Source organism: Pedobacter chinensis (assembly GCF_003339865.1).
Lineage (GTDB): Bacteria > Bacteroidota > Bacteroidia > Sphingobacteriales > Sphingobacteriaceae > Pedobacter > Pedobacter chinensis.
Genome location: NZ_QPKV01000002.1, coordinates 346,030 through 403,700, shown reverse-complemented (window position 1 = coordinate 403,700; position 57,671 = coordinate 346,030). Strand labels below are relative to the sequence as shown.

Annotated in this window: 46 protein-coding genes (2 of these 46 only partly in view); 31 read left to right on the top strand and 15 right to left on the bottom strand. The window is 36.3% G+C overall.

The features are described 5' to 3' along the window. The 9 genes from DU508_RS02925 to DU508_RS02885 form a co-directional block, all read left to right on the top strand. A protein-coding gene (locus DU508_RS02925; RefSeq protein WP_199562632.1) for a SusC/RagA family TonB-linked outer membrane protein crosses the window boundary here: on the top strand, positions 1 to 2,579 show its 3' portion. 757 nt of this gene lie to the left of the window's left edge; 2,579 of the gene's 3,336 nt are visible here — the last part of the coding sequence; the start codon falls outside the window, past its left edge; it ends in the stop codon at positions 2,577 to 2,579. 10 nt (positions 2,580 to 2,589) lie between these two features. Then, the gene (locus tag DU508_RS02920) at positions 2,590 to 4,161 is read left to right on the top strand and encodes a RagB/SusD family nutrient uptake outer membrane protein (protein ID WP_115401343.1); all 1,572 of its coding nucleotides are present in this window, start codon (positions 2,590 to 2,592) and stop codon (positions 4,159 to 4,161) included. Positions 4,162 to 4,254: 93 nt separating this feature from the next. Continuing rightward, complete coding sequence (locus DU508_RS02915) at positions 4,255 to 5,199, top strand: dihydrodipicolinate synthase family protein (RefSeq protein ID WP_115401342.1); 945 nt, start codon at positions 4,255 to 4,257, stop codon at positions 5,197 to 5,199. 59 nt (positions 5,200 to 5,258) lie between these two features. Then, positions 5,259 to 6,416, top strand: a complete 1,158-nt coding sequence (locus tag DU508_RS02910) for a kelch repeat-containing protein (RefSeq protein WP_115401341.1) — start codon at positions 5,259 to 5,261, stop codon at positions 6,414 to 6,416. Next, positions 6,413 to 7,645: an MFS transporter gene (locus DU508_RS02905; protein ID WP_115401340.1), complete on the top strand. Its 1,233-nt coding sequence runs from the start codon at positions 6,413 to 6,415 to the stop codon at positions 7,643 to 7,645. The genes DU508_RS02910 and DU508_RS02905 overlap by 4 nt, the downstream gene beginning before the upstream one ends. 259 nt (positions 7,646 to 7,904) lie before the next feature. Further along, positions 7,905 to 9,428 carry a sialidase family protein gene (locus DU508_RS02900; RefSeq protein ID WP_115401339.1) on the top strand — a complete coding sequence of 508 codons (1,524 nt, stop codon included), beginning with the start codon at positions 7,905 to 7,907 and terminating at the stop codon, positions 9,426 to 9,428. After that, a complete protein-coding gene (locus tag DU508_RS02895) occupies positions 9,415 to 11,499 on the top strand; it encodes a GDSL-type esterase/lipase family protein (protein ID WP_115401338.1) in 2,085 nt (694 codons plus the stop codon). The genes DU508_RS02900 and DU508_RS02895 overlap by 14 nt, the downstream gene beginning before the upstream one ends. Before the next feature lie 5 nt (positions 11,500 to 11,504). Further along, complete coding sequence (locus DU508_RS02890) at positions 11,505 to 12,683, top strand: AGE family epimerase/isomerase (RefSeq protein ID WP_115401337.1); 1,179 nt, start codon at positions 11,505 to 11,507, stop codon at positions 12,681 to 12,683. Between the two features lie 12 nt (positions 12,684 to 12,695). Then, positions 12,696 to 12,968: a hypothetical protein gene (locus tag DU508_RS02885; RefSeq protein ID WP_115401336.1), complete on the top strand. Its 273-nt coding sequence runs from the start codon at positions 12,696 to 12,698 to the stop codon at positions 12,966 to 12,968. Between the two features lie 236 nt (positions 12,969 to 13,204). Here the strand turns inward: DU508_RS02885 and DU508_RS02880 are convergent, their stop codons facing one another. Next, complete coding sequence (locus DU508_RS02880) at positions 13,205 to 13,924, bottom strand: DUF481 domain-containing protein (protein ID WP_115401335.1); 720 nt, start codon at positions 13,922 to 13,924, stop codon at positions 13,205 to 13,207. Between the two features lie 221 nt (positions 13,925 to 14,145). On the opposite strand from DU508_RS02880, the gene DU508_RS02875 reads away from it, so the two are divergent. Beyond that, on the top strand, positions 14,146 to 14,997 hold the full coding sequence (locus DU508_RS02875; RefSeq protein ID WP_115401334.1) for an SDR family oxidoreductase: 852 nt from the start codon (positions 14,146 to 14,148) through the stop codon (positions 14,995 to 14,997). Between the two features lie 795 nt (positions 14,998 to 15,792). Here DU508_RS02875 and DU508_RS02865 read toward each other — a convergent pair. Then, positions 15,793 to 16,155, bottom strand: coding sequence for a response regulator transcription factor (locus tag DU508_RS02865; RefSeq protein WP_115401332.1), 363 nt, complete (start codon positions 16,153 to 16,155; stop codon positions 15,793 to 15,795). 174 nt (positions 16,156 to 16,329) lie between these two features. Between DU508_RS02865 and DU508_RS02860 the strand changes: the two genes are divergently transcribed. Continuing rightward, a complete protein-coding gene (locus DU508_RS02860) occupies positions 16,330 to 17,019 on the top strand; it encodes a DUF4142 domain-containing protein (RefSeq protein ID WP_115401331.1) in 690 nt (229 codons plus the stop codon). Positions 17,020 to 17,138: 119 nt separating this feature from the next. Here DU508_RS02860 and DU508_RS02855 read toward each other — a convergent pair whose 3' ends face one another. Further along, on the bottom strand, positions 17,139 to 17,357 hold the full coding sequence (locus DU508_RS02855; RefSeq protein WP_115401330.1) for a hypothetical protein: 219 nt from the start codon (positions 17,355 to 17,357) through the stop codon (positions 17,139 to 17,141). Between the two features lie 184 nt (positions 17,358 to 17,541). On the opposite strand from DU508_RS02855, the gene DU508_RS02850 reads away from it, so the two are divergent. Beyond that, positions 17,542 to 18,042: a hypothetical protein gene (locus DU508_RS02850; RefSeq protein ID WP_115401329.1), complete on the top strand. Its 501-nt coding sequence runs from the start codon at positions 17,542 to 17,544 to the stop codon at positions 18,040 to 18,042. Here the strand turns inward: DU508_RS02850 and DU508_RS02845 are convergent, their stop codons facing one another. Continuing rightward, positions 18,043 to 20,163, bottom strand: coding sequence for an HRDC domain-containing protein (locus DU508_RS02845; RefSeq protein ID WP_115401328.1), 2,121 nt, complete (start codon positions 20,161 to 20,163; stop codon positions 18,043 to 18,045). A 553-nt stretch (positions 20,164 to 20,716) separates the two neighbouring features. On the opposite strand from DU508_RS02845, the gene DU508_RS02840 reads away from it, so the two are divergent. The 5 genes from DU508_RS02840 (at position 20,717) to DU508_RS02820 (ending at position 25,210) form a co-directional block, all read left to right on the top strand. Beyond that, positions 20,717 to 21,034, top strand: coding sequence for a hypothetical protein (locus DU508_RS02840; protein ID WP_115401327.1), 318 nt, complete (start codon positions 20,717 to 20,719; stop codon positions 21,032 to 21,034). A gap of 9 nt (positions 21,035 to 21,043) precedes the next feature. Continuing rightward, the gene (locus DU508_RS02835) at positions 21,044 to 21,784 is read left to right on the top strand and encodes a competence protein CoiA (protein WP_115401326.1); all 741 of its coding nucleotides are present in this window, start codon (positions 21,044 to 21,046) and stop codon (positions 21,782 to 21,784) included. Between the two features lie 99 nt (positions 21,785 to 21,883). Continuing rightward, positions 21,884 to 22,252: a DUF805 domain-containing protein gene (locus tag DU508_RS02830; protein WP_115401325.1), complete on the top strand. Its 369-nt coding sequence runs from the start codon at positions 21,884 to 21,886 to the stop codon at positions 22,250 to 22,252. Positions 22,253 to 22,526: 274 nt separating this feature from the next. Further along, the gene (locus DU508_RS02825; protein ID WP_115401324.1) at positions 22,527 to 23,474 is read left to right on the top strand and encodes a hypothetical protein; all 948 of its coding nucleotides are present in this window, start codon (positions 22,527 to 22,529) and stop codon (positions 23,472 to 23,474) included. Positions 23,475 to 23,485: 11 nt separating this feature from the next. Then, on the top strand, positions 23,486 to 25,210 hold the full coding sequence (locus DU508_RS02820) for a TRAFs-binding domain-containing protein (protein WP_115401323.1): 1,725 nt from the start codon (positions 23,486 to 23,488) through the stop codon (positions 25,208 to 25,210). A 30-nt stretch (positions 25,211 to 25,240) separates the two neighbouring features. Here the strand turns inward: DU508_RS02820 and DU508_RS02815 are convergent, their stop codons facing one another. After that, complete coding sequence (locus DU508_RS02815) at positions 25,241 to 26,212, bottom strand: hypothetical protein (RefSeq protein WP_115401322.1); 972 nt, start codon at positions 26,210 to 26,212, stop codon at positions 25,241 to 25,243. Positions 26,213 to 26,607: 395 nt separating this feature from the next. Here DU508_RS02815 and DU508_RS02810 point away from each other — a divergent pair, with 395 nt between their 5' ends. The 3 genes from DU508_RS02810 (at position 26,608) to glgX (ending at position 30,609) form a co-directional block, all read left to right on the top strand. Continuing rightward, positions 26,608 to 26,997 (top strand): VOC family protein, encoded by a 390-nt coding sequence (locus tag DU508_RS02810; protein WP_115401321.1) that lies wholly within the window; start codon positions 26,608 to 26,610, stop codon positions 26,995 to 26,997. 57 nt (positions 26,998 to 27,054) lie between these two features. Beyond that, complete coding sequence (locus DU508_RS02805) at positions 27,055 to 28,200, top strand: serine hydrolase domain-containing protein (RefSeq protein ID WP_233509383.1); 1,146 nt, start codon at positions 27,055 to 27,057, stop codon at positions 28,198 to 28,200. A 282-nt stretch (positions 28,201 to 28,482) separates the two neighbouring features. Further along, complete coding sequence (gene glgX, locus DU508_RS02800) at positions 28,483 to 30,609, top strand: glycogen debranching protein GlgX (protein ID WP_115401319.1); 2,127 nt, start codon at positions 28,483 to 28,485, stop codon at positions 30,607 to 30,609. A gap of 339 nt (positions 30,610 to 30,948) precedes the next feature. Here the strand turns inward: glgX and DU508_RS02795 are convergent, their stop codons facing one another. Beyond that, positions 30,949 to 31,170 carry a DUF3606 domain-containing protein gene (locus tag DU508_RS02795; RefSeq protein WP_115401318.1) on the bottom strand — a complete coding sequence of 74 codons (222 nt, stop codon included), beginning with the start codon at positions 31,168 to 31,170 and terminating at the stop codon, positions 30,949 to 30,951. Positions 31,171 to 31,605: 435 nt separating this feature from the next. Between DU508_RS02795 and DU508_RS02790 the strand changes: the two genes are divergently transcribed. From DU508_RS02790 to DU508_RS02775, 4 genes are all read left to right on the top strand, one after another. Beyond that, entirely contained in the window at positions 31,606 to 31,779 is a 174-nt protein-coding gene (locus tag DU508_RS02790) for a DUF3606 domain-containing protein (RefSeq protein WP_199562631.1), read from the top strand. Between the two features lie 11 nt (positions 31,780 to 31,790). Beyond that, positions 31,791 to 34,490 (top strand): DNA ligase D, encoded by a 2,700-nt coding sequence (gene ligD / locus DU508_RS02785; RefSeq protein ID WP_115401316.1) that lies wholly within the window; start codon positions 31,791 to 31,793, stop codon positions 34,488 to 34,490. Between the two features lie 50 nt (positions 34,491 to 34,540). Next, positions 34,541 to 34,837: a Dabb family protein gene (locus DU508_RS02780; RefSeq protein ID WP_115401315.1), complete on the top strand. Its 297-nt coding sequence runs from the start codon at positions 34,541 to 34,543 to the stop codon at positions 34,835 to 34,837. Positions 34,838 to 34,934: 97 nt separating this feature from the next. Beyond that, positions 34,935 to 35,147 (top strand): hypothetical protein, encoded by a 213-nt coding sequence (locus DU508_RS02775; protein ID WP_115401314.1) that lies wholly within the window; start codon positions 34,935 to 34,937, stop codon positions 35,145 to 35,147. An 86-nt stretch (positions 35,148 to 35,233) separates the two neighbouring features. On the opposite strand, the gene DU508_RS02770 is transcribed toward DU508_RS02775, so the two are convergent. Further along, the gene (locus DU508_RS02770; RefSeq protein WP_115401799.1) at positions 35,234 to 36,421 is read right to left on the bottom strand and encodes a DUF1624 domain-containing protein; all 1,188 of its coding nucleotides are present in this window, start codon (positions 36,419 to 36,421) and stop codon (positions 35,234 to 35,236) included. Positions 36,422 to 36,695: 274 nt separating this feature from the next. On the opposite strand from DU508_RS02770, the gene DU508_RS02765 reads away from it, so the two are divergent. The 4 genes from DU508_RS02765 (at position 36,696) to DU508_RS02750 (ending at position 40,878) form a co-directional block, all read left to right on the top strand. Then, the gene (locus tag DU508_RS02765) at positions 36,696 to 37,781 is read left to right on the top strand and encodes a glycoside hydrolase family 76 protein (protein WP_115401313.1); all 1,086 of its coding nucleotides are present in this window, start codon (positions 36,696 to 36,698) and stop codon (positions 37,779 to 37,781) included. A 13-nt stretch (positions 37,782 to 37,794) separates the two neighbouring features. Next, entirely contained in the window at positions 37,795 to 39,219 is a 1,425-nt protein-coding gene (locus tag DU508_RS02760; protein ID WP_115401312.1) for a glycoside hydrolase family 125 protein, read from the top strand. Positions 39,220 to 39,499: 280 nt separating this feature from the next. Continuing rightward, positions 39,500 to 40,687 carry a GAF domain-containing sensor histidine kinase gene (locus tag DU508_RS02755; protein ID WP_115401311.1) on the top strand — a complete coding sequence of 396 codons (1,188 nt, stop codon included), beginning with the start codon at positions 39,500 to 39,502 and terminating at the stop codon, positions 40,685 to 40,687. Beyond that, entirely contained in the window at positions 40,684 to 40,878 is a 195-nt protein-coding gene (locus DU508_RS02750; RefSeq protein ID WP_115401310.1) for a hypothetical protein, read from the top strand. Before DU508_RS02755 ends, DU508_RS02750 begins: the two co-directional genes overlap by 4 nt. Here DU508_RS02750 and DU508_RS02745 read toward each other — a convergent pair whose 3' ends face one another. Continuing rightward, positions 40,879 to 41,232 carry a nuclear transport factor 2 family protein gene (locus DU508_RS02745; RefSeq protein ID WP_115401309.1) on the bottom strand — a complete coding sequence of 118 codons (354 nt, stop codon included), beginning with the start codon at positions 41,230 to 41,232 and terminating at the stop codon, positions 40,879 to 40,881. It abuts the gene before it with no gap. Positions 41,233 to 41,409: 177 nt separating this feature from the next. Between DU508_RS02745 and DU508_RS02740 the strand changes: the two genes are divergently transcribed. After that, positions 41,410 to 41,805 (top strand): hypothetical protein, encoded by a 396-nt coding sequence (locus tag DU508_RS02740; RefSeq protein WP_115401308.1) that lies wholly within the window; start codon positions 41,410 to 41,412, stop codon positions 41,803 to 41,805. A 2-nt stretch (positions 41,806 to 41,807) separates the two neighbouring features. On the opposite strand, the gene DU508_RS02735 is transcribed toward DU508_RS02740, so the two are convergent. From DU508_RS02735 to DU508_RS02715, 5 genes are read right to left on the bottom strand one after another with little or no spacing between them, the layout of a single operon-like run. Beyond that, a complete protein-coding gene (locus tag DU508_RS02735; protein WP_158542118.1) occupies positions 41,808 to 44,042 on the bottom strand; it encodes a DUF4838 domain-containing protein in 2,235 nt (744 codons plus the stop codon). Positions 44,043 to 44,054: 12 nt separating this feature from the next. Next, positions 44,055 to 45,968 (bottom strand): YaiO family outer membrane beta-barrel protein, encoded by a 1,914-nt coding sequence (locus tag DU508_RS02730; RefSeq protein WP_115401306.1) that lies wholly within the window; start codon positions 45,966 to 45,968, stop codon positions 44,055 to 44,057. Beyond that, positions 45,949 to 47,415 carry a glycosyltransferase family 2 protein gene (locus tag DU508_RS02725; RefSeq protein WP_115401305.1) on the bottom strand — a complete coding sequence of 489 codons (1,467 nt, stop codon included), beginning with the start codon at positions 47,413 to 47,415 and terminating at the stop codon, positions 45,949 to 45,951. Before DU508_RS02725 ends, DU508_RS02730 begins: the two co-directional genes overlap by 20 nt. Beyond that, positions 47,402 to 48,571, bottom strand: a complete 1,170-nt coding sequence (locus DU508_RS02720; protein ID WP_115401304.1) for a HEAT repeat domain-containing protein — start codon at positions 48,569 to 48,571, stop codon at positions 47,402 to 47,404. Before DU508_RS02720 ends, DU508_RS02725 begins: the two co-directional genes overlap by 14 nt. A gap of 21 nt (positions 48,572 to 48,592) precedes the next feature. After that, positions 48,593 to 48,976 (bottom strand): response regulator transcription factor, encoded by a 384-nt coding sequence (locus DU508_RS02715; protein ID WP_115401303.1) that lies wholly within the window; start codon positions 48,974 to 48,976, stop codon positions 48,593 to 48,595. Positions 48,977 to 49,396: 420 nt separating this feature from the next. Between DU508_RS02715 and DU508_RS02710 the strand changes: the two genes are divergently transcribed. Continuing rightward, complete coding sequence (locus tag DU508_RS02710) at positions 49,397 to 50,614, top strand: sterol desaturase family protein (RefSeq protein WP_115401302.1); 1,218 nt, start codon at positions 49,397 to 49,399, stop codon at positions 50,612 to 50,614. Beyond that, positions 50,604 to 51,296: a lysoplasmalogenase gene (locus tag DU508_RS02705; RefSeq protein WP_115401301.1), complete on the top strand. Its 693-nt coding sequence runs from the start codon at positions 50,604 to 50,606 to the stop codon at positions 51,294 to 51,296. The genes DU508_RS02710 and DU508_RS02705 overlap by 11 nt, the downstream gene beginning before the upstream one ends. 6 nt (positions 51,297 to 51,302) lie before the next feature. Here DU508_RS02705 and pbpC read toward each other — a convergent pair whose 3' ends face one another. Beyond that, positions 51,303 to 53,684 (bottom strand): penicillin-binding protein 1C, encoded by a 2,382-nt coding sequence (gene pbpC / locus DU508_RS02700; protein WP_115401300.1) that lies wholly within the window; start codon positions 53,682 to 53,684, stop codon positions 51,303 to 51,305. Between the two features lie 290 nt (positions 53,685 to 53,974). Continuing rightward, a protein-coding gene (locus DU508_RS02695; protein WP_115401299.1) for an MG2 domain-containing protein crosses the window boundary here: on the bottom strand, positions 53,975 to 57,671 show its 3' portion. It continues 1,889 nt past the right edge of the window; the window shows 3,697 of its 5,586 coding nt (coding positions 1,890–5,586); the start codon falls outside the window, past its right edge; its stop codon occupies positions 53,975 to 53,977.

Here is a 57,671-nt window from a genome sequence, read left to right as displayed (position 1 = left end):
ACATCCCTTTTGATTTTCTGGATGCTGAACAATATATATACTGGTCAAGAAAAGCGATAGAAACCTCAGGAATGTACGAGCCTAGTCGTTTAACTCAGCTAAATACAACTGGTCCATTTGGTACGGGCAACTTATATAAAGATGCTGCGGGAAATGTTCTTGATGGAAATTTAAATGCATCGGCGGTTTGGAGTCCAATGTTCAGAAGTGCGGTCAATGAGGAGTTATTATCAAAAGGCTGGAAAGTGATGATCGATCCCCTAAAAACGAATGCGGCAGGCGCTTACGATCCAAATGGGATTAATAGAGAAATCATCTTTAAAGATTTTAATTACTCAGATTACGCATTAAGAGATTACAGTTTAACCCAGGATTACAATGTATCGATGACTGGTGGTAATGAAAAGGGTAAATATTATGCAGGTTTAGGCAGTTACGATGAGAAAGGAATGCCAATTAACACGTTTTATAAACGTCTGACCTTCGTTTTCAACGGAGATTATAAAATCAAGCCTTGGTTAACATCCAGCTCGGGTTTAAATTTTGCCAATGCAAAATGGCGTGACGCCATCAATTCGGAAGGTAATTACCTTACCCGTGCACTTGGTGCCCCTCCAACAATGCGGGGTACAAATGAGAACGGAGATTTGTTGGTTGGAAGAGATTATCTGGATGGCAACCCTGCGGTTAATGATGATAAGTTCATTAGAAAAAACAACACTGATAAATTCACTTTAACCCAATCCTTTAAAGTGGATTTCTTGAAAAACCTATCATTAAGTGTTAGTGGGAACTACTTCTTTAACAATGGTAATTATGAATCTTTTAACAGGGATTTCTTGTCAAGCCCTGGAAATTACAATAGAACCCGTTCTTCATCAGCGTCATTTGATAAAGCCCTGAGTCAAACTTATAATGGAGTAGTTAACTACAAGGCTACCATAGCTTCTAAACACCACATTGATGCAATGGCAGGTTCTGAATACTTTGACGTTTATTCACAAGGTTTGTCGGCTTCGGGAAGCGGCGCACCTACAGATGATTTTTCTGATTTAATACTAACAAATTCAGACAAGGATAGAAGGGTTACCGATACCTATCATACACGTCAGCGTATTTTATCATTCTTAAGTCGTGTAAATTATGATTATGATGAAAAATACCTGTTAACCGCAACCTTACGTCGGGATGGTTATTCCAGATTACTGAACAATCGTTGGGGTAATTTCCCAGGACTCTCAGTGGGTTGGAATTTACATAAAGAGGATTTCTTTAAATCACTAACCGATGTAGTAAACAATTTGAAATTAAGAGCGAGTTATGGTGCTATTGGTAATGTAAGCGATGATTTTATTGGTGCATATACTTTGCAAGGCTCATATAGCTCCAACAAATATAACAGTAGCATTGGTTATTTACTTGGTAATATTCCGAACCCCAATTTACGTTGGGAAAGTTTAATTTCCAAAGAGGTTGGGTTAGAAACCCGTTTACTGAACAAAATCGATCTGTCGGTAGCTTACTATCACAGAACAACAAGTGACAAAATCGCATCATTAACTTTTCCAATCAGTGCGGGCATTACCTCAATTACTACTAATAATGGCGACATGCAAAACCAGGGTGTGGAGATCGACCTGAATTATAATGTTTTGAGGAACAAAGATTGGAACGTCAACTTTAATTTCATAATGGCCTATAACGCCAATAAGATTTTAAAACTTCCGGAGAATGGATTGGAGAACAACAGACAAGGCGGTTTTCAGGTTTATGACCCTAATAGCAAACAATTGATTTGGGTTGGTGGATTGCAAGAGGGACAAGACCCGAATATTGCCTATGCTTATCAAGCCAAAGGGATTATCAGAACTCAGGCCGATCTGGATGCTTATGCTTCATCAGGTTTTGTTGATCTGATTGGTGCAAGAAGACTTGTTCATCCTAATGTTTATAATGCGATGAGCGCCGCCGATAAAAACCTGCATTTTCCAATTGCATTGGGAGACGTGATGTGGACCGATGTGAATGGCGATAATGTGATTAACAGCTTTGACCGTGTTTATATGGGGCGCACAGTACCACGCTTTACAGGAGGTTTTGGTGCAAACGCAAGCTGGAAAGGAATTAACTTAAGTGTTCGCTTTGACTATGCTTTAGGCTTTGTGGCATATGATGGACCGAGAACATGGTTTGCGAGTAATGCGCAAGGTACATTCAATACCATATCTGAGGTTTTTGATACCTGGACACCGAGTAATCCCAATGCTAAGTTTCCAACTTATTACTGGGCCGATCAATTGTACAAAAACAATACCTTCCGCGAGTCGAGCATGTTCTACCATAAGGGAGATTATTTATCGCTAAGGGAAATTAATTTAACATACAGGCTGCCTGCCAAATGGACTAATAAATTAAAAAGTGAAGGAATTAATTTATCTGTAAGCGGGCAAAATTTAGCTTATTTCAGTGAATCAACCCTTTATTCACCAGAAAGTAGCAGTATTGGTACCGCTGGTGCCGGAACAGGAGGTTATCCGCTACCGAGAATCATAACTTTTGGTCTTCAATTTATTTTATAATCAAACTGCAATGAAAAAGATATTAATAGGCTTTGCCGCAATCATATTGAGCACTACGTTTAGTGCCTGTAAAAAGTTACAATTGGCGCCTGAAGATTATTTCGCCAGTGAGAGTTTCTGGAAAAATCCAGCTCAGGTAGAAGGAGGGATGGTTGGCCTTCATAATCAACTAAGAGGTTTCCAATTTACAATATTCAATCTTGGGGAGTTGCGTGGAGGAACTTTAAGAACAGGAACCAGTTTTACCGGAACGGCTTCCTTGAATTCTGCCAGCATCATCAATCAGGATATTCGCGAATCAAGTCCTGGAATCTCGGGTTGGTCTGGATTTTATCGCCCTATTTTTGATGTTAATAATTTCATCTATCAGGTGGAACAGGCCAATTATCTTTCAGCTGCTGATAAAGCCTACTATTTAGGCCAGGCTTATGGAATAAGGGCATTTTATTATTTCCATTTGTTTCGCACTTTTGGACGTGTGCCATTGGCTATGGAACCAACCCTGTTGCTTAAAAATCCAAAATCTGCTCAGGAAATGTACTTGCCACGGGCCAAAACAGAGAAAGAAACACTTGATTTTATTAAAGCTGATGTTGATAAATCCGTGTCAAGTTTTGGAGGTAATTACACCACCAAATTTCAAAAAGCACAGTGGTCGTTAGGTGCCACCCAAATGTTAAGGGCTGAAATATACTTATGGTCGGCAAAGGTTAAAATAGATGGTGTAGCATCAACAACAACTGTAGCAGATTTAGCCATTGCAAGAACAGCACTGGAAGATGTAATTCCTAAATATACATTATTGACCGATTTTGGAAATGTATTTAAATCGGCAAGCATTGCCGCGAGTAAAGGAAACAGTGAAATCATATTTGCCATGAGAAATCAATTTGGCGAAGCAACCAACAGTTATGCTCAGTTCATTTATGCCATTACAGATCCATTGAGTGGTTATGTTGATGATAAAGGTGTTGCAATTCCAGCTGATCCATTGCAAGTGAATGGTGGTGGCACCATCATTCGTTATGAATATAAAATAGAGCTTTACGATTTGTTTGATGCTGATGATAAACGGGCAAATGCTACCTTTTTAAATTTCAATAAAGGAACCATCCGGGCCACAAATCTTCGCAAGTTTCCAGGCGTGGTTGTAGAGGGGGCACGTAACTTCTCTGATGATTTTCCAGTATATCGTGTTGCTGATGCATATTTAATGCTTGCGGAAGTAAAAAATAAACAAGGCCAAAGTCTGGCAGCCGAAATCATGACCATTCGTAACCGAGCCTATGCGCCAAGTGTTGCACCAGCTTTTGTTAACGGAACTTTTGAGCAAAATGAATTGGCCATATTCACAGAAAGAACCAAGGAATTTGTTGGAGAGGGCAAGCGCTGGTACGATTTACTCAGAATGCAGGATGCATCAGGAAATCCACTTGTTTTCCGCAAAGATTTGCCTTTGGTTGGTGTGTTAGATAATATTACAGGACAAAATCATAAGATTTTATGGCCTATTGATTTGGCAACACTAAATCAGGATGAAACCTTAAAAGGAGATCAAAATCCTGGCTATAAAGGAACCTAAGCCACTAAAATTAATATTGAGTGCTAATCGCACTCAATATTAAAATAATACTACTTACAAGCTATATATATTTAGTCATTTTAATAATTATAAATGAAATACGAACATCTACAGGGGTTAATTGCCGCTCCATTTACGCCATTTGATCAAACAGGAAAATTAAATTTATCTATTATACCAGAATATTATCAGTTTCTAAAAGCAAACGGAGTTATAGGTGCATTCATCTGCGGTTCAACCGGAGAAGGAGTTTCCATGACCAGAGAAGAAAAGATGGATGTTGCCTCTGCTTGGGCAAAAGCAACAGCACATGATCAGGATTTTAAAGTGATGACTTTACTTGGAGGAACCTGCCTGGAAGATTGCAAAGTTATGGCCAAACACGCTTCTGAAATTGGTTTATATGCTGTATCATTTACTGCGCCATCATATTTTAAGCCAGCTAATGCCAGTGTTCTTGCCAAAATGTGTGCTGAAATTGCGGCTGAAGTTCCTGATATGCCCTTTTATTATTATCATATTCCAGTGCTAACAGGAGCTGATATTGCAATGATTGATCTTTTAACTGCGGTAAACAACATTCCAAATTTTGTTGGAATCAAATATACGCATGAAGATTTTATGGACTTTTTATCCTGCATGAACTTTGAAAATGGCAGGTATGATATGCTTTGGGGAAGAGATGAAAACATGCTTTCGGCTCTGGTTTTGGGTACCAAAGGTGCTGTAGGAAGTACTTTTAATTACATTGCTCCTTTATACCACCAGTTAATTGAAGCCTTTGAAAAAAACAATTTAAATGCGGCAGTCAAACTCCAACAAAAATCAATTGATTTTATACGATTGCTGGGTAAATATGGAGGAATTGCAACAGGCAAAGCTTATATGAAAATGGTTGGAATAGATTGTGGCGAATTCAGGTTACCGGTAAAAAACATGGATAAATCTAAATTTGATCAGTTTAAAACTGATGTGGAAAATCTGAACTTTCAAGCATTTAAATCGTCAGCAGAATTAAGAGATTCTTTTAAGGTTTAAATATCGCAAGCATAACCGAAATCTTGCGATATTGTCTTAACCTAATTCCAAATAGTTTAATGAAAATCATATACCTTACTTTCTTGCTTACTTTAACAATAACACCAGCATTAATGGGACAGGAAAAATCCATCAGTCAAATTGAGTGGGGTATTCCTGCACAAATCCCTCCATCAGTAAAACAAATAAAACCCATTGGTTTAGCCGGGGCAATATCGGGTATGCACAATGGCGTGCTCATTGTTGCCGGAGGAACAAATTTTCCAGAGGAAATGCCTTGGTTAGGCGGTACAAAAAAATATTATGATGATATTTTTGTTTATCAGGATATAAACTCAAACACATCTTTTCAGGTATCAAGAATCAGGTACAAACTACCATTTAACTTAGCCTATGCTGCTGTTTGCAGTACGCCACAGGGTATAGTTATTGCCGGTGGCGACAATGAAAACGGCTTGAGCAAAAAAGTTCTGTTATTGAAATGGAGTAAAGCTGATGAAATTCTGGGAATTGATTTTTTACCAGATCTTCCATTTGCGGTTACCAATGCGGCGATCACAATCGTTGATCAAACGCTTTATCTTGGTGGTGGCGAAACAGACTCAGGAGTGAGCGAACAATTTCTATCCCTCGACTTGAAACGATTATACATGGGGTGGAAAAAGTTGCCAAACTTAATACATCCTTGTTCACATGCTGTTATACTCGGAGCTGCACAGGTTGATCAAATATTTCTTATTGGTGGAAGAAGCAAGATACCGGGCCAGATTAGTACATTATTTAGCGGAGTATACGCTTATGATATCAAAAAAAATACCTGGGATGAAAAAAAATCGCTTTCCTATCCGCTGTCTGCAGCCTCTGGTGTGGTAAAGGGACATGATATCCTCATTTTTAGTGGTGATAAAGGAGAAACATTTCATAAAACAGAGGAATTGATTATCAATATTAACAAAGAGAAAGATCCGGCAAAAAAAGAAATTTTGAACCAACGTAAAATTGAAATTCAGTCTAATCATCCAGGTTTTAATCAAAAAGTATTGAAATACAATTTGTTAACAGATCAATGGTCAACATTGAAAGATAAGATGCCTTATGGAACAGTTACAGTAAATGCAGTAATATCAAATGACCTGGTTTTTATACCCGGTGGCGAAATTAAAGCTGGTGTTAGAACACCATCCATTTTGAGAGGAAAATTAAAATTCAATCAATGAGAGAAACTAAGAGATATGCCTGGGTTGTAGTGGCTTTGCTATGGGTTGTGGCTTTGCTAAATTATATGGATCGGCAGATGCTATCCACCATGAAGCCCGCAATGCAAATCGACATTGTCGAATTAAAATCGGCAACTAATTTTGGATATCTCATGGCAATATTTCTTTGGATCTATGGCTTTATGAGCCCGGTTGCAGGAATCATTGCCGATAAATTAAACAGGAAATGGTTGATCGTTGGAAGTTTAATGGTATGGTCGCTCGTTACTTTTTTAATGGGTTACGCCACTACGTTTAATCAGATCTACTGGCTCAGGGCATTAATGGGCGTTAGTGAAGCACTCTACATTCCAGCCGGACTATCATTAATCGCCGATTATCATACTTCCAAAACGCGATCTATTGCTGTTGGGATTCACATGACAGGCCTTTATATGGGACAGGCACTTGGTGGATTTGGTGCTACAATAGCCTCAAAATTCTCCTGGCAGGTTACTTTTCATTCCTTTGGCTTTATTGGAATTGCTTATGCGCTCATTCTGGTGTTTTTTTTAAGGGAAAAAAAGAACGTGGAAATTATTGAAGAGAAAATGATTCAGTTAAAGCCCTCTCTTTTTAAAGGTTTGGCACTTTTGTTCAGTAATATTTCATTTTGGATCATACTGATGTATTTTGCCATTCCAAGTTTGCCGGGTTGGGCCACAAAAAACTGGTTGCCAACACTTTTTGCCGATAATTTAGGGATTGATATGGCGCAGGCAGGTCCGATTTCTACCATAACTATCGCCGCCTCTTCCTTTTTAGGAGTAATTTTTGGCGGCATTTTATCAGATAGGTGGGTGCAAAAAAACATTAAGGGCCGCATTTATACCAGTGCCATCGGTTTGGGATTAACCATTCCGTCATTATTACTGATTGGCTTTGGTCATTCTTTATTTAACATTATTGGAGCAGCCTTTTGTTTCGGTTTTGGTTATGGAATGTTCGATGCGAATAATATGCCCATACTTTGCCAGTTTGTTTCTTCAAAATACCGCGCGACGGCTTATGGTATAATGAATATGACGGGCGTTTTTGCCGGGGCCTTTATTACCGATTTGCTCGGTAAATCTACCGATTCAGGTAGTTTGGGAAGAGATTTCGCCATGCTTTCGGTAATCGTATTCATCGCTCTAACGGTTCAGCTGTATTTTTTACGTCCAAAATTCAATGATTTTGAAGAGACCTGATTTAAAATAAAAAAAAAATCATTATGATTTTTCGACCTGCACAGTGGAATGAATAACCAGGTTTGAGAGTTCTTGAACAAAAAAGCAAACCGAGTTTACGAGCTTATTGATACCATTGAAAACAGTGGACGAAATATTAATAATTTATAACACATGAAAAATCTGATGGCCTCATTACCAATTACCATTAAACCGCTTAAATGGTTGAATGAAGACAATTGGAAAAAATAAAAACTACTGAAAAAACAAATTTAACCAAATGAAAAATATCATCCTTTATATAGCCTTTATCATTAGCTTCAATATCTCTTTTGGGCAGCAAATCGCTCAGCCGGATATTGAAATTAATCAAATCAGGCAGCCCATTTTTAATAACGAATTAACAAACCCTGTTATTCGTTTACTTGTAAAAAGCAATGAAAATTTAACAGGTGTTTCGTTAACTGGTTCATTAGATAAAAAAAGCATCAATCATATTCAAAACATTGAAGTTTATGATACCGATAGTTTACAGCGTTTTTCTGCAAATAAAATGATTGGCTCGGTTTCGATCAAAAATCGACATTTCAGTGTTCCGTTGTCAAGCCGGTTAAACGCAGGGAATCATTATCTCTGGTTAAATATCATACTAAAGCCCAATACTGCAATTGATCTCCATATTGGCATTTCAATTAAACAACTAACCTTATTAAGAAAAAAAATCTCAGTTCCTGAAAATAATTATGTTTTCAAAACAGGAAGTGTAGTTAGAAAACACGGAACCGATCAGATTAACACTTTTCGTATTCCTGGCATTGCTACCACTCAATCAGGAGCTTTAATTTCAGTTTATGATATCAGGTATGATCACTCGAAAGACCTGCCTGCAAACATTGATGTGGGCATGAGCAGAAGTATTGACAAGGGTAAAACCTGGGAGCCAATGAAAATCATTATGGATATGGGTGCACCACATGACAATAATGGTGTTGGCGATCCTGCTGTTTTATATGATCCTGTAACCAAAACGATTTGGGTTGTGGCACTTTGGAGTAAAGGAAATCGTTCAATAGCAGGTTCAAAGCCAGGGTTATTGCCTGATGAAACAGGTCAATTGGTGATTGTTCACAGCAAGGATGATGGCAATACCTGGTCAGAACCAGTAAGTATTACCAGTCAGGTTAAAAACCCCAAGTGGAATCTTTTTTTCAATGGGCCTGGTACAGGGTCAGTTATGAAAGATGGAACGCTTGTTTTTCCTGCACAATATTGGGATGAAAATAAAATGCCACACGCTACAATCATTTACAGCAAAGATCATGGAAAAAGCTGGAATAGTGGCATAGGTGCCAAAAGCAATACCACAGAAAGTGCAGTAGTTGAAACAACGCCAGGCACACTCATGTTGAACATGCGTGATAATAGGGGGAAATTCAGAAGCATTTCTACCACTACTGATTTTGGGCAAACCTGGGTTACACATTCAACCTCTGCAAATACTTTGGCCGATCCGGTTTGTATGGCAAGTTTAATAAAAGCGAAGGTACGGGTTAAAGGAGTTTTAAAAGATGTGCTATTCTTTAGCAATGTGAATTCTACAAAGGATAGAAAAAACCTGACCATTAAAGCCAGTTTGGATTTAGGCGAAACATGGATGGAGAGCCATGAATTGTTAATTGATGAACGCTCATCTTTTGGCTATTCTGCACTCACATTAATTGATGAGAATACCATCGGTTTAATTTACGAAGGTGTTCGGGATTTGTTTTTTGTAAGTATTCCGGTTAAAGATGTTATCAGATAAAAAAGCACTTTCAAAGGTTATTCTACTGGCGGTTGGATTATTAATATCACTTTTTAGTGCTGCCCAACCGCTAAAAATAGCTTGTATTGGCAATTCAGTAACCTTTGGCTATGGTTTAACAAATCCATCACAATCTTACCCATCGGTGTTGCAAAATTTGCTGGGAGAAAAATATGTAGTTCGAAACTTTGGATTTAGTGGTGCTACGTTGTTAAAGAACGGACATAATCCTTATTACAAAACCAAAGCATTTTCAGAAGCATTAAATTTTACACCCGATATCGCTATTATTGATTTGGGCTTGAACGATACCGATCCCAGAAATTGGCCAAATTACAGGGACGATTTTGAAGCAGATTATGCATGGCTGATAGACAGTTTCAAAAAAAATAATCCAAAAATTAAAATCTATATCTGTAAACTGACACCGATTTTCAGTGACCATCCGCGATTTAAATCAGGCACCAGAGATTGGTATTGGCAAATCCAAAAGCTTATTCCGGAAATTTCAGTTGCAAACGGAGTTAGTCTGATTGATTTAAATTTACCACTCTGCAACAGGCCAGATTTGTTTGTTGATAGCCTCCATCCAGATCAGGATGGCGCTGTTATCATTGCCCAAACCATTTATAAACGGATTACCGGGAATTATGGAAAGCTCAAACTTTCTGAAATATTTGCCGATCACATGGTTTTGCAGCGCAATAAGCCTATTGTAATCTCGGGAACAGCCAATGCCGGTAAAATCATTCGAGTTTCATTTGGGCAAAACCAACTTACAGCTAAAACCAATGATGAGGGAAAATGGCAAGTTCAATTTCCTGCACGTACCCATGGTGGCCCTCTCGAACTAATAGTTAATGATGGAAATGAAAGTGTTGTTTTAAAAGATATTTTAATCGGCGATGTTTGGCTGTGTTCGGGTCAATCCAATATGGTCTTTCCATTAAAATCGACATCAACCGGAGCAGTAGATTTAAAAAGCCTCGAAGAAAATCCTTTATTAAGAATTTTGAAATACAATCTTCTGGCAGAAACCAATGATGTACCATGGGATAGCACAACTTTGAACAAAATTAACCAGTTGCAATATTTCGATGGCAAATGGCAAAATGCAACGGCCGAAAACCTTGCTGATTTTTCTGCTGTCGGTTATTATTTCGGCAAAAAAATTCAAGACGAAGAACATGTTCCTATTGGACTGATTCAAATGGCTGTTGGGGGAAGTATCGTTGAAGCATGGATTGACAGGGCAACCATTGAACATGATGATAATCTCATCAATTTCCTTAACAACTGGCGGCAATCTGATTTTGTACAGGAATGGGTTAGAAAAAGAGCTGATGTTAATTTAAAAAATGCAGCAAATCCAAAACAGCGTCATCCCTATGGGCCGGCTTACAATTATGAAGCTGGTATTGCGAAATTGATCGATTTCCCTATAAAAGGTGTAATCTGGTATCAGGGAGAAAGCAATGCCCAAAACCCTGAGCAATACCAACATTCATTTCTAACACTAATAAACAGCTGGCGACAAAAATGGCATAATTCATTTCCATTTTATTATGTTCAGCTATCTGGCATAAATAGGGCAGAATGGCCGAATTTTCGAAGCATTCAAAACGATTTGCAGTATATTCTTCCAAATTTGGGAATGGCTGTTAGTTATGATCTGGGTGATTCGTTAAATGTGCATCCGGTAAATAAAAAGCCTATAGGAAACAGATTAGCGCTTATTGCACTCCATAAAACCTATGGTAAAAAAAACGAATTTTCGGGTCCTGTACCGCTTTCAGTTAAAAAAGAAGGCCATCAGCTGATGATTTCTTTTTCGCACGATAAAGATTTAAAAACAAGTGATAACAAAGCATTAACTGGTTTTGAAATGGTCAATCTACAAGGCGAAAGAATAGAAGCTCGGGGAATAATTTATAAGCAAAAAGTGTATTTAAATATCCCGGATGGGCAGATCATCAAAAAAATATTATATGCCTGGCAACCCTTTACAAGAGCCAATTTAGTTAACGGGAGTGGATTGCCTGCTTCCACATTTTCCATTGCAATAAAATAAAAGATATGAGTTATACCACTGCAGAGCTGCAAAAACTTTCAGCATTTTATAAAAATCAATTATTGAACAACACCGTTCCATTTTGGTTTCCAAAATCGATTGATAAAACTTATGGTGGTTATTTATTAATGCGTGATCAGGATGGAAGTTTAATAGATGACGATAAAGCGGTTTGGATTCAGGGCCGTGCAGCATGGTTACTATCTACACTTTACAATACCATTGAACAGAAAAAAGAATGGTTAGAAGGTGCAAAATCGGGCATTGACTTCTTGAATCAATATTGTTTTGATACGGATGGCCAGATGTTTTTTCATGTAACCCGAGATGGAAAACCGATCAGGAAACGTCGCTATTATTTTTCTGAAACCTTTGCCGTAATTGCCAATGCAGCTTATGCAAAAGCCAGTGGTGATAAAAAAGCAGCCGATACAGCCAGATATTTATTTGGAAAATGTATTGAATATTCTACTACGCCAGGATTACTGCCCGCAAAATTTACAGGCATACGGCCATCAAAAGGCATTGGTGTGCCAATGATTATGATGAACACTGCTCAACAGCTGAGAGAAACAATTGGCGATGAAAGATGCGATGAATGGATTTCAAAATGGATAGCAGAAATAAAAAACGACTTTGTTAAGGATGACATTAAATGCGTAATGGAGCAGGTTGCCCCTGATGGCTCTATAATAGATCATATTGATGGAAGAACCTTAAATCCGGGCCATGCCATTGAAGGTGCCTGGTTTATCCTTCATGAGGCAAAATACCGTAATCACGATCCAGCGTTAATAGCATTGGGCTGTAAGATGCTGGATTATATGTGGGAGCGTGGCTGGGACAAAGAATACGGCGGCATCCTTTATTTCAGAGATGTTTACCATAAACCCGTACAGGAATACTGGCAGGATATGAAATTCTGGTGGCCTCAAAATGAAACTATCATAGCAACATTACTGGCCTATAAATTAACTGGAGATGAGAAATACGCCCGTTGGCATAAAATGATTCACGATTATGCTTATAGCAAATTTCATGATACCAGAAATGGGGAGTGGTTTGGCTACCTGCATCGTGATGGCACCATTGCACAAACTGCCAAAGGAAATTTGTTTAAAGGACCTTTTCACTTGCCACGGCAGGAATGGTACTGCGCACAATTACTACAGGATTTAGACTAAGCAAATCAGAGAATGAAATTGTTCAACCATTTTTTACTAATTGCTATGTTGTTTTGCTCATTTATAGGTAGTTATGCGCAAAATATTTTGCCAACCTATTCGCAAAATGATTTCCCAACTTATTGTTGGCAAAAGGTAAGCCACTTTGAAACACTTCCTAAAACCAAAGCTCAAACTATTTTCATTGGCGATAGCATTACCGACGGGGCAGAATGGTCAGCGATTTTTAATGATCCATCGATAATAAACTTTGGCATTAGGGGTGATCTGAGTACATATGGGTAAATGAAACTTTGGTTCAGCTACCAATGTGGCTGCATGCCGGGCAAAAAGGTAATATTGAAATACCACTGGCCAATGAAGGTTATGATTCACGCAACCAAGCATTCTAAAACTAAAAAAAGGTTGGAATACAATCAAAATAAAAGCACCTATTGGTAGTTTCAAAGGAGAAAACTGGAATAATCCTGAAAAATGGGATGTTCACTTTTGTTGAGGTTAATTGATGATAATAAACCATTTCAAAAATATTTATCCAAACTTAAACCATAAGTTAAGTTTAGATTTTCTCTTTCAGTAATGTTCAGCCGGTTATAATTTAAGGCAGTGGTTAAGCTGATCCATTTTCGAAGTTTTAAACCTACCGTTGTTGATGACCGAATGATGTAATCTCCTCGTCTGGAGAAAGAATTTTGCAGAAAATGACTTCCATCGATGGTTAAAATTTCCTTTACAGCAAAATGGAACTGTAACCTCAAAGAATTTCGGAAAGTATGATAACTTTCTCCAATAACCAGGCTGCTTTGATCGAAAAGAACCCCATTACTCAGATTAATATACGCATTTGTTTCATCAAGAAAGCTATAAGCAATGCCACCACCAGCCAGTAATTGATTTCTAAGTTTTAATGAATAACTCGTATTGTAGTTAAGCAATCCCCAATAATAAAAATGAGGAAAGGTTTTGTATAAATTAAAATTCAGTGTGCTCGAAAAATCGTTGTTACTCAGGTTTTTATTTTGCTTTCCATAAAGCCAGGTTGTAGCTGAATTTAAAACGAAAGTTTCTTTTTTCATTCCAAAATTTAAACTGTTGTTCAGCAAATAAGCACGTTGGTCATTTGTTCGGTTAATTGATCCTGTCGAAGAAAGCCGGAGATGGTAGTTTGTACTATCACTGTATTGTGCTGATGTTTTGAGGCAAAATAGAACCGGGAATAAAAGCAGTACAAATATCTTCATAAATACTTTAACAGATTTATATCAAGGATGTTTATCGAAATGTAAAAACAATACCTGTTCATAGCATAACTTTTATGAATAAAACTTTGAATAGTTTTTGATGTTATTCAGTTAGTAAAGTAATCAATACTGATTTGATGGATTCATCACAAATCAAAACAACCAAGTTTACGAGCTCATTAATACCATTAAAACGATGGACGAATTAAAAATTTAAACGGATGAAAACACAGAAAACCCCGGCTAAACAAAATAAGCAGCCAGGCATAGAAGCCAAAATGAATCCTGCTCCTGAAGTGATTAAAGAAAGTTACAAAGGTTCAGGGAAATTAATGGATAAAGTGGCCCTGATTACTGGAGGCGATAGCGGAATAGGGAGATCGGCAGCAGTTCATTTCGCCAGAGAAGGTGCACAAATCGCCATTGTATATTTTGATGAAGAAGAAGATGCCAAAGACACCAGGAAAATGATAACGGAAGAGGGAAGGACCTGCCTGCTTATTAAGGGAGATGTTAAGAAACCTGCTTTTGCTAAAAAAGCAGTTGAACAAGTCATCAAAGAATTCGGAAAAATTAATATTCTGGTAAACAATGCAGGTATTCAGGTTCCTCAAAAGGATCCAAAAAAAATTGATGATAAACAATTGGAAGATACCTTTAGAACAAACATTTTCGGATATTTTTATTTTGCGCATGAGGCATTGGAACATTTTCAAGCTGGCGATTGTATTATTAACACCACATCTGTAACTGCATATCGTTCCTCGCCAAATTTGATCGATTATTCTTCAACAAAAGGCGCTATAACTTCATTTACCCGTTCATTAGCTACCAATTTAGCTAAATCGGGGATAAGAGTAAATGCAGTAGCGCCAGGACCAGTGTGGACGCCTTTAATTGTATCCACATTTGATGAGAAAAAAATTAAATCATTTGGTTCAGAAACAGCGATGGAAAGAGCAGGACAACCTTCGGAGCTTGGACCTGCATATGTCTTTCTGGCATCTGAAGATGCTTCTTTTATTACAGGTCAGGTTATTCATGTAAATGGTGGTGAGGTGGTAAACGGCTAAAATGAAGCTGTGGGTAAGGAATTAATTTCTTACAGGTGGCGGTTCACAAGATGAACCACCTAAGACATTTAAGAACATTTTAGCTATCTGGTTTATATTTTCTTTATGGCAACTGAACGGCGTTCTTAAACGGTTTTTGTAATCATGATCAGACTTACGAAGTTTTCCTTGCGCTCCACCCAACTAAACTTCGTAAGTCGGTAGCCTCAACTTGCGAAGGTTCAGGGGGCATGGTTTGGCAGAACTTCGCCAGTTTTAAAACCACCTTATTGCGAATTGAGGAAAGGACTGTGAATTGGAATGAAGCAATTTTTTTGTAATGAGGAACGTAGCAAAACAGATTGCTTCGTCGTTCCTCCTCGCAATTGACGATTATTGATATGATCAGACTGACGAAGTTTTCCTTGCGCCACCCAACTAAACTTCGTAAGTCGGTAGCCTCAACTTGCGAAGTTTCAAGGGGCATGGTTTGGCAGAACTTCGCCAGTTTTAAAACCACCTTATTGCGAATTGAGGAAAGGACTGTGAATTGGAATGAAGGAATTTTCTGTAATCACATGGCAAAACAGATTGCTTCGTCGTTCCTCCTCGCCATTGACGATTATTGATATGATCAGACTGACGAAGTTTCCCTTGCGCTCCACCCAATTAAACTTCGTAAGTCGGTAACCTCAACTTGCGAAGTTTCAAGGGGCATAGTTTGGCCGAACTTCGCCAGTTTTAAAATCCCCTGTTTGTTCCATTAGGAACATTTGATATGCGTGTACGCAAATAATTAAATCAGCATCGGCAATGCTAATTTGGCACATATCTTTCCACCCTACGCGCAAAATCATTCAAATCAAAAGGTTTATTAATAAAATCTTCTGCGGTGCATTTTGATTTAACAGCGTTCAAATGATTATTAGCCGACATCATCATGACCGGAATATTATGCGTTTTCGCATTTTGCTTAAGTTGAGTACAAATGTCAATTCCATTTCCATCAGGCAACATAATGTCTAAAATAACCATATCCGGGATGTTTTGTTGCATTTGTTTCCAAAAATCACTGGTGTTTCGGCAAGCCTTAACATCATATAATTCCTCTGTTAACAAAAATTCGATAATCTCTCTGATGTTTGGATTATCTTCTACAACATATATGCACTTTTTCATAAGCTTATGTTTAGTAATATAAGCTTAACCCATTTAATTTTCAGATGTTTAAGTTAATTATTCACATTGCCTGAGTTATTAACTTTTTAATTTGGTTTTAAAACGAAAACTCACTTTTTGCAAACTTTTTAATGGTTTTAGGGGTTGATTTAGGTACACTCACTTATCAGGATTATGAAAAATATCAAATCGGCATTTGTATTGCTAATAGCATTATCAATGGGAAACGGTTTAATTGCAGCGGAGGAGCCAATAATCAAATTGAAGCACCCTGTATTTGCCCCATTACAAAATATTTTACCACCCGAAGTTTTTATGACGCAGGCCATGCGTTATGGAATGAAAGAAACACAAATGAGTGGTATTGCAGTGGAAAACTCCAGCGACCGGAAAATTAAAACATTTGCAAAAAGGATTCTGGATGACCATGCAGCAGCGAAAGAAGAACTTTTAACGTTGGCAAAAGCCAGGAATATTACATTGCCAACCAGTAAACCACAGGGCGGACAAAGACCTGATGGTAGAATTGATTCATCTCCCAATAATTTACAAGATACATCAAGAAATCAAAATCAAGGGGAAGCCGGAAACTCGGGACAGGTAAAAGGTGTCATGTTCCAGGGCTTCAAAATGCTTCAGGATGCTGATGTTTTAAATTCGGTAAATAAGCTTACCGATCTAAAAGGGAATGAATTTGATGAAGCCTATATTGCAATGAGTATTGAAGATCATAGAAACATTGTTGCACTTTTTGAAGCTGGCTCGAAATCTTCTGATGCTGCAGTAAAAAGATACTCGCTTAAATATTTACCAAAATTTAAAACCCATCTGGCCCAGATTACGGCCATGTCAAATGTTAAATAGAAAGAGAGTTATTGATAACAGGAAATGTCAAGTTGGATACATCAGAATTAAATCAACGTGACCATTTAGATTAAACATTTAATGAGAGAGCGCTCAAGTGATTGAACGCTCTTTTTATTTTAATCTTCATCATCCTGTTCCTCCTCATCAATCAGTTGGTCGAGTTGAGTGCCTTCTCCATCAGCAAAAGGTATTTCATCTTCCGTATAACCTTCATCATCATTATCTTCATTTGAAGGATGGCCTTCAGCGGCATTTCCTCCCGAACGTTGCATTTGAAATTGCTCGATATTTTCAATTTCATCGTTTTCTTTTGGTTCTTGATCTGGGTTTTTCATAACTGCTTTTTATGAGTTAAAACATCGTTCAACTGGATTAAGTTTTGCCTGAAAATTAACTTTTTAGGTAGATTGCAATAATATTTTTATAATCCATTTGGTCTTAGATCTGTTATTTTACCGATAAAAACTTTTAGGTTAAATATATTTTTGCTTTATTGCTTAATAATTTTATGTTCTCTAAATGAAAAATCTATCCATAAGTTTAACTCCAGCTAAATGTGAGCTTTTGGACAATATCCTTAATGAATTTGACGAAGAAATTTACATTAAGTCTGATCGGGTGCTTAAAATATTTAGAGGAAATGGAAGTTTAGCGGCTGATTATCTTGACCTTTTGGTTCAGATGAACCTGGTAATTCTTGTTGGGCAGGTTGATGGTGTACCATTACCGGCAATGGTTGGCAAACAAGCAGGTGTGGATATGTTTATTAATGAGGGCGGTTTTAAAAGGCGTTATGCATTAAATAAATTAGAAGAAGATACCGGAAAAAGCATTTTTGATCTTAAAAATGAGAATTTAGATCTTAAAGATAAAGTTGTTAAACAAGAAAAACTCCTTAAATCTCTTGAACAAAATATAACAGAACAAGGCAAAAACATATTAAATAACTGGCTGGCCCGAATTGGTTTTATGCTGCTAGGAATGGCATTGACAATTTGTTATTTCCTTATCTTTAAATAGTTAAAAAAGGGTACTTGCACCCATATAAGTATTTACAATTTTCAATAGCTCGTTCCCTAAATCTACTGCATTTCCTATCCCCACGCCTCTAATTGCAGCCAGTTGATCGGTTGATTTTGGTGGCTTCGAAGCAATGTTCAGTAATGCTACATCAGAGAGAATTGTATGTTCGGGAACGTTTCGTTTTTTACTTAATTGACTGCGCCATTCAACTAAATTCTGATAAAGTTTTTGATTGGTAATTTCTTTCGGAAGTTCTATTTTACTTGTAAAGGTCTTTTTTGGTGCCACATCGTATTTATTACCAGCCTCTAAAACTGTTCTGGTATAATTCGCTATCGAAAAACCCTCCCAGGAAAAATTGAACAATGATAATTTCACATTAAGGGTATTCATACATGAAATTAATGTATTCAAAGTTTTTTCAGCGTTTTCATCTGCCAATAGCTTTAAGGCCGTAAACTTTGACATCTCAGAAATAACATGATTGATTTTTGGTGTGAAATAAGCAGCGGCTTTACTTAATCGATCTAGAAATAATTTTTCATCTGATAAATTTGCTTCGATTGAAATTTTGGCAACTTCCTGACTTCTGAATTTTGCGGCAACATTAATCAATTCTTTATCCAGGATAACTGATGTATGATCAAGCAGGGTTTTAAAAGCAGCATTTTCATCAAAGGCCCTAAATTTTGCACTGCTAATGCTAATCCAGTTTTCTTTTAAGGAACTGAAATCAAATAAATCATCAATTAAATCCCATGTGTATTTTTTGATATAATGATCAAGGTTTTTTGCTGTAGGTGTTTGGCTTACCGCATTTGCCGTGAAGCCAATAATGCGTTGATCGGTTATGATATTCTCCATTTTTACAGGAGATTTCAATATTAATCCAGCCAAACTTTTGCACCTGCTCAATGCAACATAAGCCTGCCCGTGGGTAAAGGATGAACTAATGTCGATAATGGCCTTTTCAAATGTCAGGCCCTGACTTTTATGAATGGTAATTGCCCAGGCAAGTTTAAATGGATATTGAGAAAAAGAGCCGGTATTTACTTCTTCAATTTTATTTTCTTCCTGATCAAGATTGTATTTAAGGTTTTGCCATTCTTCACGCTCTACTTCAAAATGTGAAGAATCATCAATAAATTGAACGCTGATGCGATCATTTGCTATGGCAACAATTTTTGCTGCTTTACCATTGTAATATTGCTTTTTTCCTGATGAGTCATTTTTAATGAACATAACTTGGGCGCCAACTTTCAGTTGCAAAACTTCATCAACAGGATAAGCATCTTTTGGAAAATCTCCGGTTATTTTAGCATTAAAAGAATAAAGTTCGCCTTCTAATTTTGCAAGGCAATCCTGATTAATTTGAGTAACCAGGTTGTTGTGAGTGGTTAAGGTAATGTATTCATCTTTCCAAACCTCATTTAAGCCCGGGTCAAAATGAGTGTTTAATTTTTCTAACAGTTCAGGCGTAAGGGTGTTCTCTCTAATCCTGTTAAGAATATCAAGAAATAAAGGATCAGACTGGCGATAAACTTTCTTAAGCTCGAAGGTGATTAATGAAATTGATTTTAAAATCTGGCTATCAAAAAAATAAGGACTTAAATAGTATTCTTTTAAGATATGCCATGCATCGTGGGCAATTGGCGAAAGTTGATACAAATCGCCAATCATTAATACCTGCACGCCACCGAAAGGTAAATGCGTTCCTTTTACCTTTTTTAATGATTGATCAATAAAATCGAGCATATCAGCCCTAACCATACTGATTTCATCAATAATGAGTAATTCAAGACATTTCAATACCTTGGTTTTTTCTTCAGCATATTTTAATTCTTTAAACTGCTGTTCACCGGTAACTGGAATTATAGGGCCAAATGGCATCTGAAAAAAAGAATGGATAGTTACACCGCCAGCGTTAATGGCTGCAACAGCAGTAGGCGCAACTACGGCGAAATTTTTCTTTGTTGTTTCTTTAATTTCTCTTAATAAAGTAGTTTTTCCGGTTCCGGCTTTTCCGGTTAAGAGAACAGGTTGGTTGGTGTATTTTATAAAATCGAGAATAAGCTGATTATTTTGCTTTGAATGATTGTCACTTTCTGTTTTATGCATCTTATTCCTTTAAGCTCTTTTTAAAATTCATGAGAAATGATTACAAAGATGCGTACAAAGCAGCTAATCCAAATTTATTTTTTTGTGATTTTATGCACATGATTATGCCTGTAATGACATGTGTGTGATATTTATTTAAAATTCTGTTTTACGATTACCGTAAATATACCCTGTTTGCATTCTTAATTATCATACTAGCACATACAACAAAAAATTACCAACTTATAGGTATTGTTTTAGTTTTAAATACGTGCTTTATTTGTGTAGTTAGAATTAAATCAACGGGACGATTTAGATTAACAAACGGAGAGATTAATATTCAATTAATCTCTCTTTTTTTTCAAAATTTTTTCTTTTTCTTTTTTTAATTCCGGTTTATTTTATTGATCTGGTTATCAGTATGTTTGGTTTGAAACTGAATTAACTAAAAAAAATAACATGCTACATTTTTGTTTGCTAATTATTTTAGTATAAATTTGCTTTATTCGCCTAAGCGAACATAAGTTAATTTAGCAGGAAAGCCGTTTTTGTGCTTTCATTGAATAGGAGTGATATGACTGTTACAGTTTTAGCAATATTAGAAACAGATTTTAAACCAGATCTTTCTTTAGGTAAAATCATGAATGAAAGATTGAAAGTAGCCGCCGAGGATTTGAGAGATATACACTTACAGGGTTTGGAATCTGTAGGGCAACGTACTGATGATGTGGTTGTTTATATTAGTTATAATCCAAAATATAAAATCCGTTGGCGCATAGTTAATGATGTTGCAGAAGAAGTTGAAGAGTTTGTTGCCCGTACATGTGGCGATTTGGGCTATATCCAATGGAAAACCTCAGTAATGAATATTTTTAAGGGTAGCGAACAGTAACAGTTTAATATGCAATATGCATTATTAAATGGAGAACGGATTCATGCCATAAAAGGTAAAAGTGCCATTTGCATAGGTTGCGGGCAAAAAGTATTTGCAAAGTGCGGTTCAATAAAAATTCATCATTGGGCACATGCTTTTTTAGCCAATTGTGATTCCTGGTGGGAGAGTGAAACGATTTGGCATCGGGAATGGAAAGAAAAGTTTCCTGAACACTTTCGCGAGGTTAATTTCTATGATGATCAACTTTGCCAGTTTCATCGTGCAGATATACATACACAGGCAGGAGTTACCATCGAACTTCAAAATTCCCCAATACCTTTTAATGAACTTCAATCAAGAGAACAATTTTACAGTAAATTAATCTGGGTAGTGAATGGATTAAAATTTAAAGGCTTTAAAATTTTAAAATCAATTCCAAATCCAAATGATGTTTTGCTCAACGAGTTTGAATTCTGCAATACCGAACACCTTTCTATGATCAGGAAAATGGATGCATTATCAGAAAAAATAAATCCTGAGATCCTGAATTTCTATCATCAGGAATTAAAGCATATCTCTTTCTCAACTGAATTTTATTCCTTTAGCTGGAGAAATGCCCATCAGGTTTGGCTTAAAGCATCTTGTCCGATTTTTATAGATTTTGGTGGTCATTTTTTATATAGAATCAGAAAGAGACATCAAATTTCAGCAAATTATAATTACCTTCAATTGGTTAGTAAAAAGCTTTTTATAGATAAATATTGCTAGTTTAGCGGCTGATTTTTTACACACACGAATAAAAATTTTAATGATTTTTTTAATTTGCATCATTCAATTATCTGATTACTGATTAAAAAGTTAACGCTCGTGTTTAAAGATCCATTTTCGTTTGAAGGCAGAATTCGTCGCTTAGAGTACGGATTAAGCATTATAATTTATATTTTTTTGTATTTTGGCGTTGCTTATTTAGCAAAAGACGAAGGGATGGAGTGGATGATTATTTTCATTTTACCATTTATATATGTGATGTACGCACAAGGCGCTAAACGATGTCATGATATAGGCGCATCAGGTTGGTGGCAATTCTTTCCATTTTATTTCTTGATAATGTTGTTTAGCAGCGGTAATGTGGGTAGAAATAAATATGGAAACGATCCTAAAGATGATGGTAAAGTCTACCCAGATGAGTTTGGTTATGATTTTAGAACAGGAACCCGAATAGATTCTACAGAGTAAAAATACTTCGAAATAATACCTGTCATGGTTGATTATTTCTGTAACCATTTATATTTTTGGTTTACAATTTCTTAAATACTTAATATTAAGTATTTTATGCTAAAATTGCTTTCATTATTATTGAATAACCATTCATACATTCCTGATAGAAGATGAAAATTCTTCTAATATTGCCTTTGGTATTAAAGGCCAAAGAGTTACACCCATTTTAAGTTTGTTATACTAAAACCATTAATAAGTGGTATGAATAGGTTAGCTATAATCAAAAATTAATATGCCACATGTAACCTTCATTCATGGAATAGCCAATAAGCCGGAAGAAAAGAAACTTAAAAAAATCTGGCTTGATGCCTTGGCTCAAGATCCACTCAATAACGATGATGCCATTGATTTAGGAGCACTTGGAATCACAACTTCTATGATTTATTGGGCTGATGTACTGTACGATAAGCCAATGGAAGATGCCATTTTTGAAAGTGTGAGTAACTATGAAAGTAATGAAGCCATTATTTCTGAATCTTCTGCAGATCCCGACATGGCGTGGAGAGAACATTTGAGTGGAGACGAACGTAAAATGGTCGATTCATTGGCTTCAAAATTATCTTTTGATGTTTTAATGAATGATGATGCAGTTCCAGATGAAAAAGAAATGGCCAGAACATTGGAGCGAATCCCACTTCCCTGGTTTGTTAAACGCAGACTAATGAAATGGTTGTTAAAAGATGTACATCATTATTTGTTTAACAAAACTTTTAGCCCGAGAGCAGGCGTAAGTTTTATCGTTCAGGATGAAATTCGCAGTCGGGTTTTAAATAAGCTAAATGAAGTAAAAACGGATCTGCATATTGTAATCAGTCATAGCATGGGCACCGTGATTATTTACGACTGCTTAAAAAGAGTAGCCGAATGTCCTGCTATCGATGGATTAATGACGATTGGTAGTCCGCTTGGAATTGATGAAGTACAGGATAAGTTTGCACCGGAATGGAATAGGGAAAACGGATTTGCAGAAAAAATAAAAGGACCATGGATAAACGTTTATGACTCATTTGATCCTGTTGCCGGGTTTGACGGGAATATTGCCAATGATTATAAATTAAGTGGGGAAGAAGTTATTGAAGTAATCAATGAACAAAACTGGGGTTCCTGGCGACACAATATCACTAATTATTTAAGCGGACCAAAATTAAGGGCTGCTTTAAAAGGCATGTTAAAATTATAATTTCTATCAATATGAACGCCGCAGAATATTATAGTAACATTAAAAAAGCACTAAAAACTTACGACATCAAAAGTGTAGAAAGAATTTGCAATGAATTTGTTAGGGTTTTATATAAAACCGATGATATTTTTGAAATCGCCGACTTAGAAAAAATTATTCAGGACTTAAGAGATAACAGATTGTTCCCGTTGTTGCAACATGTTGGCAATGCATTGATTCAAACAGAGCGATCATCAAGCAAAATTATATCGCAATATGCCCAGGCACTGATTGATCAGGATAATTTAATCGCAGCCATTAGTATCTTGAAAGATTTAGAGCTGGAAACCCGTGATGAAACAGTTCTAGGCAATAAAAAGATTAACCTGGAATGTAAAGGTCTTTTGGGGCGGGCTTATAAGCAGGTTTATGTAGATGCGGACAATCCAAATAAATTGCAAAATCAGAATTTTTTAAAAACAGCCATCCAATACTATTATGGAGGGTACCTGATAGATCCTGATGCTAACACCTGGCATGGAATTAATGTTGTTACATTGCTAAAACGTGCTAAGGCAGATGGAATTGATTTTGATCAGTTTCCGGATGAAGATGTGATTGCCCAAACAATTTTGGATAGAATTGAAACACTCGTTTACGATCAGCAAGCATCAGCCTGGGATTTTTCTACTGCCGCTGAAGCTTGCATCGCTTTAGGAAAAGCCAGTGACGCGCTGGAATGGATGAGTGGTTATGTGCGGATGCCTTACGTTACTTCATTTCAGTTAGCAAGCACATTAAGGCAGCTTGAAGAAGTTTGGCAATTAACCATTGAATCTGAATCTGGCTTACTTTTACTCCCACTATTACGCTCCAAATTATTAGAAAAAGAGGGTGGAAGCATGATTATTGACGCCCAAAACTTAAAAGATCAAAAAGATGCTTCAGAAAATATTCTGCAAAAATATGAGTCGATTAAAAAAGATACGAAAAGTGATACTCTTGGTATAACCCTGGAAAAGGTTTTTGGCGAAGACTCTTTTAAAACCTATAAATGGTATGCCAAAGGTTCTGATAGGTGCCTGGCGGTGGCCAGATTAGGACGAGACAGTTCAAAGGGGTTTGGAACTGGTTTTTTATTGAAAGGAAAAGCATTACATGAATCTTTAGGAAATGAACTGGTATTGATTACCAATGCGCATGTTGTAAGCAATGATCCTGCAGAAAAATCACTTCGTCCGGAAGAAGTAACAATTATTTTCGAAGCATTAAGTCGTGATGAAGAATTTAAGCCTTCAGAAATTATATGGTCTTCTCCAAGTACAGCATTGGATGTGAGTATTTTAAGATTTAGTGCCGATGAACACGAGCGATTGTTACAGCTAACAGAGAAAGTGGAGATTTATCCGGTTTCAAAATACCTGCCGGTTATAGATGAGGAAAGCCCATCTCAAAGAATATATATCATTGGTCATCCTTTTGGCGGCACGTTGCAATTGTCTTTTCAAGATAACGTACTGCTTGATCATGAAGATCCTAAAATACACTACCGTACGCCAACAGAGGGTGGGAGCTCCGGAAGTCCTGTATTTAACCAGCAATGGGATTTGATAGGTTTACACCATGCAGGCAGTGCCGAAATGCGTTGCTTAAACAATAAACCAGGCGAATATGAAGCAAATGAAGGGATCTGGATAGAATCCATTAAAAGAGAATTCTCCCGGTTTTTAGATGCCAACCCAATTAAGCCAATTTAAACAGATTCAATTAATGCAACACCAACACCCCTAAAACAAGCCTTGTTTTAAATCAACCTCTTTCATCCTGGCTCTGATAACTGCATAGGTTATTTGCGAAAATGGATTGTTGGCCGCATCTCTTACTGCATCTATTTCGTTCATTCCATCGGGTGCTAATATTCCATAGCCCCCATAATAAATGGGCTTGGCATTAATGATTGTATTGTAATCTGATTTTCTAACCATTAACCAAAAACCAGGATTCAGGCAACTTACAAAATTTGTAGAAAGTCCACCACTTAACTCATCTCTGGCCGTTTGGGTAAAACCCAGTTTTACAGGCTGACTTTGAAAAAGTACCTCCGGGTTTTTATCGAAAAGGTTATCTAACATCCCACTGATACAATTGACCGCAGTTTCTGTAATTCCAGGAAAACCGATGAGAGAAAAAAGTTCTTTTGCAGCATCGGTTTTGGCAAATGAAAAAACCTGATTCCACCAGGATGGTTTTTCATGTTTTACAACCTTTAGTGAGATTTGTCCAACCCCACCTGGTAAAGAAATGGGTTTGTTACCAAGGGCCTGTTCTGTACTTTTCTTAAAATCTTTAGATTGAGATTTTGCACTTTTAATTTCGTTATATAAATCTAAACCACCGTTTATACAATAAAAAAGCTTCTCCAATGCACCAATTTTTTGTTCCTGCCCAATCTGCAATTGCAGTGTGGCCTTGGTATCACGATCAATATCCTCATTGCTGCCAATTTTAAAACCTTCAAAATCAAGAAGCATATTAATATCGGGCCGTTCAGCTGTTCCAACTAAACCAGGTATAACTTCACTGGTATTTAAAACACGTTTATCCCCATCAGATAGTTGCAGCAAAATAAACTGAGTTGGATCAGTTATATTTTTAGCGGCATTCTCAAAAATGCTTTTATTATGATTTTCAGGTGCAATTTTACTTTCCCATTCTGCCTGGTTAAAAAGCTTCTCGTTATTTGCAGCGAATACTCCCATGTTGTTAGTTTTTACTAAAATTATTAAATAAGAAAGTTATTGCATATACTTAATAGTTAGTAAAATACAGGTTTTTGCTGCTCGTGTTTCAATAATTAACAATTAAGATTACTTTTTCTTTCTTCGTCATAATGACAATTCAGGAGTAAAACCACCTGAGACATTTAAGAACACCACAGCTATGTGCTCTATATTTCTATATGGCAAAAACCAGCGCTGAATGATGGTCCAAGCGTTCAGGTTATGGCATAAAAGAAGATTGCTTTTTCTTTTCCTCATGCTATAATGTTAATGCCGCCGTAATTACCAATTGAAGGAAATAAATCTGATATTTGAGTATGAAAAAAATAGCTTTATTTACATTTCTATTATCAATACTTATCTTTCAAAAATCCATGGCACAAAAACCAGCCGTATTAAATCATATCGCCGTTTATGTAAATGATTTAGGTAAATCAACCACTTTTTACGAAAGCGTTTTCAGCTTGAACATTATCCCCGAACCTTTTAAAGATGGAAAACATACCTGGTTTTCTTTAGGGAGCGCAGGTGCCCTTCATTTAATAGAAGGAGCAAAAAACAATCAGATTTTTGATAGAAATGACCATTTATGCTTTAGCGTACCATCAATTGATGATTTTATCAAAAAATTACAAAGCAAAAATATTAATTTCGAAGATTGGGCTGGGAAATCAGGCGCAATTAACATTCGTGTAGATGGAGTAAAACAAATCTATTTCAAAGATCCAGACGGACATTGGTTAGAAGTAAATGATGCCAAGTAAATTTTTCAATTCAACAAGAAACCATTAAACGCTATACTTAAATCCTAACCACCTATTATGAAACTTTACCGTTCTAAATGCCTGTTGACATTGATGCCATTTTTATTCTTTTGTTTAACCGTTCGGGCACAGTTTGAAAAAGCAGAAACTGATTTCGGTGCTGTTATGCAAAAATTCAATGCCGTTGGTGCTTCTGTTGCAGTGGTTAAAAAAGGAAAGATCATTTACACGCATTCGTTCGGCTTGAAAGATCTGGAACGTAATATTCCTCTTACCGACCAGGATATTTTTAGGATTGCATCAATATCCAAATCTTTTTCTGCCACCTCAATTATGCAATTGGTAGAAGCTGGCAAACTATCATTGGATAATGATTTTGGCGACCTGGTTGGTTTTAAAATTAGAAATCCAAAATATCCGGATCAAAAAATTACATTGAGAATGGCACTTTCTCACACTTCAAGTTTAAATGATTCGCAGGGATATTTGAATCTCGATCTCATCAATCCCGATAAAAATCCAAATTGGGCAAAGTGTTATAATGATTATTTACCAGGAACCAAATTTGATTATTGTAACCTTAATTTCAACTTAATAGGTACCATCATAGAAAAAAAATCCGGCGAGCGGTTTGACGATTACGTTAAAAATCATGTGCTAAAACCTTTAGGACTTTACGGAGGCTATTGTATTGATTCTTTAGATAGTACCCGATTTGTTAAGCTTTACGAATACAATCCCAACGACAGGAAATTTACACCATCGCCAACAGCTTATGCACCTCGTAGAACTGAAATTCAGCATTATGTAATGGGTTATAGTACCCCGATTTTTTCGCCTACAGGTGGGATGAAAATTTCGGCAACAGATTTAGCCAGATACATGATTATGCACATGAATTACGGAAAATCAAATGGTGTGAAAATTATTTCAAAAAAGAGTGCAAAGCTGATGCAAACCGCAGTCACCAATGATGAAGGTTATGGCTTTGCGATCAGGAGTGCAGATAATTTAATACCTGGTGTTAAACTGAAAGGACATACTGGTTCGGCTTACGGACTTTATAGTACCATGTTTTTCAATCCGAAGGAAAAATTTGGAATTGTTATCATTACCAACGGAATAAACGCTACTTATACAGATGATTTTCCTGATTTTAGCAGGGCCGCCATCAATAGCCTCTATCAGAATTTTATAAAGTAACATAAATTCAAGGTGGGAAATCTTATCTCATGTTGCTACACCTTTAACCACATCTTCATTCCTTCCTTGAGTGAATCTTAATGCGTTGGGCGTGTGGTTTCGCAATGCAGAAAAAAATAAAAATAAAGTCTGTGTAAATCATCTTGAATCTGCGGGATATTTTCCTGTAAAAAAATCCATGCTTTCAAATTTCATTTTAGATTTTTAAAACATTTCTACTTCAAAATGAATTATAACTGCGATACCGAAATACGTTGAACTAACATTCTAAATTTTTAAAGAATGCCTGAATATTTACAATTTCCTGGAGATGCTTATCCATTAGGTGCAACTTGGAATGGTAAGGGAGTAAACTTTGCGCTATATGCAGAAAACGCTACAGCTGTTGATTTATGTTTTTTTGATCATGAACATGCAGAAAATGAAACAGTAAGAATTAGCATTCAGGAACGGTCGCACCAAATCTGGCATGCCTATATTCCGGATATCAACCCAGGACAATTATATGGCTACCGTGTTTATGGTCCTTATAAACCTTGTTTAGGACATAGATTTAATGGAAATAAGGTCTTGCTAGATCCCTATGCTAAGGCAATAGCTGGCAATATTAAATGGGATGAATCTTTATTTGGTTACCAATTGGGTGCTGAAGAATTGGATTTAAGTTTCAGTGAAACCGATAATGCAGCCTTCGTTCCAAAATCAGTTGTGATAGATCCGACTTACGATTGGGAAGATGATCAGCATCCTAAAACAGATTATCATCAAACGGTTATTTATGAATTGCATGTTAAGGGATTTACCAAAACCCATCCGGATATACCCGAACATTTAAGAGGTACTTATGCCGGATTGGCACATCCCGTTGCAATAGATTATTTAAAAAACCTAGGTGTTACGGCAGTTGAGCTTATGCCTGTTCATCAATTCATATCCGATCATCATTTAGAAGAAAAAGGACTGAACAATTACTGGGGTTACAACACAATCGGCTTTTTTGCACCCGATTCCCGCTATGCATCATCAGATATCCGCGGAGAACAGGTTAAAGAATTTAAAGATATGGTTAAAGCTTTGCATCAGGCTGGCATAGAAGTGATTCTGGATGTAGTTTATAATCATACTGGTGAAGGAAACGAGCTTGGTCCAACATTATCATTCAAAGGCATTGATAATTGTTCTTATTACCGTTTAGAACAAAACAAGCGTTATTATACTGATTATACCGGAACAGGAAATACCTTAAATTCGATGTTGCCAAATGTATTACGGTTTATGATGGACAGTTTGCGTTACTGGATTTTAGAAATGCATGTTGATGGATTTCGTTTCGATCTTGCTTCTACCCTGGCAAGAGAATTACATGAAGTTAACCGGTTAAGTGCCTTTTTTGATATTATTCATCAAGATCCGGTTATTTCACAAGTAAAATTAATCGCCGAACCCTGGGATGTGGGTGAAGGGGGGTATCAGGTTGGTAAATTTCCTCCGGATTGGGCAGAATGGAATGGGATGTATCGCGATGTGATGCGTGATTACTGGCGTGGCAATCCAAATATGCTGGGCGAATTTGCGCAGCGATTTTTAGGCAGTCCTGATTTGTATGAGGAAGATTACCGCAGACCAACGGCCAGCATTAACTTTATTACCGCACATGATGGTTTCACGCTTCATGATCTGGTTTCCTACAACCATAAGCATAATGAAGCTAACCTTGATGACAATACAGATGGCGAAGACCATAACAAATCATGGAATTGCGGAGTTGAAGGAGAAACTGATGATCAGGAAATTAATAATCTGCGTATGCAGCAAAAACGCAATTTTTTGGCCACTTTATTTTTATCACAAGGAATACCAATGTTGGTTTCAGGTGATGAAATTGGTAAAACGCAGTTTGGAAACAATAACACCTATTGCCAGGATAACGAACTTTCGTGGTTAAATTGGGAATCTGCAGATCAATCTTTGCTGAATTTTACAAGAGAACTGATTCAGTTGCGATTGAACCATCCTAGTTTAAGGAGAAGGAAATGGTTTAATGGCCAGGAAGTTGGCGAAGATGGGATTAAGGACATCGCCTGGTTTACGCCAGATGGCAACCCAATGAAGCGCCATAATTGGGAAAAAGATTTTGCCCGCTCAATTGGCATTTATTTTCATGGCGAAGGCATTCAAAGCAAAGGACCAATGGGTGAGGATATTTTGGACAACCACTTCTTCATTATTTTTAATGCACACTATGAGGAGTTGAATTATAAACTCCCTAAAGCAGATTATGGTAATAAATGGAGAAAGATTTTAGATACTGCCAGCGGAGAGATTTCTAAAAATGAATTGGAGCTGTATGCAGCTGCTGAAAATTTAAAGGTAAGCGGCAGATCTGTTCTGGTACTGAAATCAGAATAATAATGGCGCTTTAAAGTCTTATTTTATTCATTTTAAAATAAAATGTAGCGGAAGGTCTAATACAAACATTTATTCAAAATTTGTCAACTCCACTACATTTCATCCGAAGCAGTTCACACTACTATTAAAGTAAATTTGATAAACCATTTTAGGATAAGGCATCGTTAATATCTTAATTTTTGCTTTTGGGTGTTTAATGCATACCCAACAATTTGTTTGAAAAAAACGGTTTCATTCGGCGGAAGATCTATTAAATAGGCACAGTCAGTAATCATACAATCTAATTCATTCTGTTGGTTTTACCCTGCATTGATTTTATTATTCATGGTAAAATAATCACTACTGGTTAACAAAACGTTGATATGTGCTTGCAGATGTAATTTTGTCAATACTCAAATAAGCTTTTAACTTGGAGAACTCCATGCTCTGGATAGCTTTCACTGCTGACTTTAATTTTTCACTACTTACGCCTAATCTTGCTGCCCAGTAATTGCGATCCTGTTCATCAGCAATATCGATCAGCTCTTTTCTGGCTGTTGTCGAAATGTTTTGATATTCCATCGGTTTATAAATTGGTTATTAGCAATAACACCATCTGAATAAATATGGTTTTATGAAAAGTAAATAAATTTTAAAATAATGTAAACTTTCTGTGAGCTAACGAATTATAACTTTATTATCCATTTTTAATTTAAAGAAATATACCATGGAAAATCAGGATATTAATCCTCGTGAACGAAAAAAAGAAGAACAAATAGCAGAAAACAGCGAAGGAATGTAGATGGAACTAGCTTTGGTGGATCACAAAATGAAGATGCAGATCAGATTATGGATCATGAAGATTCTGAATTAAATAAAGACCTGGAAGGGGGCGATTATTCTAAAGAAGGTAAAACACTTGATGGACGTGATTTCGATACAGATGAAAGTGTGGGTTAATCCTTTAAAAACCTTTTCTATTTATTAACTGTTTTAAAATAATCTAATCAAAAAATCATGGATGATAAACAGAAAACAGGTGGTGCTGATCGGGGTAGAATCAACATCAACGAAAGTTATGAGGTAGATTATTGGTCTAACAAATTTGGTGTTAGTAAAGATAAGCTAAAGGCAGCAGTACAAACAGTCGGAACCTCGGCAGATGCTGTTGAAGAATTCTTAAAAAAGTAAACAATTAAACTATGAGTCTCCAAAAATATGTTGCTAAACGAGATTTTTCTAAAACTTCAGAACCTAAAGCTGGAAAAAGTAAAAGTAAAACTGAACTGCTTTTTGTAATTCAAAAACACGATGCATCACGTTTACACTATGATTTCAGGCTGGAAATGGATGGCGTTTTGAAGAGTTGGGCCGTACCTAAAGGCCCTTCAACTGATCCTAAAAATAAACGTTTGGCCATGATGGTGGAAGATCATCCTTTCGATTACAGAAATTTTGAGGGTATTATCCCTAAGGGAGAATATGGTGGCGGAACAGTAATTGTTTGGGATGAAGGAACGTATGAACCAATAGCGGAGATTAAAGGGAAAAAAGCCCAGGAAAAACATCTGTTGAATCAATTAAAGGAAGGTTCGCTAAAAATAAAACTACACGGAGAAAAGTTAAATGGCGAATTCGCTTTGGTAAAAACCCATGGCATGGGCGAAAATGGTTGGTTATTAATCAAACATAACGATGAATATGCCTCCACCAAAGATATTACCAAACTGGATAAATCAGTCCTGTCCGGAAAAACAATTGCTGGCATGGAGAAAACTTCAGAAAAAGTTTGGAAAGAAGGAAAAGCACAAAAAATAAAAGATGATAAAAAAAATCCCGTGGAGGGTAAAAAAAAGGAAACGCAAGAGGTAGGGGCAGAAGCTGATCTTGAGCCCAAATCAATTTTAAAAAAAGCGCCAAAAGCGACAATGCCAAAAGGTATTAAACCAATGCTTGCAACCCTTGTAGATGAACCTTTTGATGACGACAATTGGCAGTATGAAGTAAAATGGGATGGTTACAGAGCTTTGGCATTCATTAATAAAAAGAACGTTGATTTATTTTCAAGAAACAATAAATCTTTCAATGAAAAGTTTTATCCCATTTATGATTTACTTCAGGAATGGAAAATAAATGCCGTTTTGGATGGTGAGATTTTAGTTTTAAATGATAAAGGGATTTCCAACTTTGGATCATTACAGAATTGGCGAAGCGAAGCTGATGGCGAGCTTGTTTTTTATGTGTTTGACCTGCTTTGGTATGAGGGTAAAAACTTAATGGAGCTTCCATTAGTTCAACGACAAGCGGTATTAAATGAGATTCTTCCCACTGATGATGATCGGATCAGACTGGGTAAAGTGTTTAAAGCAAGCGGAGTAGATTTTTTTGCTGCGGCAGAAAAAATGGGACTGGAAGGAATCATTGCAAAAAAAATAAACAGTACTTATGTATCTGACCGCAGATCGAAAGACTGGTTGAAGATTAAAATCCATAAAAGGCAGGAAGTGGTAATTGCCGGATATACCAAAAATGAAGATACTTCAAAACCTTTCAGTTCATTATTACTAGGCGTTTACGAAAAAGGAAAATTACAATATGTAGGCAAAGTGGGTACCGGATTTTCTGATCGGATACAAAGGGATATGATAAAGCAATTTGAACCTTTAATTACTAATGAAAGTCCTTTTAAGGCCATTCCTGATGTAAATAAGCCATCGAGGTTCAGGCCAAATCCGCCGAAGGCCAAAGCAACCTGGTTAAAGCCAGAATTGGTTTGCGAAGTAGCCTTTACCGAAGTAACCGATGATGGCGTTTTCCGTCATCCTTCTTTTCAAGGGATGAGGGAAGATAAAGCAGCTAAAGATGTAGTAAGGGAAAAAGAAGCATCGACAGAAAAAATAATTGATAGCCAGGAAGAAGAAGAAAATAAACACGCACAAGCGATAAAACCTCCAAAAGGAAAAGAACCTAAAACCTTGCTAAATCCAAAAGATGAAACGCAGGTAAGGAAAATAAAAGGCCATGAACTTAAATTTACCAATTTAAGTAAGGTTTACTGGCCGGAAGATAAGGTGACCAAAAGGGACATGTTTAATTACTATTATCAGGTTGCTGATTATATTCTTCCTTATTTAAAAGACAGACCACAGTCGCTCAACCGTTTTCCTGGTGGCATTCATGGCAATAGTTTCTATCAAAAAGATGTAAAAGGTAAAGCACCGGATTGGGCCAAAACTTTTCCTTATGAAACCGGAGATGGAGAAGCAAAAGAATATCTGGTTGGTACTGATGAGGCATCTTTACTATGGATGGCCAGCTTAGGTTGTATTGAAATGAATCCGTGGTTTAGTCGTATTCAAAGTCCTGATAATCCGGATTATTGTGTGATTGATTTAGACCCCGATCAGCATACTTTCGATCAGGTTGTAGAAGCGGCACTGGAAACTAAAAAAGTATTGGATGCGATTGATGTTCCGGGTTATTGTAAAACATCAGGCTCAACGGGAATGCATATTTATATTCCTTTAAATGCCAAATACAGCTATGATCAAAGCCAAATGTTCGCTAAAATAATTGTGAATCTGGTTCATCAGCAAATTCCAGAGTACACTTCGCTCGAACGAATGGTTTCAGCCAGAAAAGGGAAAATGTATCTGGATTTTTTACAGAACAGGCCTGGGGCAACCATTGCCGGTCCTTACTCTCTTCGCCCAAAAATAGGCGCTACAGTATCTACACCACTCCATTGGGATGAAGTTAAACCAGGCTTAAAAATGAAAGATTTTAATATTCTCAATGTCATTGACCGGTTAAAAGTGGAGGGTGATCTTTTTAAAGGAGTACTGGGAAAAGGAATCGACTTAAAAAAGGCAATCAGCAAGGCAAAAAGTGTTTTTGGCTAAACCATAAATGATCTTTAAGGGTTTCACTATATTTGGGAAAAATATAAAAAATGATAGCCCACCACGTTTTATTCTGGCTTAAGGCCGACACTACTGAAGATCAAAAAGTTGCTTTTCGTAAAAGTTTACAAACCCTTGAAGACATCGAAGTTGTTAAAAATTTTCATGTCGGAACCCCGGCTCCAATCGAAAGAGCTGTTGTAGATACAACATATACCTTTAGCCTGATCTTATTTTTCGAAGACCTGGCCGCTCATGATGTTTATCAGGTACATCCACTGCATAAAGCTTTCTTAGAAGAATTTAGGGTTTTCTTTGATAAAGTGGTGATTTACGACGCCCATTAAAAATATTAGTTATTCAAAAGCCGTCACTCCCCAATTAATCGTAACTTGGATTATTATGTAAATTCGTAATATTATCTGTTCAATAGAAAACCATGCAATGAAGAATATAAAATTGTTTGAAGATAAAAAAGTCCGTACACATTGGGATGACAAAGAGGAAACATGGTACTTCTCTGTTATTGATATAATAGAAATTCTTACAGGCAGTAGTATTCCCAAGAGATATTGGAGTGACTTAAAAAAGAAGCTAACAAAAGAAGGAAGTCAGTTGTACGAAAAAATCGTACAACTGAAATTTGAAGTGGATTGATGGCCTATAAAAAATAGGAGGTCTCTACATTGATAAATGTATAGTAATTAGTTAAGGAAAAACGGAGAACTTCTTTATTCTCAATATTAAATATAACTCAACCACCATTGGCCGTGCGTTTCCTTATATTTCTTGAACCATTTACAAGGCAAATAAAGAATGGCTACTACGGCAATCCAAATCAAATAAACCAGGGGCAAACCAAATCCAAAGTCAGCTGGCCTGAATAGAAACGGGATTTGAACAATCTGTTGACTGGTATATCCGGTTGTAAAAAAGGCTATTACCAATATGGTGTGTAAAAGATAAAAATGAATGACATAGTAAAAGAAAGGCACAGCGCCATAAACTGATGCAATTCTGGTGAACCAATTGTTTATTTTTTCTGTAAAAGCCAGAAATAACATCGCAGGGCCCAATGTCATTGAGATATATTGCAGAGATGGCGGATATTTACTCACATTAAAAAAGGCAAGCAGGTTTTTGAACAGGTCGCCATATTCCTTTCTGGGCACAGGATCGCCATAAATATTAACGAATCTTAAAAGTAAGAATAAGAAAACTGATAATGATCCAACAATCAACAGGTTTCGTTTTCTCTTGGCTGCATCGTATGTCTTTTTATACCAGGCACCAATTCCGTATCCAACAAACATTACACCTGTCCATGGTAAAATAGCATAAAAAATTCCAATAAAATGGTTGTTTGGCAAAGGCACAATTGTTCCGAACGCTGTAAAAAATACCTTTAATATTAAAGCCATGTCCGGGTTTTTTGGAACGGGCAATAAATTAAAAATATTATGTCCGAATACGAGCAATAAACCTACAATCAAAACGGTTTTATATGAGATTCTGCTGGCTAAGGCTAAAAAAATCATACTGCAACCTATTGCCCATATTACCTGTAAGATGATAAAATTGTATAACGGATTAAATGTTAATCCGAGTGTTATGATCAGTATTTCTACCACAATTAACCATAAACCACGTTTTAACAGAAACGAACTTGCCGCGGCAGAAGTTTTATTTTGTGCAGAAAGGTAAGCAGACAGCCCCGAAAGAAAAACAAAAACCGGCGCACAGAAATGTGTAATCCATCGGATAAAAAATAAAGCTCCTGTTGTTGTTTCCGGATTTAGCGGATCGCTCGTCATAGCGCCAATGTGAAAAAAATCACGGGTATGATCAAGAGCCATTATAATCATTACTAATCCACGCAGGATATCAATTGAAAGTATACGTTTTGATGATAGTGATTGATCAATAGTCATGGTGTCAGGTTTGGTATCATTAAAGATATAAATTCTATACCAGATCAATAACAATATTTTCTATTAATACCATAGATGGATATAGTTGTAAAAACGATTTAGAAATACTTTAATTGACGTTTTTGATTTTGATGTTAAAAAAATTATAATAATATTTGTTTTGGCTCTGACCAAATAATCGTAATAAGATTTCGAACATTCTTATTGCTTTTTGATCCAATGAACTAATATTGATAATTACGATCTTTTAAAAAAAGATCAAAAATTTTATTAAATGCGAAGTTATTTTAGAAATTTCAGCTGTTTCATTTTTGCGATAACAGTTACCGCTTTTACACAGCACTCTTTTGGGCAAAACAGTAAAAAGGAATATTTAAACCGGATCAATATCATCCAACAGAACATCAACAAGTTTTTCTATGTTGAAGATAAAGGCTTGTATTTGGAAACCATTGGCAAACACGAAAAGCCATTTTCCTATTTATGGCCATTATGTGCACTTATTCAGGCTACCAATGAAACAGAAACGTTGGGCTACAAGAACACAATGAAACCAGTGGTAAAAGCAATAAATCAATATTATACAAATGAACCGCCTTCGCCATCCTATCAATCGTACATTAATAAAAGTTCTCGTTTTTACGATGATAATCAGTGGATTGCCATTGCTTATTTAGATGCATATAACCGAACTAAAGACGCATTTTATTTAGATAAGTCGAAAGAAATTTATAGCTGGTTGTTAACCGGGTATGATGAAAAAACGGGGGGTGGCCTTTATTGGAAAGAAGATGAAAAAACATCCAAAAACACCTGTTCAAACGGGCCAAACATTTTAATATCACTGCAGTTATACAAAATTACCAAAGAGAAAAAATATTTAGATACTGCACTTTTGGTTTACGATTGGACCAATAAAACACTCCGATCTTCTGAAGGTATATTTTACGATGCCATTAAAGTTGCTTCGTCAAAAATAGATTATGCTACTTATACCTATAATACGGGTACAATGTTACAGGCAAACGCATTGCTATATGAGATCACAAATGATGATAAATATCTCAATGAAGCTAAGATAATAGCTACGGCTGCAGAAAAGCATTTTTATCAGCAGGATAAATTGCCTGATCATTACTGGTTTAATGTTGTTTTTATGCGTGGCTATCTGGAATTGTATAAGATAGAAAAAGACTTAAACAGATTGAATTTTTTGATAAAAGATGCAGAAAGAATCTGGAACAATGAACGAGATGAAAATAATTTACTCGGGAAGGGAAAAAACAAATCATTAATCATGCAAGCGGGCATGTTAGAATTTTATGCCCGGTTGGCGCAACTACATTTAACCAAATCATAATCACACATAAATAATGAAAAGAAGAGCATTTATACAAAACACGGGCTTATTGGGTGCGGGTGTTCTAGCATCAAAGTTTTCACTTGCTGCCGGGTTAGTTCCAGAATTTCCGGTAGTAAGAGTAGCACAAGGGAAAAGGCATTTTCAAAGTAAAGCAGTTGATGCTGCTATTAAAACATTTCAATCGAATGTTAAAAATCCAGAATTAGCCTGGCTTTTTGAAAACTGTTTTCCAAATACTTTGGATACAACAGTTTATTATGAAGAGAAAAATGGCAGACCAGATACTTATGTTATTACTGGTGATATTGATGCCATGTGGTTACGCGATAGTTCTGCACAGGTTTGGCCATATCTGCAATTTGTTAATGAGGATGAACCGCTAAAAAAATTAATTGCAGGTGTTATTATCCATCAAACTAAATGTGTTTTAAAAGATCCTTACGCTAATGCGTTTTATGGTGATGCAAATAAAGTTGGCGAGTGGAAAACGGATAAAACTGCTATGCAGGCGGGTGTGCACGAGCGTAAATGGGAAATAGACTCTTTATGTTATCCTATTCGGTTGGCTTATCACTATTGGAAAAAAACAGGAGATAAAATACCTTTTGATGCAGATTGGAAAAAAGGAATCGAGGCAACTTTAAAAACCTTTAAAGAACAACAACGTAAGCATGATAAAGGACCTTATCATTTCCAGCGTGAAACCACTCAACCAACAGATTCTTTGCCGATGGCAGGATATGGTTTCCCGGTAAATCCCGTTGGTTTAATTTGCTCGGCTTTTCGCCCTAGTGATGATGCCACAATTTTCCCATTTCTGGTGCCATCTAACTTTTTTGCAGTTTCCAGCTTAAAACAAGCTGCCGAAATGATTAAAGCACTACAACCTGATAAAACTTTAGAAAGTAATCTGTTAAACCTGGCAAATGAGGTAAACCTTGCACTTCAAAAATACGCCATTGTAAATCATCCTAAATATGGAAAAATTTATGCATTTGAAGTTGATGGTTTTGGAAGCGCTTATTTAATGGATGATTCAAATGTTCCAAGCCTGTTAAGCTTACCATATTTAGGTGCTATGAAGGTAGAAGACCCAATTTATCAAAACACCAGAAAATTCGCGCTTTCTAAAGATAATCCATATTTTTTTAAAGGCACTGCTGCCGAAGGTATCGGTGGGCCACATGCTGGCCAGGATATGATTTGGCCAATGAGTATTACGATGCGTGCACTAACCTCGAAAAATGATGCAGAAATTAAATATTGCATTGATACCTTGCGTAAAACTCATGCCGGAAAAGGTTTTATGCATGAATCATTCAACAAAGATAACCCTGCGAATTTTACCCGTGCCTGGTTTGCATGGTCTAATACTTTATTTGGTGAGTTGCTTTGGAAAACTTACCATGAAAAACCAGCCTTGTTAAAAGCGTAACGAAACAGGATGTCCAAAAAGTCTTACCCAATCGCCGTTATTATAACTTAATTGAGAATCTTAAATTAGGATTAATTGCAACTGCAATTAGGAAGATTTCTATTTTCATTGGAATGGCAGACTGACTTTTTGGACAACCTTTTTAGTTTAACTTTTTTACGATTATCATGCAATTTGTAAATAAAAGAGACAGTATAATGTAAAACAAATGTTAGAACACATTGCCTAATCACTTTTAAATCCAAATTTTTGTAAATTGTGCAAGATTATCCATTAAGCCTTGCAAAAAAACAACAAAAACATTCTTAAAGATATTGAGTCGATCAATCAAATTCCTGCAGTTACAAATATTTTAGAAATTATTTGTAAAACAACAGGAATGGGTTTTTCTGCTGTTGCCAGAGTTACGGCTGAAAAATGGGTGGCATGTGCTGTAAATGATGAGATTAACTTCGGATTAACAGCAGGTGGTGAACTAAAATTGGAAACCACAATTTGCAATGAAATAAGGCAGCACCAAAATCCGGTAGTGATTAATCATGTGGCAGAAGATTTGCATTTTTCCAGCCATCACACTGCTTTATTGTATGGCTTTCAAAGCTATATTTCGGTACCTATTATTCTTAAAAACGGATCGTTTTTTGGAACACTTTGCGCAATAGACCCAAAGCCCGCTAAATTGAACAATCCAACGGTAATCGGCATGTTTAAGATGTTTGCCGACCTTATCGCTTTTCATTTAGATACTTTAGAGCAATTAGCCATTTCGGAAGAAAGGCTGCAGGTTGAAAGGGAAACTTCTGAGCTACGTGAACAATTTATTGCCATTCTCGGTCACGATTTACGCAACCCGCTAAATGCTATTGCAAATAGTGCACAGCTCTTAGCACGAATTAATCATGAAGACAGAACGCAAAAACTTGTTAACATCATTAAAGATTCGTCGTTTAGGATGAATGGTTTGATTGAAAATATGCTTGATTTTGCAAGTGGACGATTGGGTGGTGGAATTACGATTTCGGCTACACCCGATGAAGATTTAGAAAAGATACTATTTCAGGTTATTGAGGAAATACATGCAATTTCTCCTGATAAAAAAATGAAACTCAATTTTGATGTTACACATCCGGTAAACGCCGATGGTAAGCGAATAGCCCAACTGTTTTCTAATTTATTGGGCAATGCGTTAAGTTATAGTCCTGCCGAGTCAACTATCGAAATCACTGCTGAAAGTGATGATGAACAATTTACACTATGCGTGGCCAATCCGGGCAAGAAAATTCCGGAAGCAGCAATGGAGCGACTTTTTCAGCCATTCTCAAGAGGGGAGGTGGAACCTAATCAAAAAGGTTTGGGCCTGGGTTTATACATTGCATCCGAAATTGCTAAAGCACACGGTGGCTCCTTAGCGGTTTCTTCCAGTGAAACACAAACCTGTTTTACCTTATCATTGCCAATATTGAAATGATTTTTGTAGATGATAAAACACCAACCTCAAGTCTTCTTGAAGTAAAGCAGGGAGATAACATCGATAATGGTCAAATATCAGGCAGCGTAAAAAATATCAGCATTCAGGAAACCGATGAGTATTTGATGTTTCTGTTTCTGCTAGAGAACAATCAGGAAATCGTGATCAAAAAGATCAGGCAGGTTTGCTAACTATAATATTGGCCGTGGATCGAAAATTACCTGAAATGATCTGATCTTTTCATTTTCAAGTTTATACCAGCCACATGAAAATATTTCCTTTTCGCCCATGTTAATATTATACCAAAGGCAAACATCGTTACCATCTACGAAAGTTTTCTTGATATCATATTTGAACTTCATCTTTTTCATATCATCGATGTAAACATCTGCGCCATGGCGTTCACCTAATACACCTTTAAAAGTCATGTCATCGGTTAATTGTGCTCTTGCAAGCTCAAAATCTTCTGCATTTAGTGCGCCGATAAAATCCTGAACCACAACTTTTGAATTGTGTTCATCTAAAATTTGATTGGTAATGGCCATAAAAATTTGAAATTGATTGTAAAGTTAAAACGATTATTTATTGATACAAATGTTTGCTTTGCCGATTTTACAATCCATTTCGTGTAAAGAAAGCTGGCATTTCATGTAAAATAAATCACGTCAGAATTAAAATTCTTACCTTTACAATATTGCTGCCCCTGAATGATTTTTATTTAAATGAACGCTTACATAAATTTTATAAAATCCATTTGTTTTGATCCTCTTGCATTAGAAACCCACGCTTACTTTTATATTAGAATGGAACTGGCACTTTGTAAACTTGAACTTTGCAAAGATCTTTTTGTCTTTGAAAGTTTAAAATCTGATTATCGATATAAGTTTTCTCTTCTTGTTAACCATATCACAGAATGCTTAGAGAAAAGAACCTATGGCATGAATTTTTCTAGTGCAGACTTTAATGTTCTGAAAATGAATCTTGCTAAAATCGAAAACTCAGATTTTAATAAGACAATATTGGATTCTGCGATGGAAGATTTAAATCAAATTTTCAAAAATAATAGTTTTGTTGCGTACAATAATCTGGAAACTAAAGTTTTAAGTTTATCTGCATAGCCTTAATAAACTTCAATTTCATCAACAAATATCCAGGGTTTTCGATTAGGATAATCTCGCCATTCTGGTAATTTTTGGAGATTAATTGCCTTAACTTTGATGTACCTTGTATTGGTTATCTTTTTAAAATCTACAGCTAATCTGCACGTTTCTTTATCGTAGTTTTCGCTTAGCTCAGGTTGAATTGATTCTCCTGCGAGTTGATACGTTTTACGGTCTGTAGAGGTATAGATAGAAATTTTATTAGGTAAGAAAACCCAATGTCTTTGATCATTCAAAAAGCCAGTAATTACTTTTCTTACATTCTGAATGCTTCCCAAGTCGATAATTACCTCCATGTCTTTTCCTAACCATCCTAAATAGTTGTATTGGAAATTATTGTAACCTCTTGAACCATCAGTCAGTGTTCTCAAACCTTTACTTAAATATTCGGTATCTGGTTCACTTATTGCCTTTACCGTTTTACCAGTAGCCAAATGCAGTAGTGGTCCGTCCTTAAAAATTTTATTCCATTCTGAGGCATAATCATCAAAAGTTACACCATCTTCCGTAAGTTGTTTTATTCCGTTATTTTTTAAGGCAGCTATAAATCGTTCCACTTTTTTCTCGAAGCCCGGACGGATTTTCCAATTTTTACCATCCACAACAAAAACACCATGTTTTTCTAAACCATAAAAGCGTGCTTGTTGTAAAACAGCATATTCTAAGGATAACCGCTCAATTAAAACATGATGAGAAGATAATGGTTCGTTGTGAACTGCTTGCTCCGCTTTGTCTAAAATATCACTATATTTTTCTATTTGTTCAGGTTTTAACCAGGTATTCCACTCGGCTGACGGATCGCCGTAAATATCCAAAATTCGCTTTGAAGCTACTAACTCTTGTTCCATTGTTTTTTCATATTCTTCTATAAAAGGAGCTGCTTTTCCATAATAAGCAGTCATGAAATTCTGTTTTTCAATGTCAATGTTCACATTTGGGTTCCAGCTTAATTTAGCCAATAGATAGGATTTTAATGCTGTGAATTCGCCTATTGTAACTTCGCTCCCTTGAATGAAAATCCCTGCAACTTTATTCCTGGCAAAAAATTCAATATTTTCTTTTAAAGAATTCTGATTAGGAAACGGGCTTAAATAATTTGTAAATTGTACCACATAATCCCAAATCATAAGGTTTTTGCTTATAGCCGACCAACCCGCCAAATCATTCCTAAAACCGTTCGTTTTAGGATTAGTTTCAATTGGTTTCGATCGATCCAAATCTATTGTCGAAAGCATTACACTTACATTTTTTCGTGGTTTTATTCCAACAGGTGGATGTTTAGAGTAAAGATAAGCCAGGGTAGAAATGCGCTGATCAGGAAAATTTGCCGCTACATTATTTACGAAATTGATTATTGAACCTTGCGGACCGCCATATTTTTTATCAACTGCTGCACAACTGGAACAAGTACAATAACCAAAGCCATCATTTTGAGAAACTGACCAGTATTTCTTTTCAGGATGATTATGGATTTCTTCCTTTAAATTTTGAACTAAAATTTGATAAACATTTTGATTACTTAAACATAATTGCGTGGCTTTTCTCTCGCCGTTTACCAGAGCGTAATATTCCGGGTGATCTTTGAAATACTTTTTGGCTGGCACTAATTTATCAAATGTATGTCCCCAAAGGCCCCATTCATCTTCTAATAATTGCAGTTTATGCCAGTTTCTATATTCTTCATTATATTGATCGGGATAATAAACTTGCCTGAAATGAAACTGCGGGTTTTGCAAATCATTAATTGGAGGAAGTTTTATTGTGCTCTGTTGTGGAATAAAACTGAAATCAGCAGTGTATTTTTTGCATCCTAAATATTGATCCAGGAAATGATAAATCCCGTACAGGGTTGCCTTTTCGGAATTTCCATAAATAAATAATTTCTGACCGATGGTTTTGATCACAAAGCCATCGGTCAGAAATTCTTCTTTAACACTGGTTCTATTGGTTTTACCAATGCAAATTTCCAGGTTACTGGCTTGTTCAACATCAGTTTCAATAGTAAGGGCTGCATTTGAGATTTTTTCAAGATAGTATTTTAATATTTCTGCGGCCTTGTTTTCTGAAATGCCGGCGTGCTTGGGTAAAATAATTTTGTAATCAGATTTAGAATTAATAACCAGGTTCATTTGAGCATATGATTTAGTGAGCATGGCAAATGCAATAATTATTAAACCAATTTTCTGCCTCAACATATCCATTTTCTATTAAAATTTATGCTGGAAAGAGATCTGCGCATCAAACTCATTTCTTTTTTTACCAGGAATGTATTCCTGATTATTCCAGGTTCCAAAAATTCCCAAAATATTTCGCTTCCATAGTGTTCTTTGATAGCCTAAGGTAAAACGGATAGATTCTAAATTTAATCTCTCCTTAATTTCAAAATTTCTACCTCTGTCATCAGGTGAGAAACCATAACCAGCAATCGCTGTAAAATAATCATCAGTAGAATCATTGATGAAATAGCGCCCTGAAAGGATATAAGAGTTTGCAATTTGTTTTCCATTTGGCATAACAAATGTTTTTCCATTTAACCAAAAGTTGCCAAAATATTTACCTAATCCAGCTGTAACACTATAATAATTCAAATAACTATTCAAAAATCTCACACCCATTTCTGCTTCCCAGCTTTGGTTAAATGGTAAAAAGTAGGAGTACGCAAACTTGAATTTAGGGAAAATAATCGCATTGGAATAAGCCAGATTGATGTAAGAATATCCGGTATTATGGATTGGGTAAGATTCAACCTCAAACTGATATCCTCGTGCATCATTGCGGTCAGCATAGTTTACCCTTGCAATCAATGATCCACCTTTTTCTGTACGCATGTAATAAGCACTGTATAAATTCCAAGGTTTTCTTCCTTGCTGGTCAAAAGCTGTTATTCCGTAGCTCAAGCCGATTCTATTCTGCCTGGTTAAAATGAATAAATCATGATTAATACTCCTTATGCTTTCGTTTTGTGGATATTTGTTCAATAAGGATTTTGAAAGTTGATAGGCCATGCTTTTATCGCCTTGATTTTGAGTAATGCTTAACTTTTTCAACTGAATGCTTTGAGGGTCATCATAATATTGAATTCCTTCATTAATATATTTTATCGCATTGTTTCGCTCTCCATTCGCTAGCGAAAGGTTGATCAATTGATTTCTCGAAAATGTATCTGCAGGATAGAAAGTTAAAATCTTCTGATAACTGCGATATGCATTCAAACTATCTTTTTTCTGAAGTTGATCTTTAGCTTTTGAGTATAAAATATCCTTATACAAAACTTCAGCTTTTTGATTATTTGGATTATTTTTCCTTAAATTTTCTGCTATTGCCTGTGCTTGATCATAGCGTTTCATTGTACGCAATAAATCGGCCTTACTCATCGTGATGTTCATATCTCCACTATGCTCTAGCAAGCTTGAATAAATTAAGGCTTGCTCGTTATTTCCAGCCTGAATATTTAAATTGTAAAGCGTTTCCAAACACTCTAAATGATCCGGTTGAAGTGCAAGTACCTTTTCATATTCTTCAATGGCCTTATTTAGCTCATTCTGTTTACGATAATTTTGTCCGGCAGCTAAATGCGCATCAATATAAAGGTTTTTGATCGCACCATCGTTTGGATATTTTTTACTCAAGTTTCGCCAGGCCATATCACCACTGCTATAATCGGTTAACTCGTAAAGCATTGCCACTCTTTTTATTTCCATGGCTTTATCTGTTGCAAAGTATTTCAAATACTGATTTGCATAGCCGATGGACTTTGCCAAATTTTTCTGCTGATAGCTCAAATTAACAAGATAATTAAGTGCATCTTTTTGATTTGGCTTTAGTGATAAAACTTTATTTAATTCCACTTCTGCCTGAGTATTTCTGTTGGTCAATAGATATAGTCTTCCCAAAAGTAATCTGATATCAAGATATCCTGGGCTTATTGCTAACCCTCTTTTAGCTAACTGAATTGCTTTTGGATAGTTTTTGTTGACATTGGTTTCTCTAACCGCTTGTTTCAAAAGATCATCTGATGATACATTTTGTGCAAAAGAAACTTTTATAAATAGGCACATTAATAATATGAGCCCTGTTTTACTAAATTTTGAGCAACACATATTATAATTTCCTTTGTTCATAATCTGATAATTTGTTGTTCTTTTTTTTAAATCCGCTTCTTGTCATAATTCCCCAATGTAGTTTTTGCCCGGTTAGGAAAAACCAATTTCCTCTGATAGAGAAAAATAATACGAGTGGATGATAGACTAATGGCTCTATAACAGCTGCGGCACAAAGCTTCAATACCTCTGATTTTTTCTGATATTTCATGCCAGTAATTTCATCCCACAGAACAGAAATAATGGTGATCATAACCGAAAATGAATAAATGAAAATTAATAATGCAATTGCATAAGACCATGTAATCTGGCCAGTGATAATGATATAGATATAATAGATAATCCCTCCGAATTCTAAAATAGGAGCTAACCATTCAAAAAACACCCAATATGGAAACGAAACCAGGCCAAAAACTTTGTATTTTGGATTTAGAAATACTTTCTTATGGAACCACAACGTTTGCGCCAAACCTTTGGCCCAACGTGTTCTTTGTCGTGAATACACGCTCAAGGTGGACGGGACCTCAGTCCAACACATTGATTCAGGAATATATTTAACCTTATATTTCTGTTTATTATCTTCCATGTAAATCCTCATCCGCGTAACTAATTCTAAATCTTCACCAAAAGATTCATGGCTATAACCACCGGCTTTAAGAACAATATCTTTATCGAATAAACCTAAACCACCTGATACCAACATCAAACCATTAATTCTGGACCACGCCATCCGACCCATCAAAAATGCTCTGATGTATTCCAGTTCCTGAAAGAGAGGAAGAAACTGTTTTGGTGCTCTAACTTTCTTAAGAAAGCCATTTTCGACTTCACAAGAGTTGCTGATTCTAATCACCGCACCAGTAGCAATAACTTTTGTTTTTTCTTCAACAAAAGGTTTTACCATTTTTAATAAGGTATCTTTATGAAGAATACAATCCACATCTGTACACAAAAACAAAGGATAGGAGGCTGCATTGATTCCTGCATTTGAGGCATCAGCTTTGCTTTTTCCATTTTCCTTGTCAATAACCATTAATTTGGCGTAAACCGGATTTGTTGATTTATAAATCTTTTTGACGGGTTGGGTGACGATTTCTTCGTGGTAGGCGAAATTCACTTCTACTAATTCATATTCATCAATCAATTGCTGTAACGAGTCATCAGTACTTCCGTCATTCACTATAATTACTTCAAACTTTGGGTAATTAAGAGATAACAGCGTATGAACGCCATTCCTGATGATTTCGCCCTCATTATAGGCAGGCGCAATTACCGATATCCCAGGTGTGTGTTGTGATGTTAACAATGATTCATAGCTAATGAAGCTGTTTTTACGCTGGTATTTTATAATTTCTATAATGCTAAATATAATAAGCATTAAATAAGTGCCCATAATAGATATGCCGTAGTAAAATATGCCATGCTCAAAGGTAAATCTGATAACTTCTTTAACTTTAACGTATTCCATGCAGCTTAATTAATGGGTCTTCAAAATGTTTAATAATTGCTCTTTGCTCCTCATCTATATCGTTAAGGCTTTCCAGAATTTTCTCTTTTAGTGCTACCGGGTGCGACATTATTGCTGCTGTTGCACTTTTAAGAATGGTATAGTGATCTGCCTGAAGAAATTTATCTCTCAAGAAATTCAATGCATTTCCACTGGCAATTGCGCCCAGTGCCAATAGAATCTGAGATTTATTTAGATTACGTTCGGTCGGATAAATCGAAATTAATTTCTGCTCTGCATCTTCAGCATTTAAAGCACCCAAAGTATAAATTGTCTCATTTCTGATCTTTTCATCGCGATGCGCTAAAAGCTTAATCAATTCTGGTATTGCCTTAAACTGTTTATAATGAAGTAACAGCTTGATGCTCAGGATAACTATCGTTTTGTTTTGACTGGCAAGAAAATAGCTGAAATCAGGTATTTCTGTATATTCTGACTTGGTAATAGCATCGAACAATAAAATCTGATGCCAATTGCTTAAATCTTCCTTTTCATTCTTTAAGAAGTTTAAAGATAAATGAGTTTGAAGCTTTAACAGAGTAGCATAAGCCTCAACACGAACATCAATATTCTTGTTTTTAAGCAAAAGTTGGATAGATTCTGTCGAATCATAATCATGAATGGCCTGTAATTCTTTTAGCCCTTGAGCTTTGATAAACCAGAATGAACTTTTTAACTTGCTTAAAGTAATTTCGTTTAACCTTAAACTGAAATAAGCTGAGGTAATTAATCGCGAAATGTTTCCGGTTAAGTTATGTTTATAATAAATTAAAAGTTTAACCAAAACCTCCTTAAAAATAGCGTTTTTGTTTTTCAGTTCATTTAGTTTTCTTACTGTAGAGTTCAGCTCATCTTGAGGCATGTCGGTAATGGAGTCATAAACAAGTAGATGTTCATTCAACTCATCAAGGATTAAACTTTCTGCCTCATCTGCTTTCCGTTTGTAACGCTGCTTTTTTGTACGATTGTAAAATATAAAGCTCAAAGTAAATGTAATTACGCACAGCGCCAATATACTTACCAGGATGGCTATTTGAATTAATAGCGGATAATCACGATAGCTAACTTTTGAAAATATCAGACATAGCTTACCCGACAGATCACAATAGTTCTGCATAAAAAATAATTTAAATGGGGGTTAAGCTGCTGTTTTATTTAGTTGAATAAGCTGCTTTATTTTGGCTAATACTACATTTATCGAAAATGGTTTGATGATATAATCCTGGGCTCCGATGGCAAGTACATCAACGATCACATCTTCTGCAGATAAGGAAGAAAGGACAACAACTGGCGTACCTTGATTATTTTCCGATTTTTTGATTTTCATGATCAATTCTATTCCGGTTACATAAGGTAACATTAAATCAGTAAGAATCAGATCATACTTCTCATTTTGAATTTTTTCTACGGCTTGTATTCCGTCAAAAGCAACATCAACGTTTATGTTTTCTTTAGTTAATCTTGATTCTAAAAACTTGTTGATCAGGATTTCGCTATCAACGATTAAAACTTTATCTCTCATATTATTTTAGGTAAATGCATTGAGATTGCTAAATAAGATAAAAAACTAAAACGTTTTATTCAAAAGTTGTGCCTAAATGTGCAAAATACTGATGTTTTGTATATCTAAACAGTCATATTTTTTAATTAAATAGTTGATTAGTATATTTTTATGTGCTATGTTACTTTTTTTTTAAAAATATAATTTATTGAAAAAGAGTTGCCACGAATTTGTACCAAATTCAAAACCATCCAGTTAAATAGCTCACAACATTTTCTCGAATTATTCTTAAAAGCTATTTTAGATACAGATCAATATTTAAAAATTAAACCATCATAGCACTTTAAAATTTATTAGCTTTTATCACATAGATTTTATCTTATTCGTGATATTCCTTACATTGTATCTTAATATTTCTAACCAAATATATTTTTCGCCCCTATGAAAGTGGATTACATTGCGCTATCTGTTCCTGTATTTTTTATTCTCATTGGGATAGAGCTTGCCTATAATTTTTATAAAAAACTTAACTATTACCGGCTTAATGATAGTATTTCAAATTTAAGTCAGGGAATAGGGCAGCAGCTTACAGGTATTTTCATGAAAACAGCGCTGTTTTTTGGTTACAAATATATATTTGAGCATTGGCGTTTATTTGAGTTGCCAAAAGCAATATGGGTTTGGATAATTTTATTTATCGGTGTAGATTTTTTCTATTACTGGTTTCATAGAATGAGCCATCAGGTTAATGCACTTTGGGCGGCACACATTGTCCATCATCAATCAGAAGAATATAATTTAACTGTGGCATTAAGGCAAAGCTGGTTTCAGGGTTGGTTTAGCTGGGTGTTTTACTTGCCGCTGGCTTTTATTGGTTTTGATCCCATCATGTTTTTAACGCTAAGTTCTTTTAATACTTTATATCAGTTTTGGATTCATACCAGAGCAATCAAGTCAATGGGTTTTTTAGAATATATTTTGAACACGCCTTCGCATCACCGTGTTCATCATGGTTCAAATCCTAAATACATTGATAAAAATCACGCAGGAACCCTCATTATCTGGGATAAAATCTTCGGAACATTTCAGAAGGAGGAAGAAGAGGTTTACTATGGTATTACCAAGCCCCTGGCCAGTTGGAATCCGGTTTGGGCTAATCTTCATTATTGGGATGATTTATTGAAAACAGCGAAGAAATCTCCAAGATTAAGCGATAAGGTTAAAGTTTTTTTAAAGCCCCCAGGCTGGTTTCCCGAACATTTGGGTGGCTTTCAATCTGCACCAGAAATAGATGCTAAAACTTATCAGAAATATAACCCAGAATACCAGACCAAATTAACAGGATACGTGCTGACACAATTTACTATTGCCTTGATCGCGGGTTCTGCGATACTGTTTTCTTATACCAAAATGGAAACAGGTTCTCTTTTATCGGGAGCTGTTTTTACTATTTTTACCTTGATAACCTGTGGCGCTTTATTAGAAGAAAAGGGTTGGTTAGTTAAGTTCGAATATTTTCGATTAATATTAGGACTTGTAATTGTTATTACCTTAAAATTTCCAATAGGCTATCAGGTAATATTTGCAGCCATTCAGTTAATATCCGTAATTTGGTTCTACAATTTGCAAAAAGCAAATCCTAATCCTGATGAAAACTAAATTATTCTCCTTTATTTTTGCGGTCGTATTTATTACTCAGCTTTACGCAGAAGCTGTGGGTAATATTCAATTGCGAAATTTTTCTAAACCATTAATTGTATTTACCCTTTTAATTTGGCTTTATCTCAGCACAAATCTTACCGGGCGATTTCATAAACGCATATTTACAGGTTTAATTTTTGCATTGGCTGGTGACATTTTTTTAATGATGCAATCTGATCAGCCAAACTTTTTCATTTATGGCTTGGTTGCATTTCTGCTTTGTCACCTCTTTTATATCGGCGCTTTTATTCTGGATCATAAATCTAATCCTAATGAGAAAAATCCATTCTTTTTGTGGATAGCAGGTGCTCTAATTATTTTTTGTGCAGGACTGTTTTTTTACCTGCAACCCTTTCTTGGCGGCTTACAGTTTGCCGTGCTGATGTATGCCATTATCATTACCGTAATGGCTATTATGGCAGTTAATCGCTATGGAAAAGTAAATATTTTCAGTTATCAGCTTATTTTATACGGGGCTTTGTTTTTTCTTTTATCAGATAGTGCGTTAGCTGTTAATAAATTTGCACAACCAATTCCACAAAGTGGAATTCTAATCATGGCAAGTTATATGATTGCCCAATATTTAATTGTTTATGGTACAGTGCAACGGAAACTGATTGTTACCAAAACAGAGATTTAAATCTTTTTATCTTACACCATTCTTCTCTTTATCTAAAACTGTAAAAACCTGTACCAATCTTTCTCCATTTTCATCAACCAAGGTTAAAGTATGCTTCCCGGGTGGCGGATTGATTGCCAACTGATGGTAGTTTGTAGTGGTTGCCACATATTCATGGTCAATATGCCAGTAAATTTTTGAGTTTAAATTTCTATGAGCAGCATTTAGTATGATTTTGCCTCTGGTACCATCCAACTCTAAAGGAATATAAATAGTTGCACCATTTTTTGGATAAATGAGCTCCATTACGTTATTTCCGCCAGAATTATCGCAACCCGCCATAAAAGGAGGCAGACTTTTATAATCGCTGTTTTTTATTTTGTAATAATATTCCATCGCTGGCGGCAGGATAAACCAGCTTTTATGCTGCATATTAGTAACCTTTTCACATTGATCGGTAACCCGAAAGGTAGCTGTTCTATCTAAATGAATTAATTTATGAAAAGGGCAAACAGTTGTTTTTATACCGGCTACAGGAACAAGCTCTTCAACCGGATTAGGACAATATTCTCCTGCTTTATAACCACTTTGCTTACAAACTTTTAATTTTTTGAGTTTAGTAGTTGGTGTTTCAAACCATTTTCCATTTGGTAATAATCTGAAAATATCGAATAAAACTGGGGCGGCAGCTTCAATACCTACCAAACCCGGCCGACCCTCACCATCGGCGTTTCCAACCCAAACACATACAACATACTGTGGTGTTAAACCAATGGCCCAGGCATCTCTAAAGCCGAAACTTGTTCCTGTTTTCCAGGCTATACGTTGAGATGATGAAAATTGTTCCCATAAGCCTTCATCGCCTGGCCGCATCACTTCTTCCATAGCATTAAAAGTAGCCCAAATCGAACCGTGATCTAAAAATGAATTCCGTTGATAATCTTCCTCATCTTTATGATCAGAATAGATATAAGTTGCGCTTTTGTAATCATCAGGGTTGTACAGGCCTTTATAGGTGTTGAAATGATTTAAAGTGCGAACCATACCCATATAGGTATTTGCTAAATCCCACATGGTAACTTCACTTCCCCCTAAAATCAGCGACAAGCCATAATGATCTGCAGGTTGATTTAAGGTTCCTATGCCTAATTTCTTAAGTTTATCGTAAAAGCGTTCGTACTTGTATTGTTGCAGCATTTTAACTGCCGGGATATTCAACGAACGACTTAAGGCCTTATCAGCGGCAATTGCTCCATCGTAGCCTAAATCATAATTTTGAGGAGAATATCCTGCAATTTGAGTAGGAACATCAGGAACCAGTGTATGTGGTAAAATAAAACCATCAGTTAGCATGCTGGCATAAAGCAAAGGTTTTAATGTGCTTCCAGGACTACGGGGTGCTTTAATCATATCTACATGGCTTTGCAAATCAGCATTTTCAGGTTGATAGATATTTCCGATATAGCTGACAACGTGGCCTGTGTTCGCATTTAAAACCAGAGCAGAAATATTGTTAATATCATTTGCTCTGAAACGATTATTGTAACGCTTTAAAATAGAATTTATCTTCAGTTGAATATCTTCATCAAGTGTTGATTTAATTCTGGTGGAAATTACGTCAAGATTGGATCGCTCTGCTTTAAAGCGGTTTAATAAATGAGGTGCATTTTGTGGCAGTGGGAGTGGCTTACCTGGAACAGGCTCTAATTTTGATAAGTTAGCCGTTGCTTGGTCAATGTAATTTAACCTGACTAACTTATCCAGTAAATCATTCCGTTTTTTAATTAAACGTGCCGAGTTTTTGCCCGGATGAACCAATGACGGACTATTTGGAAGAACGGCCAGAGTCGCCATTTCTCCCCAGGAAAGTGTGTTCGCCTCACGGCCGTAGTATCGCCAGCTTGCTGCATCTAAGCCAACAACATTGCTGCCAAATGGTGCATTCGCAGCGTATAAGCCAATAATTTCTTCTTTTGAATATTTGAGTTCAAGTCGTAAGGCTAAAATCACTTCCAGTAATTTTTGCCAAATCGTTCTGTTTTGCTTTCTTGATAAACGAATAACCTGCATGGTCAGCGTACTCCCGCCGCTTATCACACTTTTGGCTTTCAGGTTCTGTCGCATGGCCCTGCTCATGGCCAGAAAATCAATTCCAAAGTGATTGTAAAATCGTTTGTCTTCAAATGCAACGATGCAGTTTTTAAATTTTATCGGGACGGAGTCTGCAACAGGAAAACGCCATTGTCCGTCGCTGGCTATTGCTGCGCTTAGCAAATTTCCATTATTTGCCTCAATCACAAATGAAGTAGGGGATTTGAAGAGTTTTTGAGGCAATGAAAAAAGAAAAACCAAAAGCAAGGTAAGGCAAATGATATCTGAAATTAGAAATGCTTTTGTGGTTTTGTTCATCAGTTGTATTGTAATAATTGAATCTACCCAATGCCATGGTTCGTGTCCCCACGAACCATTCAGTTCATTTATGTTTTTCGTTTCGTGAGGATACGAACCGAGGCATCAGTTGTATTGTAAATAATTGAATTAGATTGCTTCGTTCCTCGCAATGACGGGTTTGATGATCGTCATTGCGAGGAACGAAGCAATCTTACTACTCAAGTATTCGAAAGATTATTATGAGTTATTAAACTTTCGAAGTTTTAGAGACAATGAGCCAAACATAACTTCGTAAGTTAGCTTCTTCCTTACTTCACAACCTGTACCCACTTACCGGCTTGCGTAGCAGAAATATCATTATTGTACATGGCTTCACATTGAACCGCAGATAAATAATATTTGCCTAAATACGAAGCATTCAACAATACTTTATAAACTAAGCTCTCATTCTCCCTGATATTAAAATAAGTAAAAACCCTGTCATCTCTGATATCCTGATAAGTGAAAGGAGACGACGCCAAAATACTTTGATTATCGTTAACACGGGTATTGATAATTTCCCATCCCGATGGGAAGATCTGGGTAAGAGCCATTTGCTCATAGTATCCCATTCTGCCTGGATTTTTAATCGTCACTTCTGCATAAAAATCAGTTCCTTGTTTCAAAGTTGTTGGATCAAGAGGTTTACCATTTAGTTGTTTATACATAACATTCATGGATAAAACCTCTGGTCGGTTCGGCAAGAAGTCATTTTGGCCAGCTACAGGTTGTCCTTCCAAAACCAAGCGCACAAACAACACATTATTGCCGATATTGGTAACAGATGCCGTATTGCCTTTAAAATTAATTGCTGTACTGTTCATGTATTGATTTGAATTTACCGGAGCAGATTTACCATCAAGTACATATTGATATTGCAGCTTACCGGAAGACTGATTGGAACCGCAGAATTTAGCGATAGCCAATAAACTATAGGCTGTTGTTTGGGTACTATACCAGGTATTTTCTCCAAGTTTTGCTGCAAGCGGTTGTAATAAGCTTGCTGCTTTTACTTTCTGACCAAGCAAGGTTAATGTTTCCAGAATCATCGCTTCATCACGAACATCAGATCCATAAGTACCACCCAGTTGTTTATAAGGCTCGATTGTAGTATTTAAGCCATTAATCATGTTTAGTGCCACTTCATTTTGACCAGCCAGTTTATAAGCAGCTGCCAATCGCCATTTAGCGGCAACAGATAAATATTCAAATGCTTTTAAACGATTCATTGCTGCCATTTCGGGCTTTTTAGCCAACGCCAGCACATATAAACGATAAGCCTGCGATAAATCACCTCCATAAAAATTATTACTGTTTGGTGCCCAGTTGGCTGCCTTTGATTTTTGGTAGCGTAATAATTCATCTAATAAACCAACAGGCAAAGTATAGCCAGCACTTTGGGCCTCAACTAAGAAATGTCCGGCATAATTACTGCCCCATTCATCAGAACTGCCTTCACCAGGCCAATAAGATAAGCCTCCGTCTGTTGTTTGGAAGCTTTTTAATCTGTTAATCCCTGCTTTAATGTTTGATTCGGTTTTAGCTTTTTGCTGTTCATTCAAAGGACTTAACCGATCCAGATACAACTGAGGGAAAATACCCGATGTAGTTTGTTCGACGCAACCATGTGGGTATTGAATCAGGTAACTTAACCGTTTACTCAAATTAATTGCAGGAATAGAAGAAACTTCCAATGTTCCTGAGTTTGTTCCCGCCATTCCGATAGGTTGATAATTTACCGCCCATTTTGTACGCGGTTGAACAGTGGCCGAAACCACATTGGTTACATAAGGATTCGGATTTCTGATATCCATTTCCACATCGTAAACTGTTTTTTCAGCACCACTTTGCGCAATTACTTTTACTTTGGCAATGCCTACAGTGCTTGGTGCTTTGACCTCATAATAGGCCATTTGTTCACCAGTTTGTTTATAAAACAGCTGTTGTGTATTGGTTCCCTGAACAATGAGGTTGTTTGTTTGCAGTTGAACAGAAACATTTTTCAAATTGTTCTCGGTGGCAAAAACAGTAACAGGTAGGGTAAAACTTTCTCCCGGACCAATAACTCTTGGCAATGTGGCCAGAACCATTAATGGTTTTTTAACCTGAACTGATTTTTCTGCAAAGCCATAAGCTGCATCCTGCCCTGCAACAACCATTGCCCTGACAGCGCCAATGTATTGTGGTAATTTGAATTTATGAGTTTTGTTCTCACCCTTTCCGATGGTAAATGGCCCCATAAATTTAACTACGGCATTAAAACGGTTTGCTTTAGCAGGATTTAAGTTTTTATTGATGCTGCCATCGCCACCGATACTTAAAATACGCTCTAAATTACCACCCCATGCGCCTAATACATAATCAAATAAATCCCAGGTTTTTACGCCTAAGCCTTCGCGGGCGTAAAATGCGCTGTGTGGATTTGGTGTTTTAAATCTTGTTAAATCAAGTAAGCCTTCGTCAACCAGTGCAATGGTGTAGGTCATTGCTTTGCCGTTTTGTTCACTTACGGTAATGATATTTTCAGTTTCAGGTTTTATTTTATCTGCCATTTTGATGATGGGTTTCAAAACGGTTTGTGGATCTTCAACCGAAATCGGGATTGCACCGTACATTCTGATGGGCAAATCATTTACAGTTTGTGCGTGAGGCTGCAACAGCGTAATGTTCGCAAAAACATTCGGCGCCATTTCTTTCTCTGCTTTAAACGTATATTGAGTTTGGCCAGCCTTAGTATCTACCCAGAACGTTTTTAAAACCCGGCTACCATTTTCGATAGAAATCAAGGCTCTGCCATTTTTACCTGTCGGGATGGTTAGGGTAATATCTTCTCCGACCGTAAATTTTTCTTTGTTAGCAGTGAACGATAACATTGATGCTTCAGTAGGATTGCTGCTTTGCTCACGTTGCGCCCAGCCCGGCCAATCTACATATACTGATTTACCGGTAACATGGCCACCATTTAAATCGCGGACAAGGATTAAATAGCGTCCCCATTCGGGTTCATCAATACGTAAATTCCAACTTCCTTTTCCATTATATAAAGTGATCTGATGGCTTTCTACTAATTTATTAAATTGATTTTGAGTGAAATTAGCATAGGTATACTGATCATCCTGTTCCCACCACCAACGCCATTGTGTTTTATACAATTCCACCTGAACGGTTTTACTTCCACTTAGTAATTTTCCATCTGTATTTACATTTACAATTTCAATTTTATGATCTTTTCCTGTAACCAGCATACCACTTAATCTATCTCCTTTTTCAGGACGAATACCTAAATAACTTTTGTAAACATGGTAAGGAATACTAAAATTATCAATGCTGAAATTACCTCCTGGTTCGAAGACTTTTGTCGTAAAATTTGCCCTTAACACTCCCGGTGCAGTGTTGTTCTCATTTAAATTTGTATTAATTTGAGCTATACCTGCTGCATTTAATGTTCCCTCAAAAATAGTTTTTACCTGCGATTCGAAGTTTACTGTCGGATTATCAAAACTAAAGCCATCAAACCCCTTAAACTTAGTTTCTGTAGTGTTCAGATTTACATCAACTTTGGCTTTTAAATTCTGCGCCACTGCTCCAAAAAGCCATTTAGCGGATAAGGTTGCCGCTGATGTTCCTGCGGTTAAGTATGTTTTATTGCCAACATTGAAATCAATTTTCAAACGATTTGGCATTACAGTTTCAATCTTTAAAGTTTTAGTGAAGGTTGCTCCACCTGCCTTAACTTTTGCTATCCAGTTACCTGTAGGGGAGGTGCTTTCTGTTGTTGTTTTAAATGCGTAAAATCCATTTACTGGTTTTCCGTTAATCAGGCGTTTATAAAGTTGTCCCTTTGGATTGTAGAGTTCCATGGTAACAGGATAGTTAACGGGCAGTTTTTTCAGTTTATCCTCCAAAACAAAAGACACAAAGAGACTATCGCCCGGACGCCAAACACCTCGTTCGCCATAAATAAAT

Coding starts and splice junctions, on each gene's coding strand:
- DU508_RS02845 (WP_115401328.1), bottom strand. CDS start 20,163: ATGCATAAAACAGAAAGTGACAATCATTCAAAGCAAAATAATCAGCTT.
- DU508_RS02915 (WP_115401342.1), top strand. CDS start 4,255: ATGAAATACGAACATCTACAGGGGTTAATTGCCGCTCCATTTACGCCA.
- DU508_RS02815 (WP_115401322.1), bottom strand. CDS start 26,212: ATGGGAGTATTCGCTGCAAATAACGAGAAGCTTTTTAACCAGGCAGAA.
- DU508_RS02850 (WP_115401329.1), top strand. CDS start 17,542: ATGAAAAATCTATCCATAAGTTTAACTCCAGCTAAATGTGAGCTTTTG.
- DU508_RS02840 (WP_115401327.1), top strand. CDS start 20,717: ATGACTGTTACAGTTTTAGCAATATTAGAAACAGATTTTAAACCAGAT.
- DU508_RS02860 (WP_115401331.1), top strand. CDS start 16,330: ATGAAAAATATCAAATCGGCATTTGTATTGCTAATAGCATTATCAATG.
- DU508_RS02810 (WP_115401321.1), top strand. CDS start 26,608: ATGGCACAAAAACCAGCCGTATTAAATCATATCGCCGTTTATGTAAAT.
- DU508_RS02725 (WP_115401305.1), bottom strand. CDS start 47,415: ATGGAATACGTTAAAGTTAAAGAAGTTATCAGATTTACCTTTGAGCAT.
- pbpC (WP_115401300.1), bottom strand. CDS start 53,684: ATGAACAAAACCACAAAAGCATTTCTAATTTCAGATATCATTTGCCTT.
- DU508_RS02885 (WP_115401336.1), top strand. CDS start 12,696: ATGAAATTGTTCAACCATTTTTTACTAATTGCTATGTTGTTTTGCTCA.
- DU508_RS02805 (WP_233509383.1), top strand. CDS start 27,055: ATGAAACTTTACCGTTCTAAATGCCTGTTGACATTGATGCCATTTTTA.
- DU508_RS02780 (WP_115401315.1), top strand. CDS start 34,541: ATGATAGCCCACCACGTTTTATTCTGGCTTAAGGCCGACACTACTGAA.
- DU508_RS02760 (WP_115401312.1), top strand. CDS start 37,795: ATGAAAAGAAGAGCATTTATACAAAACACGGGCTTATTGGGTGCGGGT.
- DU508_RS02710 (WP_115401302.1), top strand. CDS start 49,397: ATGAAAGTGGATTACATTGCGCTATCTGTTCCTGTATTTTTTATTCTC.
- glgX (WP_115401319.1), top strand. CDS start 28,483: ATGCCTGAATATTTACAATTTCCTGGAGATGCTTATCCATTAGGTGCA.
- DU508_RS02820 (WP_115401323.1), top strand. CDS start 23,486: ATGAACGCCGCAGAATATTATAGTAACATTAAAAAAGCACTAAAAACT.
- DU508_RS02770 (WP_115401799.1), bottom strand. CDS start 36,421: ATGACTATTGATCAATCACTATCATCAAAACGTATACTTTCAATTGAT.
- DU508_RS02910 (WP_115401341.1), top strand. CDS start 5,259: ATGAAAATCATATACCTTACTTTCTTGCTTACTTTAACAATAACACCA.
- DU508_RS02715 (WP_115401303.1), bottom strand. CDS start 48,976: ATGAGAGATAAAGTTTTAATCGTTGATAGCGAAATCCTGATCAACAAG.
- DU508_RS02790 (WP_199562631.1), top strand. CDS start 31,606: ATGGATGATAAACAGAAAACAGGTGGTGCTGATCGGGGTAGAATCAAC.
- DU508_RS02735 (WP_158542118.1), bottom strand. CDS start 44,042: ATGTTGAGGCAGAAAATTGGTTTAATAATTATTGCATTTGCCATGCTC.
- DU508_RS02775 (WP_115401314.1), top strand. CDS start 34,935: ATGAAGAATATAAAATTGTTTGAAGATAAAAAAGTCCGTACACATTGG.
- DU508_RS02920 (WP_115401343.1), top strand. CDS start 2,590: ATGAAAAAGATATTAATAGGCTTTGCCGCAATCATATTGAGCACTACG.
- DU508_RS02905 (WP_115401340.1), top strand. CDS start 6,413: ATGAGAGAAACTAAGAGATATGCCTGGGTTGTAGTGGCTTTGCTATGG.
- DU508_RS02880 (WP_115401335.1), bottom strand. CDS start 13,924: ATGAAGATATTTGTACTGCTTTTATTCCCGGTTCTATTTTGCCTCAAA.
- DU508_RS02795 (WP_115401318.1), bottom strand. CDS start 31,170: ATGGAATATCAAAACATTTCGACAACAGCCAGAAAAGAGCTGATCGAT.
- DU508_RS02765 (WP_115401313.1), top strand. CDS start 36,696: ATGCGAAGTTATTTTAGAAATTTCAGCTGTTTCATTTTTGCGATAACA.
- DU508_RS02895 (WP_115401338.1), top strand. CDS start 9,415: ATGTTATCAGATAAAAAAGCACTTTCAAAGGTTATTCTACTGGCGGTT.
- DU508_RS02835 (WP_115401326.1), top strand. CDS start 21,044: ATGCAATATGCATTATTAAATGGAGAACGGATTCATGCCATAAAAGGT.
- DU508_RS02875 (WP_115401334.1), top strand. CDS start 14,146: ATGAAAACACAGAAAACCCCGGCTAAACAAAATAAGCAGCCAGGCATA.
- ligD (WP_115401316.1), top strand. CDS start 31,791: ATGAGTCTCCAAAAATATGTTGCTAAACGAGATTTTTCTAAAACTTCA.
- DU508_RS02705 (WP_115401301.1), top strand. CDS start 50,604: ATGAAAACTAAATTATTCTCCTTTATTTTTGCGGTCGTATTTATTACT.
- DU508_RS02745 (WP_115401309.1), bottom strand. CDS start 41,232: ATGGCCATTACCAATCAAATTTTAGATGAACACAATTCAAAAGTTGTG.
- DU508_RS02720 (WP_115401304.1), bottom strand. CDS start 48,571: ATGCAGAACTATTGTGATCTGTCGGGTAAGCTATGTCTGATATTTTCA.
- DU508_RS02825 (WP_115401324.1), top strand. CDS start 22,527: ATGCCACATGTAACCTTCATTCATGGAATAGCCAATAAGCCGGAAGAA.
- DU508_RS02740 (WP_115401308.1), top strand. CDS start 41,410: ATGAACGCTTACATAAATTTTATAAAATCCATTTGTTTTGATCCTCTT.
- DU508_RS02900 (WP_115401339.1), top strand. CDS start 7,905: ATGAAAAATATCATCCTTTATATAGCCTTTATCATTAGCTTCAATATC.
- DU508_RS02730 (WP_115401306.1), bottom strand. CDS start 45,968: ATGAACAAAGGAAATTATAATATGTGTTGCTCAAAATTTAGTAAAACA.
- DU508_RS02865 (WP_115401332.1), bottom strand. CDS start 16,155: ATGAAAAAGTGCATATATGTTGTAGAAGATAATCCAAACATCAGAGAG.
- DU508_RS02750 (WP_115401310.1), top strand. CDS start 40,684: ATGATTTTTGTAGATGATAAAACACCAACCTCAAGTCTTCTTGAAGTA.
- DU508_RS02890 (WP_115401337.1), top strand. CDS start 11,505: ATGAGTTATACCACTGCAGAGCTGCAAAAACTTTCAGCATTTTATAAA.
- DU508_RS02855 (WP_115401330.1), bottom strand. CDS start 17,357: ATGAAAAACCCAGATCAAGAACCAAAAGAAAACGATGAAATTGAAAAT.